The organism is Pseudarthrobacter sp. MDT1-40-2, from assembly GCF_059383595.1.
Map to the genome: position 1 here is coordinate 391953 of NZ_JBWZCL010000002.1, position 56570 is coordinate 448522.

At 64.4% G+C, this 56570-nt stretch carries 53 protein-coding genes (2 of these 53 cut by a window edge); 19 read left to right on the top strand and 34 right to left on the bottom strand.

The window, feature by feature from the left end; all coding sequences use genetic code 11:
• A protein-coding gene (locus AC50X5_RS08040) for an aminotransferase class I/II-fold pyridoxal phosphate-dependent enzyme (protein ID WP_494975571.1) crosses the window boundary here: on the bottom strand, positions 1-489 show its beginning. 738 nt of this gene lie to the left of the window's left edge; the window shows 489 of its 1227 coding nt (coding positions 1-489); it begins with the start codon at positions 487-489; the stop codon falls past the left edge of the window.
• A gap of 129 nt (positions 490-618) precedes the next feature.
• Positions 619-1584 carry an AraC family transcriptional regulator gene (locus AC50X5_RS08045; RefSeq protein ID WP_494975572.1) on the bottom strand — a complete coding sequence of 322 codons (966 nt, stop codon included), beginning with the start codon at positions 1582-1584 and terminating at the stop codon, positions 619-621.
• Positions 1585-1727: 143 nt separating this feature from the next.
• Here AC50X5_RS08045 and AC50X5_RS08050 point away from each other — a divergent pair, with 143 nt between their 5' ends.
• Both AC50X5_RS08050 and AC50X5_RS08055 read left to right on the top strand, forming a co-directional pair.
• Positions 1728-2270, top strand: a complete 543-nt coding sequence (locus AC50X5_RS08050) for an anthrone oxygenase family protein (protein WP_494975573.1) — start codon at positions 1728-1730, stop codon at positions 2268-2270.
• Positions 2271-2312: 42 nt separating this feature from the next.
• Entirely contained in the window at positions 2313-5888 is a 3576-nt protein-coding gene (locus AC50X5_RS08055; RefSeq protein WP_494975574.1) for an ATP-binding protein, read from the top strand.
• 1050 nt (positions 5889-6938) lie between these two features.
• On the opposite strand, the gene AC50X5_RS08060 is transcribed toward AC50X5_RS08055, so the two are convergent.
• The 4 genes from AC50X5_RS08060 to AC50X5_RS08075 form a co-directional block, all read right to left on the bottom strand.
• Positions 6939-7823: an NAD(P)H-binding protein gene (locus AC50X5_RS08060; RefSeq protein WP_494975575.1), complete on the bottom strand. Its 885-nt coding sequence runs from the start codon at positions 7821-7823 to the stop codon at positions 6939-6941.
• Between the two features lie 53 nt (positions 7824-7876).
• Positions 7877-9247, bottom strand: coding sequence for an alpha/beta fold hydrolase (locus tag AC50X5_RS08065; RefSeq protein ID WP_494975576.1), 1371 nt, complete (start codon positions 9245-9247; stop codon positions 7877-7879).
• Between the two features lie 12 nt (positions 9248-9259).
• Entirely contained in the window at positions 9260-10747 is a 1488-nt protein-coding gene (locus AC50X5_RS08070; protein ID WP_494975577.1) for an FAD-binding protein, read from the bottom strand.
• Between the two features lie 74 nt (positions 10748-10821).
• Positions 10822-12384: a flavin-containing monooxygenase gene (locus tag AC50X5_RS08075; RefSeq protein ID WP_494975578.1), complete on the bottom strand. Its 1563-nt coding sequence runs from the start codon at positions 12382-12384 to the stop codon at positions 10822-10824.
• 237 nt (positions 12385-12621) lie between these two features.
• Here AC50X5_RS08075 and AC50X5_RS08080 point away from each other — a divergent pair, with 237 nt between their 5' ends.
• From AC50X5_RS08080 to AC50X5_RS08100, 5 genes are all read left to right on the top strand, one after another.
• A complete protein-coding gene (locus AC50X5_RS08080) occupies positions 12622-12885 on the top strand; it encodes a hypothetical protein (protein WP_493983599.1) in 264 nt (87 codons plus the stop codon).
• Positions 12886-12888: 3 nt separating this feature from the next.
• Positions 12889-13869 carry a 3-oxoacyl-ACP synthase III family protein gene (locus AC50X5_RS08085; RefSeq protein WP_494975579.1) on the top strand — a complete coding sequence of 327 codons (981 nt, stop codon included), beginning with the start codon at positions 12889-12891 and terminating at the stop codon, positions 13867-13869.
• Complete coding sequence (locus AC50X5_RS08090) at positions 13866-14624, top strand: 3-oxoacyl-ACP reductase family protein (protein WP_494975580.1); 759 nt, start codon at positions 13866-13868, stop codon at positions 14622-14624. The genes AC50X5_RS08085 and AC50X5_RS08090 overlap by 4 nt, the downstream gene beginning before the upstream one ends.
• Positions 14625-14700: 76 nt before the next feature.
• The gene (locus AC50X5_RS08095; protein WP_494975581.1) at positions 14701-15180 is read left to right on the top strand and encodes an anthrone oxygenase family protein; all 480 of its coding nucleotides are present in this window, start codon (positions 14701-14703) and stop codon (positions 15178-15180) included.
• A gap of 83 nt (positions 15181-15263) precedes the next feature.
• Positions 15264-15935: a 4'-phosphopantetheinyl transferase family protein gene (locus AC50X5_RS08100; RefSeq protein WP_494975582.1), complete on the top strand. Its 672-nt coding sequence runs from the start codon at positions 15264-15266 to the stop codon at positions 15933-15935.
• Between the two features lie 81 nt (positions 15936-16016).
• On the opposite strand, the gene AC50X5_RS08105 is transcribed toward AC50X5_RS08100, so the two are convergent.
• From AC50X5_RS08105 to lysS, 3 genes are all read right to left on the bottom strand, one after another.
• Positions 16017-16343, bottom strand: coding sequence for a histone-like nucleoid-structuring protein Lsr2 (locus AC50X5_RS08105; protein ID WP_494975583.1), 327 nt, complete (start codon positions 16341-16343; stop codon positions 16017-16019).
• Between the two features lie 151 nt (positions 16344-16494).
• Positions 16495-16671, bottom strand: a complete 177-nt coding sequence (locus AC50X5_RS08110; RefSeq protein WP_494975584.1) for a hypothetical protein — start codon at positions 16669-16671, stop codon at positions 16495-16497.
• A 2-nt stretch (positions 16672-16673) separates the two neighbouring features.
• On the bottom strand, positions 16674-18143 hold the full coding sequence (gene lysS / locus AC50X5_RS08115) for a lysine--tRNA ligase (RefSeq protein ID WP_494976070.1): 1470 nt from the start codon (positions 18141-18143) through the stop codon (positions 16674-16676).
• Positions 18144-18329: 186 nt separating this feature from the next.
• On the opposite strand from lysS, the gene AC50X5_RS08120 reads away from it, so the two are divergent.
• Positions 18330-19238 carry an alpha/beta fold hydrolase gene (locus AC50X5_RS08120; protein WP_494975585.1) on the top strand — a complete coding sequence of 303 codons (909 nt, stop codon included), beginning with the start codon at positions 18330-18332 and terminating at the stop codon, positions 19236-19238.
• A gap of 79 nt (positions 19239-19317) precedes the next feature.
• Positions 19318-20151 carry an alpha/beta fold hydrolase gene (locus tag AC50X5_RS08125; RefSeq protein ID WP_494975586.1) on the top strand — a complete coding sequence of 278 codons (834 nt, stop codon included), beginning with the start codon at positions 19318-19320 and terminating at the stop codon, positions 20149-20151.
• Between the two features lie 100 nt (positions 20152-20251).
• Here AC50X5_RS08125 and AC50X5_RS08130 read toward each other — a convergent pair whose 3' ends face one another.
• The 12 genes from AC50X5_RS08130 to ftsH form a co-directional block, all read right to left on the bottom strand.
• Positions 20252-21727 carry an MDR family MFS transporter gene (locus AC50X5_RS08130; protein WP_494975587.1) on the bottom strand — a complete coding sequence of 492 codons (1476 nt, stop codon included), beginning with the start codon at positions 21725-21727 and terminating at the stop codon, positions 20252-20254.
• 126 nt (positions 21728-21853) lie between these two features.
• Positions 21854-22417: a type 1 glutamine amidotransferase domain-containing protein gene (locus tag AC50X5_RS08135; protein ID WP_494975588.1), complete on the bottom strand. Its 564-nt coding sequence runs from the start codon at positions 22415-22417 to the stop codon at positions 21854-21856.
• Between the two features lie 108 nt (positions 22418-22525).
• The gene (gene panC, locus AC50X5_RS08140) at positions 22526-23428 is read right to left on the bottom strand and encodes a pantoate--beta-alanine ligase (protein ID WP_494975589.1); all 903 of its coding nucleotides are present in this window, start codon (positions 23426-23428) and stop codon (positions 22526-22528) included.
• Positions 23429-24433 carry a Rossmann-like and DUF2520 domain-containing protein gene (locus tag AC50X5_RS08145; RefSeq protein ID WP_494975590.1) on the bottom strand — a complete coding sequence of 335 codons (1005 nt, stop codon included), beginning with the start codon at positions 24431-24433 and terminating at the stop codon, positions 23429-23431.
• Positions 24426-26030, bottom strand: a complete 1605-nt coding sequence (locus tag AC50X5_RS08150) for a PH domain-containing protein (RefSeq protein ID WP_494976071.1) — start codon at positions 26028-26030, stop codon at positions 24426-24428. Before AC50X5_RS08150 ends, AC50X5_RS08145 begins: the two co-directional genes overlap by 8 nt.
• 53 nt (positions 26031-26083) lie before the next feature.
• Entirely contained in the window at positions 26084-26596 is a 513-nt protein-coding gene (locus tag AC50X5_RS08155; RefSeq protein ID WP_494975591.1) for a PH domain-containing protein, read from the bottom strand.
• Positions 26577-27167: a DUF3180 domain-containing protein gene (locus AC50X5_RS08160; protein WP_494975592.1), complete on the bottom strand. Its 591-nt coding sequence runs from the start codon at positions 27165-27167 to the stop codon at positions 26577-26579. The genes AC50X5_RS08155 and AC50X5_RS08160 overlap by 20 nt, the downstream gene beginning before the upstream one ends.
• 4 nt (positions 27168-27171) lie before the next feature.
• A complete protein-coding gene (folK, locus tag AC50X5_RS08165; RefSeq protein ID WP_494975593.1) occupies positions 27172-27708 on the bottom strand; it encodes a 2-amino-4-hydroxy-6-hydroxymethyldihydropteridine diphosphokinase in 537 nt (178 codons plus the stop codon).
• On the bottom strand, positions 27705-28064 hold the full coding sequence (gene folB / locus AC50X5_RS08170; RefSeq protein ID WP_494975594.1) for a dihydroneopterin aldolase: 360 nt from the start codon (positions 28062-28064) through the stop codon (positions 27705-27707). Before folB ends, folK begins: the two co-directional genes overlap by 4 nt.
• A gap of 2 nt (positions 28065-28066) precedes the next feature.
• Positions 28067-28987, bottom strand: coding sequence for a dihydropteroate synthase (folP, locus tag AC50X5_RS08175; protein WP_494975595.1), 921 nt, complete (start codon positions 28985-28987; stop codon positions 28067-28069).
• A 10-nt stretch (positions 28988-28997) separates the two neighbouring features.
• Entirely contained in the window at positions 28998-29660 is a 663-nt protein-coding gene (folE, locus tag AC50X5_RS08180) for a GTP cyclohydrolase I FolE (RefSeq protein ID WP_494975596.1), read from the bottom strand.
• 9 nt (positions 29661-29669) lie between these two features.
• Positions 29670-31730 carry an ATP-dependent zinc metalloprotease FtsH gene (ftsH, locus tag AC50X5_RS08185; protein ID WP_494975597.1) on the bottom strand — a complete coding sequence of 687 codons (2061 nt, stop codon included), beginning with the start codon at positions 31728-31730 and terminating at the stop codon, positions 29670-29672.
• Between the two features lie 359 nt (positions 31731-32089).
• Between ftsH and AC50X5_RS08190 the strand changes: the two genes are divergently transcribed.
• On the top strand, positions 32090-32923 hold the full coding sequence (locus AC50X5_RS08190) for an endonuclease domain-containing protein (RefSeq protein ID WP_494975598.1): 834 nt from the start codon (positions 32090-32092) through the stop codon (positions 32921-32923).
• Between the two features lie 200 nt (positions 32924-33123).
• Here AC50X5_RS08190 and hpt read toward each other — a convergent pair whose 3' ends face one another.
• From hpt to dacB, 4 genes are all read right to left on the bottom strand, one after another.
• Positions 33124-33675, bottom strand: a complete 552-nt coding sequence (hpt, locus tag AC50X5_RS08195) for a hypoxanthine phosphoribosyltransferase (protein ID WP_494975599.1) — start codon at positions 33673-33675, stop codon at positions 33124-33126.
• Between the two features lie 26 nt (positions 33676-33701).
• A complete protein-coding gene (gene tilS, locus AC50X5_RS08200; protein ID WP_494976072.1) occupies positions 33702-34739 on the bottom strand; it encodes a tRNA lysidine(34) synthetase TilS in 1038 nt (345 codons plus the stop codon).
• A 110-nt stretch (positions 34740-34849) separates the two neighbouring features.
• A complete protein-coding gene (locus tag AC50X5_RS08205; RefSeq protein ID WP_494975600.1) occupies positions 34850-35968 on the bottom strand; it encodes a zinc-dependent metalloprotease in 1119 nt (372 codons plus the stop codon).
• Between the two features lie 68 nt (positions 35969-36036).
• The gene (gene dacB / locus AC50X5_RS08210; protein ID WP_494975601.1) at positions 36037-37512 is read right to left on the bottom strand and encodes a D-alanyl-D-alanine carboxypeptidase/D-alanyl-D-alanine endopeptidase; all 1476 of its coding nucleotides are present in this window, start codon (positions 37510-37512) and stop codon (positions 36037-36039) included.
• 156 nt (positions 37513-37668) lie between these two features.
• Between dacB and AC50X5_RS08215 the strand changes: the two genes are divergently transcribed.
• Positions 37669-38160, top strand: coding sequence for an inorganic diphosphatase (locus tag AC50X5_RS08215; RefSeq protein WP_039239147.1), 492 nt, complete (start codon positions 37669-37671; stop codon positions 38158-38160).
• 73 nt (positions 38161-38233) lie between these two features.
• Here the strand turns inward: AC50X5_RS08215 and AC50X5_RS08220 are convergent, their stop codons facing one another.
• Genes AC50X5_RS08220 through AC50X5_RS08230 form a run of 3 tightly spaced genes read right to left on the bottom strand, consistent with a single transcriptional unit; the run spans position 38234 to position 42230 of the window.
• Positions 38234-40045, bottom strand: coding sequence for an ABC transporter permease (locus AC50X5_RS08220; protein WP_494975602.1), 1812 nt, complete (start codon positions 40043-40045; stop codon positions 38234-38236).
• Complete coding sequence (locus AC50X5_RS08225; protein ID WP_494975603.1) at positions 40042-41112, bottom strand: ABC transporter ATP-binding protein; 1071 nt, start codon at positions 41110-41112, stop codon at positions 40042-40044. The genes AC50X5_RS08220 and AC50X5_RS08225 overlap by 4 nt, the downstream gene beginning before the upstream one ends.
• A gap of 41 nt (positions 41113-41153) precedes the next feature.
• The gene (locus AC50X5_RS08230) at positions 41154-42230 is read right to left on the bottom strand and encodes an extracellular solute-binding protein (protein WP_494975604.1); all 1077 of its coding nucleotides are present in this window, start codon (positions 42228-42230) and stop codon (positions 41154-41156) included.
• A 237-nt stretch (positions 42231-42467) separates the two neighbouring features.
• On the opposite strand from AC50X5_RS08230, the gene AC50X5_RS08235 reads away from it, so the two are divergent.
• From AC50X5_RS08235 to AC50X5_RS08255, 5 genes are all read left to right on the top strand, one after another.
• Positions 42468-42992: an adenylyl-sulfate kinase gene (locus AC50X5_RS08235; RefSeq protein WP_494975605.1), complete on the top strand. Its 525-nt coding sequence runs from the start codon at positions 42468-42470 to the stop codon at positions 42990-42992.
• A 50-nt stretch (positions 42993-43042) separates the two neighbouring features.
• Complete coding sequence (locus AC50X5_RS08240; RefSeq protein ID WP_494975606.1) at positions 43043-44380, top strand: carboxylesterase family protein; 1338 nt, start codon at positions 43043-43045, stop codon at positions 44378-44380.
• Positions 44381-44490: 110 nt separating this feature from the next.
• Positions 44491-45774: a hypothetical protein gene (locus tag AC50X5_RS08245; protein WP_494975607.1), complete on the top strand. Its 1284-nt coding sequence runs from the start codon at positions 44491-44493 to the stop codon at positions 45772-45774.
• A gap of 2 nt (positions 45775-45776) precedes the next feature.
• On the top strand, positions 45777-46523 hold the full coding sequence (locus AC50X5_RS08250; protein WP_494975608.1) for an ABC transporter ATP-binding protein: 747 nt from the start codon (positions 45777-45779) through the stop codon (positions 46521-46523).
• Positions 46520-47713, top strand: a complete 1194-nt coding sequence (locus AC50X5_RS08255) for an ABC transporter permease (RefSeq protein WP_494975609.1) — start codon at positions 46520-46522, stop codon at positions 47711-47713. The genes AC50X5_RS08250 and AC50X5_RS08255 overlap by 4 nt, the downstream gene beginning before the upstream one ends.
• A 24-nt stretch (positions 47714-47737) precedes the next feature.
• Here the strand turns inward: AC50X5_RS08255 and AC50X5_RS08260 are convergent, their stop codons facing one another.
• Entirely contained in the window at positions 47738-50119 is a 2382-nt protein-coding gene (locus tag AC50X5_RS08260; RefSeq protein WP_494975610.1) for a phosphoketolase family protein, read from the bottom strand.
• Positions 50120-50245: 126 nt separating this feature from the next.
• Between AC50X5_RS08260 and AC50X5_RS08265 the strand changes: the two genes are divergently transcribed.
• A complete protein-coding gene (locus AC50X5_RS08265) occupies positions 50246-50845 on the top strand; it encodes a hypothetical protein (protein WP_494975611.1) in 600 nt (199 codons plus the stop codon).
• Between the two features lie 38 nt (positions 50846-50883).
• On the opposite strand, the gene AC50X5_RS08270 is transcribed toward AC50X5_RS08265, so the two are convergent.
• A complete protein-coding gene (locus AC50X5_RS08270; protein ID WP_494975612.1) occupies positions 50884-51771 on the bottom strand; it encodes an HAD family hydrolase in 888 nt (295 codons plus the stop codon).
• A 194-nt stretch (positions 51772-51965) separates the two neighbouring features.
• Entirely contained in the window at positions 51966-53246 is a 1281-nt protein-coding gene (gene serS / locus AC50X5_RS08275; protein WP_494975613.1) for a serine--tRNA ligase, read from the bottom strand.
• An 89-nt stretch (positions 53247-53335) separates the two neighbouring features.
• Here serS and AC50X5_RS08280 point away from each other — a divergent pair, with 89 nt between their 5' ends.
• Positions 53336-54445 carry a diacylglycerol/lipid kinase family protein gene (locus tag AC50X5_RS08280; RefSeq protein ID WP_494975614.1) on the top strand — a complete coding sequence of 370 codons (1110 nt, stop codon included), beginning with the start codon at positions 53336-53338 and terminating at the stop codon, positions 54443-54445.
• On the opposite strand, the gene AC50X5_RS08285 is transcribed toward AC50X5_RS08280, so the two are convergent.
• The 3 genes from AC50X5_RS08285 to AC50X5_RS08295 form a co-directional block, all read right to left on the bottom strand.
• Positions 54442-54642 carry a hypothetical protein gene (locus tag AC50X5_RS08285; protein WP_463937987.1) on the bottom strand — a complete coding sequence of 67 codons (201 nt, stop codon included), beginning with the start codon at positions 54640-54642 and terminating at the stop codon, positions 54442-54444. The genes AC50X5_RS08280 and AC50X5_RS08285 overlap by 4 nt on opposite strands.
• Before the next feature lie 180 nt (positions 54643-54822).
• Positions 54823-55149 (bottom strand): rhodanese-like domain-containing protein, encoded by a 327-nt coding sequence (locus AC50X5_RS08290; RefSeq protein WP_493983559.1) that lies wholly within the window; start codon positions 55147-55149, stop codon positions 54823-54825.
• A 78-nt stretch (positions 55150-55227) separates the two neighbouring features.
• Entirely contained in the window at positions 55228-55755 is a 528-nt protein-coding gene (locus AC50X5_RS08295) for a DUF4190 domain-containing protein (RefSeq protein WP_494975615.1), read from the bottom strand.
• 218 nt (positions 55756-55973) lie between these two features.
• On the opposite strand from AC50X5_RS08295, the gene AC50X5_RS08300 reads away from it, so the two are divergent.
• Positions 55974-56570: the 5' end (the start) of a peptide MFS transporter gene (locus tag AC50X5_RS08300; protein WP_494975616.1), read on the top strand. It continues 873 nt past the right edge of the window; the window shows 597 of its 1470 coding nt (coding positions 1-597); its start codon is at positions 55974-55976; its stop codon lies off the right edge, out of view.

Here is a 56570-nt window from a genome sequence, read left to right on the forward strand (position 1 = left end):
CGTTACCGTTGCGCCGCTGAGCTGGCAGCCGTCCACAATACTGGCGTGGTCGTACTTGTCGATGAAGACCTGGTCACCGGGGCCGCAAATGGCGCCCACGGTACCGACGTTGGCGGCGTAGCCCGAACTGAATACCAGCGCGGATTCACGGCCATTGAAGCGTGCAATTTCAGCTTCGAGCTCCTCGTGGAGCGGAGTGGTCCCGGCCAGTGCTCGCACCCCATGAGCGCCGGTACCGTAGGTGTCCAGCGCTTTTTTGGCCGCTTCGTTGACGCGGGGATCGCCGTTCAGTCCAAGGTAGCTGTACCCGGACATCATCAGCAGACGCTCGCCAAAAAGATCCACGAACGGCGTACCCGCCACCGGCACGTACGGCATGAAGCTGTTGCGGCGGTTGGGCTCGGATTCGAGTTCCTTCACGCGCCGGCGGGTGCCCTGGACTTTTGCGTCGAGTTTGTCCCTGGATGCGGATGCAAGGGTTGCAGTCATCGCGTGTGTCCTCCTGTTGAGACCGGACAAGCGGGGCCGGGACCATGAGTCCGGGCCGGGCAGAGCCGGTGTTTGCGGTTATGACTGTTGTAGGCCAGTCACCGCAACGCGAGCGCAACAGGTGTTTGTTCAGAGGCTGGCGGGCGTTCCTTCCACCCCAACGGACACAGGCTGCTTGCGGCGGTACTCCTGCGGGCTCACGCCATAGCGCTTCTTGAACGCGGTGCTGAAGCTGAACGGGCTGGCGTACCCTACCTGCCGGGAAATCGTGGTCAGCGTGAACTGCGGATCCGTCATGAGGTCTGCGGCTTTGGCCAGCCGCCACTGATTCAGGTAGGCCATGGGAGGTTTGCCCACACGTTCGTGGAAACGCCGGGCCAGGGATGCCCTGGACACGCCAACACTTCCGGCGAGCGAACTCACGGTCCAGGCCTTGTCCGGTGAGCTGTGTATGAGCCGGATGGCCTGCTGTACGGCCGGATCCCGCTCCGCGGTCAGCCAGTTGTGCTCGGCGTCGGATATTCCGGCCGTCCAGGTGCGGACGGCGCTGATGAGCAGCAGGTCAAGCAGCCGGTCCAGGACGCTGGCCTGGGCAACACCGTCCCGGTGGACTTCCTGCCTCAGGACGTCCACGATGGGGTTCCCGGCGGCGTTAACCAGCACATGTGGCGGCAGAGACGAGAGCAGGATATCCCCCACCTCGCCGCTGCTCCGGTACGTTCCCACCAACATCGAATCCCGGCCTGCGGCGTCGTTGCCCCAGGATCGCAGTCCCGTACTGAGGTCCTGGGCGAGGTCCTCACCATTGGCGCCGGAGCAGTTCTGGTCCACACCTATGAAGTAGCCGGGCCGTTCCTCCGGCTGGTCCGCGAGCACATAGGCTGAAGAATCCCGGATCAGCAGCAGGCTCCCCGCTTCCAACAGCACCGGGTCTCCGCCGCGCTGGGAAAAGTAAGCGGACCCCGTGAGCATGGCCACCACCGTCAACGGGGCATCGTCCTCAACCCGAATGGCCCAGGGTGGTGACATCTTGACCTGGAGCAGGAACGCGTTGCGGGCGCGGGGCCCGTCAAGGAAATCTGAAAGGGGATCCATAGGCCAATTCTAGACTGTCAGTTATGAAACTGACTGTTCAGATAATGGAAAGTCTCCGTTAACCACGTCACGCTTAGGTGGGACGGACGCCGCGCACCCCGTGGCACATCTGAGAACCAACTGATGACTAACGAGGAGGCAGCATGGCACGCACGCCCCGCCTGATAGCGCTGACCGCAGGACTTGGCTCCTGCGCAGTGGGCGCCGTCTACAGCGTCTTTTCCCTGAACGTGATGCCCGCGCTGGCCAAGCTGCCCGCCGCTGAGGCAATCGAGCGGATGCAGGAGTTCAACCGCAATGCCGTGCTGTGGCCGTTCATGTCGCTGTTCTTTGGCACCGCGGCCCTTAGCACCTACGTTCTGGCCAAGGAAGGCGGGCGAACCGGTACCGCCCCAGGGTCCAAGCTCCGGGCCGCAGGCGCAGGCCTGTATCTTGGCGGGTTTCTCCTCACTATCGCCTACCACGTGCCGCGGAACAACGCGCTGGAGCAGTTAGGCCCCGCATCGCCGTCAGCTGCTGCGTCCTGGGACGGCTTCCTTAACGAATGGACTGCCGGCAACCATGTGCGGGCAGCGTTGTCAGTAACCGCCGCCGGTGCCCTGCTGCTGTCGGCAGCGGGCCAACACCGCGCCACCTCGCAGACGGCGGTGGCCTCGGCAGCGGCTGCGGCCGCCGGCCGGAAATGATGCCTGAGCGGTTCACCGGCAGTGGAAATGAGGGATCCACACATGGACTTCAGCACCAGCAACATGAAAGACAGCAGCAGGTCAGCTGACTACGGATCGGACCAGTCCGTTACAGAATTAAGGCTTGCCGGTCCGGTGTGCCTGGTGGCCGCCGGCAAGCAGCCGGTGCGTCTTGCCAGTGCGCAAGCACAGGCCGCAGTGGCGCGGCTGGTGATGGACCGGCACGGCAACGGCACTACCCGCGAACAGCTGGCCGACGTCATTTGGCCCGAAGGACTCCCTGACACCTGGGCCTCGGCCATGCGCAGTGTTGTCAGCCGGATCCGGAGATTCCTGTCCATGTCCGCCGTCCCGGGCGCAGACCTCGTATCCCATGGCGGCCGGTACTACCTGCAGCTGCCGGCGGCGATCAGCGTGGATGTTGAGCAGGCGGAGAAGGAACTGGCCCAAGCCGGCAGCGGGGCGGACCAGGAGGATCCCGCCCGTGCATTGCGGCAGGCAGAGAACGCCGTCCGCTGCTTCCGCCGCCCGTTTCTTGCCAACCGGGAAGGCGACTGGGCAGCGCATGTCCGTCAGCACCTGGCAGACCGGGCGAACGACGCCCTGGAGCTTGCCTCCCGCGCCGCGCTGCTGGCGAATGAAATCGGTGCGGCAGTTTCACACTCGGCCGAACTCATCAGCCGGGCACCGCTTCGTGAAAGTGCCTACCGTAGCCTGATGAGCGCCAGTCTGGCGGCGGGAAACCGCGGTGACGCTCTCTCCGCCTACACCGCGCTGCGGCGGCTGCTTCGGGATGAACTCGGCGTGGACCCCTCCAAGGAAACCCAGCAGCTGTACTACGAGGTGCTCGGATCTGCCCCGGCACCTGCCGGAACACCTCCAAAAGCTGCCCAACGCCGTCGTCAGTTCATTGGCAGGGGCGAGGCGATGAAAACGCTGGACCGGGCCGTCAAGGCCAGCCGCGGAGGATCGGTGCAACTGGTTCTGGTCACCGGAGAGCCGGGGATTGGAAAATCCCGGCTGCTGCACGAATTTGGCCGGCATCTCAGCCAGTCCGACGTCGCCGTGATTCCTGTTCACTGCCAGGCCTATGCAAAGACACGATGTGCGTTAGCCAGCAGCCTGGCGGACGCGGCAGACGCCGCGGAACCCGGCTCTGTCCAGGCCCGCACCCGGAAGCGCCTCGGGCAGATCATTGCCGAAGGCGCCGGTGAACCGGAGCCGGACCACCGGGCGGCCGGTTTTGCTGCGGCCCTGACGGAAATGGTACTGGAGGTCGCCGCGAGTGAGCCCCTTGTACTTGTCCTCGATGACATAGATGCGGCAGACGCAACCACCCTGGAGGTCTTGCGCCGGCTTATCTTCCACACCGGCAGGCAGGTGCGGCTGACCCTGGCGGCGGCCGCTACCTCGCCCCGAAGTGCAGCCAGTTTTTTGCGCCACGGCCACGAACTGCCGCAGCCAAATTCGTGCACAGTCACCGAACTGCAGCCGCTCACCCCCTACGAGGTCCACCAGCTGGTTTCCAGCCTGCCCATCCAGGGATCGCGGGCGCTGCCGGGCATTGGACACCTGTTGGACCAGTCCGGCGGCAACCCCTTCCTGTTGACCGCTCTGCTTCCCGACCACCGGGCGGATGGTCCGCCAGAGGCCGGCGTTCCCCCTTTGGTTATTGACTACGTCCATGCCCGGACGGACAGTCTCGACGCCGATTCTGCCGCCTTGCTGCGTTACGCAGCGGCCCACGGTTCAGCTTTCGGCTTTGACGTTGTTGCCAAAGCCTACGGATCTCCCGAAACTGCCGCGCGCGCAATCGGAACCTTGGTGCGGTCCGGCCTCCTGGTGGATGACGTGGACAGCCACCAGGCCGCGGAACGGGACGGGCACTGGTACAGGTTCCGGCATGGGATCCTGCGGGAAGCCGTCTACGCCAGCCTCAGCACGGCGGAGCGCTTTGAAATCCATACCCGGCTGATCGGCATCATTCGGGAAGTGCACCGCGACGACCCTGAGGGCGGGATCCGCGAACTGGCTGATCAGTTGCTGGCCAAGAACCGGCTGGGCAGGGAGGGCCAGGCATCCCGCCTGCTGGAGACCGCAGATGCGTGCCGGGAAGCTGCTGCGGCGGCGGCGAAACGTGGCCACAGCAGTGAAGCCGTCCGCTTGTACCGGCAGGCCCTGGGGCTGGCAGGGCGCAGTGACACCCCGTTAAGGGCGAACACCCTGACCGCCCTGGGCAGACTCGAACTCATTTCCTCACCTGCCGACGGCATTGAGAACCTGCGTGACGGCACGCTCCTGGCCCTGCAATGCGGCGCGATCGAGACGGCTTTGGCCGGGGCCTGCGACCTGGCCGACCATCTGGCAGGGATTCCGCACCTGCGGGGCGAAGCCGCAGCGCTCGCTGATCTCGTCGCCGAAGACCTATCCCGGTTGCCGGTCGAGTCCTTGGAATCAGCGGCCATGGGACAGGTCCTGGGACGCTTTATGGCCAGGCTGAGCGTCTGGGGAACACGGCGCCCGCCGCTTGCCCTGGTGGAGCGCGCCATAGAAGCCCTGAGCAGGCAGCTTGCGGTCGCGGCTGCCCCGGAACGGGTTACGAACAGAGCTGCGCTTGCCGATGACCTGTGGCAGCTCGCCTCCGACGCGGGCTGTGATTCGGGAAAGCTCCTTGCTGCAGAGCACGGTGCGGCCGCCGCCGTCACGCTGGGCATGCCGGGTGACCTGGCTGTCTGGTCAGGCCGGCTCCGCGATGCCGTAGCAAGCCACAGCGACCCCGAGGAATTCAGGTACCTGACCGATGGCTTGGCGCTCATGATGCAGGTGACCAACGGAAGTGCTTCCCTTGGTGTCCGGAGTCGGCCGGGGTACGCGGGGTCCGGTTCATATGCTGTAAGGCCCGGCTCGGACGGCTTAGCGGGCAGCGGACCGGGGCCCGGCCGTCAACTGCTCATTGCCAGGTGGCTCCATGCCCCCTTCGGAAATTCAGGCGCGGGCCAGGAGGCAGCGCCCCAACCGGGAACACCTCATCCGGATGACCCTCCCGGTTACCGTTCCGACCATTGCCTCCGCAACGTCCTGGACGGCGAATTCGGAACTGCAAGGTTGAGGCTTCGCGGGCTGCTTCTTGCACCACTGGCCGCCCCGGACAGTGACGAGGCCATGCACTCACTGGCGGTCATGGCCATCACCGCCGCGGAACTGGCGGACCCGGTGGCTGCCAGCCGGATATTTGGCCTGCTTTCTCCCCTGCGCAACCTCGCGGCCTGCCACAGCGTGTTCAGCTTCGCCGGTCCGGTCTCCTACCATCTGGCCCGGCTGGCAAGGATCAGCCAAGATCTGGATCTGGCCCAGGAGTTGGCTACAGCATCGATCGCGAGCCTGTCCGCCGTGTCCGCCCGGCCGTGGGTGGCCCGGGCGCAACTGGAACTGGCCGCCACGCTGCAGATGCGTGGGAGGCCAGGTGAACGGCGGATTATCGAGGCCCTGCTTGCAGAGTCCGCCCGGCTGGTGCGTCAGCCGGGACCGATCGGTTATGCGCCTTCCGGATCATTGGATCACGCGCCTGCCGGTCTTGCTGGTGCTGTGCCCGTTGGTGTGCAGATGCAGCCGGGCTGACCTGCAGGCGCAGCGTGTCTACGCGGCGGACCCTGGACATCAAGAGTCCCAGTTCCTCCGATACTGCTGCCTCCGGCTGCGACGTAATAACTGAGAAGCCGGGAAGTGAGTCGTCCTGCAGCAGCCGCTCGATAAGGACCCGGCTGATATCGTCCAAAGCCCGGGGATCCGGTACGACGATGGTGGTGGGACCTTTCCGGGCGATGGACCGCAACCACGCTTCGAGTTCATCGATGCGGGCAAATCCGGACGCCACCGCCGGCTGCCAGGAAGCTCCCGTGCCTCGCCAACCGTGGGCGGGGTCCAACTGGGCCATCAGGTCCAGCAGCACGATGCCGCCCGGGGTGGCGGAGCGCCTGCGGTCTGCCCTTAGCACCACTCCGCCCCGCGCATGGGCCTGCAGCGCCAGCCCCGCGATGGCAGATTCGATGGAGCCGGGACCAGCCGCAGCGATCGCCAGCCGGGGAAACCGGCTGGCCGCAGGCGCGGCATCTCCGACTCCGCGCGAGCCCTCCTGGGAAGCATGCCGGCGGGCCCATTCGATGCACGGCGAAAAGTGGTATCTGCCGTCACCGGGCCGGGCCTGGATCCGGAAGACCGGACCGATATGCCCGGTTACGGTGTCCTGGGTGAGGATCAGTTCGAAGCCCGGGGTCAGCAGTGGGCCTGCCACCATGGCGGTGGAGCCGCAGATAACTGCTGATCCACAGGGTGCCGCCACCAGAAGGGCGCAGGCCAGACCGGCTGCGGCGGCTGCGTCCGCTGGATCCCCCTGGCTCCCCCAGCCATAGGCTGCGACGGCAAAGCAGGCCGCGACGCCATCTTCCGAGGCTGCGGTCATTAAACGTTCTACCGCCTGCACGGCATCGAAGCTGGTATCGAAATGTGCTGACGCCAGCTCCTGTCCGGGCAACTGTTCCGGGCCGGCTTCCACAACCGCGCCCAGCCGGGCTCCGGTGAAGGAGCCCAGCTGGGCGGTGAGCCATTGGAGTCCAGCCTGGTCGGTGCCGGCCAGGAGCATGGTTCCCGAACTCAGGGTGGTATCCATTGTCAGCGGCTGGCAGATCCGGCCGTTACTGCTTCGTCGGCCGTAGCCCAGACACCAGTGGCTGCCGCTTCGCGGGCAAACTCACTGAAGTCCTTGGGTTCGCGTCCCAGGGCCCGCTGCACACCGTCAGTCAGGGAGGCATTGCGCCCGTCCAAAATCAGGGTGAACAGATCCACGAAGTCGCGGGGCAGCCCCTCCTTGGCCAGGATGACTTCATACTCAGCAGCCGTTACGGGGCTGTAGATGACTTCCCGGCCGGAAGCGATGCTGATTTCGCGGGCCACCTCATGGAAGCCCAGGAGGCGAGGGCCGGAAAGCTCATATACCTGGCCGTCGTGGCCAGGTTCAGTCAAAGCAGCCACCGCGACGTCGGCGATATCGTCCGCATCGATGAACGGCTCCACAGCGTCTCCGGCGGGGATGGAAATGACACCCTCCAGGACCGGTCCCAGGAAGAAACTCTCATTGAAGTTCTGGTTGAACCAGTTGCACCGCACGATGGTCCAGGCAACCCCGGAATTCTGGACTGATTCCTCGCTGGCGAGGGCCCCGTCCTCTCCGCGACCGGAGAGCAGCACAAGTTTCTTGACGCCGTGGGCCACTGCAGCCGCGGAGAAATCGGCAATGAGCTCGGAAACGCCGGGGAAGGCCAGGTCCGGGTAGTACGTCACATAGGCGGCGGTGATGCCTTCCAATGAGGCGTCCCAGGTGGCGGGCTGGTCCCAATCAAAGGCCGGGTTGCCGGACCGTGAACCGATCCGGACAGGGATACCTTTTTCGGTGAGGCGTTCGGCCACGCGACGGCCGGTTTTGCCCGTTCCGCCGATGACGAGGATGGTGCCGTTATTGGTCTGGTCAGTTGCCGCACTGGGCTGGTTGTTTTCCATATCTCCATCGAACCAATCTCTAGCTCCGCCTGACATACGCTGTCCACTCACTTTCATTCGCTCCCGTATACGCCGGCCATGGCGTTGGCCGGCCGTTTACCAAGCATTTCCACAATGGCTTCCACAACCACGCCGGGAGCTTCGACGTGCACCATATGTCCCCGCCCGGGGACCTCGATGAAATGCGGCTGGAGGAAGCTGGCGGCACCACTGCGCATGATCGACGGCGGAACCACCCGGTCCTCGGATCCCACCATCAGGACAACGGGCAGGGTCAGCTGGGAGGCTTCATCCCGGAGGTCAATTCCCTGGATGAGGCTGAAGAACCTGCGTCGGACCGCAGGATCAACAGCGGCGAGGGACCGGGCTACAGCCGTACGCCCGGTGAACGCGGTGCCGGGGCCCATGGTGGCGGCCAGAATTCTCTCCGCGAGCGCAGGCACCCGAAGGGCGCGGGAAAACAATCCGCTGCCCATCAGGACGAGTTCGGGACCGGTTACCTCCTGGCCGTGTACTGCCGCCGCCAGCAACACCATTCCCTGCAGCTCAACGGCAGGTTCCGCCCTGGCTGCGAACAAAACGGCGGCAAGACCGCCGCCCGATTGACCAGCGAGGACCACGTCCTGCACGCCCCTGGACGCAAGGACCTCCGCCAGGTCGTCGGCCAGCCGGTGCAAGGACAGTGGCGCGGTGCCGGTCGTAGAGGCGCCGTGGCCTCGCAAATCCAGCGCCAGCACGCGGTGTCCTTCGGCCAGCAGCCCCCCGGACACTTCGTCCCATGCCTCTTTGCTGCCGCCCCAGCCATGGACCAGCAGGACGGCGGCACTTGGCACCGGTGACGTGGCGTCCCCGGCGTGAGGCCATCTGTCCATCACGGCCAGCTGCGCGCCGTCGTCGGCCTCCACGGTTCCTTCCCAGGACAGGAACGGTGGTTGGGCCTCCGTTCCTGTCCTGGTGGAACCACTGAGCAGGCCGTTGAGAACCTGGAAGGCGTGGAGGGTTCCGGCTGAGTGCTCGGCCCCAATGTCCTTGACCCTGGCCAGGGCCTTGAGCCAGCCCTGCGGGCTCGCAACGAAGTCCATGGCAAGAATGGTGCGGTTGTTCCCATCCGGCCGAAGCCGGAAAACACCCGTGCCGGAAAATGCGCCACTGACGTAGTCCATGGCGAGCAGTTCGCCGGGTACTGCCTGCGTGGTCCTGCCAGTAAACCGCAGGACCGGCCCTGGCTTGCCTGCACCATTGGGCCGGACCTCCATCTGTGTCAGGGCGCCCACTTCCCACGGCTCAAGGTGCATCGGAGTGAAGCTGTTTTTCTCCGCCCACCACTGGCGGGCACCGCCAAGTTCCGCCAGCAGGGCATCCCATACCTGATCCGGGGACGCGGAGATGACCGCCTGGTCCGTCAAGTTGTATTCGGCACTCATGGCATACCCTGCTTAGCCGAAGAAGTTCTGGCCGGGGGCAAAGAGATATTTGTCGTCGAATGCCTTCTTGTTGGTCTGGAGGAGAGTGAACTTGTTGCCGAAGTGACGGCGCCAGTCTTCCGCCGTCATCCGGGGTATGGCGCCGATGATGTAGCGCTTGCCGCCCATGGCGACCAGCCGGTCATACAGACGCCGGTTGCGTTCCAGCATCTCGTCGAAGCCGGTCACCTCCGGGCCGTGGAAGCTGAGCAGGTCAAAGAAGAAGACCGATCCGTCCGTGCTGTGCGGCAATACGAACATGGGGCTGGCAATTTTGGCCGGGTCCAGCGGGGACAGGAGGCAAAATCCGTCGCCAAGGTCGCCGCGGGTCAGTTCCGGCATGGTTGCGCTGATGAATTCCACAACCTTGTCGCCCGGGATGAGCAGGCTCAACCAGGGTTTCTTCTGCTCCCAGTGACCCGCGGACTTCAGGTATCCGGCAAATTCGTCAATGCGGAAAACCCAGTCACGGTAAGGCATGGAGAAAGATGAACGGAGTTCCCGGTTATCGCTTAGCCCGTCGAGGACATCGGCTGAGGGGCCCTGTTCCGGCGGGGTCAGGTAGGAGCCGAGCTCTATCTTGTACATCCACCCCGAATCGTCCGGGGTGCGTATCACTTCGCCGGACTGGTGGTCGTACAGGCGTGCCGCCATGAGCGTTTTCTGGTCCACCGTGTAGGCCTGGATGTCGTCGTAAAACAGGTTGGTGATGGTAGCGGTGCTCTTGACCGGGACCAGGTCGACCCGAAGCTTGGTGATGATGCCTGCTTGCCCGGCGCCGGCCATTGCCGCCTCGAAGTGCCCGCGGTTCCGGGTACGGGAGGCCCGGATAACATCACCGCGGCCGTCGACGATTTCGATTTCACTGATGATGTCACTCTGCAGTCCGTAGCGCTGCACGCTGGCACCTACGCCTCCCACCGAGACGGTGCCGCCAATGGAGAGGTGCAGGTAATCGGTCAGGGCAGGCACGGTCAGGCCGTGAGGCAGGGACGCGTCCACCAGCCGCGCCCAGGTGACGCCCATGTCAACCCAGGCCGAGCTGCCCGAGATTGAGTGGATGGTGGACAGTCCCTGGGCGTCAATCTGCAGGCCGCCCTGGGTGAGCGCCTGGCCGTAGTTGGAGTGGGATTCCGTCTCCGAGTTGTCGCCGCTTTGGCCGTTGACAGAGACCTTGATTCTCTTGTCCCGTGCATAGCGGACCATCAGCTGGATGTCGCGGACAGATCCCGGACGCAGCACAGCTGCTGGAAGGGCCGTGGTGAAACGGCCGAAGTCCTGGGAGAACCCGGACCGGGCGGCGTTGGACAGTTCGAGGGTGCCGTCCAGCGGCGGTGTCCGGGAAATGTCCGAGGCCTGCGCGGTGTCGGTGGCCCAGGCGGCCTGGGAGGCGCTCCAGCCCACGACGGCGACTGCGGCACCTTTGAGCAGGGTACGGCGGGCAAATGATGAGGTTGACATGGAAATCCTTCTGTTTGGTCTTAGATGGCTTGCTGGTTGGGAGGTGATGAGGCTGCAGGCGGTAACGGCGCGGGTCAGTTGGTGGAAGCGGCCACAACGACGGCCGGGCGGACACCGGCGCCGGCCGTGAGGCGGTAGTCACTCGCCTTGAACGTTGAGGTGTGCTTGCGGAACAACCAGGTGTAGGTAGGCCAAATGGAGGGGTTTTCGCCGTTGCTGTCCTGGTACCAGGACACGCAGTTCCCGGCAGACCAGACTGTTCCCTCGAAACGCTTGTTCAGCCAGTCCTTGTACCGGGACTGCGCCTGCGGCAGGACGTCCACCGAGCTGAGACCACGCTTGTCCATGGTCCTCATTGCTGATACCAGGTACTCAAGCTGGGCCTCGATCATAACCGTCTGTGCGGAGTGTCCGAGCGCCGTATTGGGCCCGAGCAGCATGAAGAGGTTGGGAAACCCGGAAACAGTGGTGCCCGCGTAGGCGGACATCCGCTCGGACCAGGCCTGGGCGAGTGACGTTCCGTTGGCTCCTTCGATGAGTTTGGCAACCGGCCGCTCCACTGCCTGGAAGCCGGTGGCCAGAATAATGACGTCCGCGGGCCGCTCCTTGCCGCCGCTGACCACCAATCCTGAACGGATCTCCTCGACTCCGCCGCCGATGGTGCTCACGTTCGGCTGGGTGATGGCCGGGTAGTAGTCGTTGGAGAAGAGGATCCTTTTGCAGCCCACGGTGTAAGAGGGAGTCAGAACCTCCCGGAGTTCCGGATCCTGCACCTGCTTGTGCAGGTGTCCCAGCGCAGAGCCCTGCAGTGTCTTCTGCATCATGGCGGGCCTGGCCATCATGAACGCAAGGATCTCCCTGCCCCACATGTTGAAGTTCCGCCGGAAGTTCTGGTACCCGGGAAGGTTGCGTCGCATCCACAGCTGCGTTGCCGGGATCTTGCGGTCCGGCTTGGGCGCAATCCAGGCCGCAGTGCGCTGGTAAATGTCCAAAGCGGCCACCTGCGGCTGGATTTTGGGAATGAACTGGATGGCCGAGGCGCCAGTGCCGATGACCGCCACGCGCTTACCCGTCAGATCCAGGTCGTGGTTCCAGCGTGAGGAATGGAAGACCTCACCCGTGAAGCTGGCGAGGCCCTTGATATCCGGCAGCACCGGATCACTGAGGTAGCCGGTTCCTGTCACCAGGAGGGTGGCGGTGTACTCGCCTCTGGACGTTGTCAACCGCCACAACTGGGCTGTTTCGTCCCAGCGGGCAGCTTCCAGGGCGTGGTTGAAGCGGATCCGGTCACGCACGCCGAACTTCTGCGCGCAATCGAGAAGATACTGGAAAATCTCGTCGCGTTTACCGAAAGTGGTGCTCCACTCGGTGTTCTGCGCGAACGAGTAGGAGTACAACAGCGACATCACATCGCAGGCGCAGCCCGGATAGCTGTTGTCCCGCCAGGTACCACCGAGCTCATCCGCCCGTTCAAAAACCAGGTAGTCGCCCAGCCCTTCCTGCTCCAACCTGATGGCAGCGCCGAGGCCCGAGAAACCGGCGCCGATAATGGCTACCCGAACATGTGGAGTGTTACCTCCTCCGGTGCTGTTTCCGTCCAGGACACCCTGAGCCTGTTGCTCGTCGTACGTCGTCATGGTTTGCCTCTCGTTGTGGTGGATGGCCTGTTTCCATCCCTCTGGCCTGTGAAGAGGCTGACGGCTCGCCGCAAGAGAAGCGCAACGCCATCGCATGCCGGGCCCGGCAGGCTGCACCGGAAGCGGCGTTGCGCCTGCGTTGCGCTCCGATAGTTTGCTGGTCCCGGACCTGCTGCCGTACCACGTGCCGCGGCCGGCCTTCGTCCACGGACAGAACCAATCACAAGGAGAACCACCATGAACATTCCTGCCCTCGAAGACCTGGTCAGCCAGCTCGAATCCGTTTCCGGCGCCCAGGAAATTGATCCGAACGTACCCCTCATGCAGATTCCCGACGTCGATTCGATGGACCTCATGGAATGGCTCTACAGCTTCCAGAACGACTTCCCGGACATCAAGGCAGACGCCGCATTGTTTGAGAACGAGGATGGCAAGACCACCCTGAAGCTGGTTCACGACCGCCTCCTGGCAGTAGCCGGCGCTCCGGTTTCAGCCCGCTGACCGATGGCCTACGTACAGATAACGGGGTGGGGCACTTCTGTCCCGGACAATACGGTGACGAGCGCGGAAATCGCTCAGAAGTTCGGCGTCGATGAAGACTGGATTGTGAGCCGCTGCGGAATCCGCGAGCGCAGGCACGTCCAAAATGGGGAGACCACCGCTTCGCTTGCAGTCGAAGCCGGCCGCCGCGCCCTGGCGCGGGCAGGACTGACTGGAGCTGATGTGGCACACCTCATCGTGGCGACGGCAACTCCCGAGCAGCCGTCCCCGGCTACCTCCGCTTTCGTTCACCATGAGCTGCAAATAGCCGGCAGTGCACATGACGTCAATGCTGAATGCGCGGGCTTCGTCTACGGGCTGATCATGGCTTCGGCCCTGATGCAGATTGATCCGCGGCCCATCCTCCTCATAGGCAGTGATACTCATTCCCTCACCACCAACCCCACGGACCGGGACCTGGGGATCCTGGTAGGCGATGGTGCCGGCGCCATTGTGTTGACCCCGGGAGAGTCCGACTGGTTTCATGCCTGGGATCTCGGAGCTGATGGGTCACGCACCGGAAGCCTGCAGGCAGTGGCTGGCGGAAGCCGGATGCCCATTACCGAAGATGCCATCCGGGACGGCCTGCACTACGCCAAAATCAACGGCAACGAAATCTACCTGAACGCTGTTCGCCTCACAGTGGCTACGGTCAGGAAAACACTGCAGGCAGCCGGCAAAGAGGTTGGTGAGGTTGATGTGGTGATTCCCCACCAGGCGAACATTCGCATCATCAATTCCATCGCGAACCACACTGGCCTTGAACAGGGGCAGATCTTCACCAACCTGGAGCGCTACGGCAACACTGCCTCCGCGTCCATTCCGATCGCCCTATCCGAGGCCCTCGACTCGGGGCGGCTGAGTGAAGGCGACCTCCTCCTGCTCGCAGGATTTGGAGCAGGCATGACGTGGGGTTCCGTGCTGATGACCTGGGGCGGAAAATGAACGCGCCGCGCAAACCCGTCCGAGGCCGCCCCGAATCGCCGGTGGCCCTCGTTACCGGCGCCTCCGGTGACCTGGGCCGAGCCCTTGCCGTTGAGCTGGACCGGCTTGGCTGCCGGGTAGCTGTGCACTACAACCGCTCGGAACAGGCAGCGAAAGAAGTCGCCGCCGGATTACTGAACCCCTCCCTGGCGGTGGGTGGAGACATCGCCTCGTGGGTAGACGTCACTGCCCTTTACGAGGAAATCAAGAACGGGCTGGGCCCGGTGGACGTCGTGGTAAACAACGGTGCCCTGCGGAAAGATTCGTTGATGGCCATGCAGGCGCCTGAAGACTGGCAGGAAGTCATTGCCACCAACCTGGTGGGAACCTTCCACGTGAGCCGGGTATGCCTCCCACACATGTTGAGCCAAAGGTGGGGCCGCGTGATCAACATTGTGTCGCCGTCGGGAATCATTGCAACCGCAGGCCAAACCGCCTATTCCGCGTCCAAGGCCGGAGTCATCGGCATGACGCGCACCCTGGCCGCTGAATGCGCCCGCCGCGGCGTCACCGCCAATGCACTGTCACCGGGCTTCATGATTACCGGGATGACTGAATCACTGTCCGATAGCGTCAAGGACGGCATTCGGGACAAATGTCCCATGGGCAGGTTCGGAACCACCACGGAGGTAGCCTCCAGTATGGGGTTCTTCCTTGATGCGGACTACATGACGGGGCAGGTCATCAGCATCGACGGCGGCGTTTCCATCACTTGACCTGCGGGCCATGCAGGGCCGCTATTCACCACGAGAGCGCCGGGGGCACTGCGTCCCCCGGCACAGGACCGGAGCCATGCACATTTTTATCATCCTTCTCACCGCGTCCTCTGTGGCCCTCGCCGGAATTGGCGGGCTCTACTATTCCTACGCCTGTTCGGTAATGCCGGGCCTGCGCAGGACGGACGATGCCACCTTTGTCAGTGCCATGACCCGGATCAACGCTGCTATCCAAAATCCGTGGTTCGCACTCAGCTTCTTCGGCGCGTTCCTGGCCCTGGCCGGCACTTCCGTTTTTGCCTGGAGCAACAACCTTGCTGCAGCCGTGCCGGCAACCCTGGCCTTGGCACTGTACACAACCACCCTGGGGATCACCATGGGTGTCAATATCCCGCTGAACAACCGGCTGGACGCGGAAGCGCGGGCCGGTGACCTGGGCCGGGCCAGGGCTTCCTTCGAAGGGAGATGGACGCGCTGGAATATCCACCGGACCTGGATAGCGCTCGCTGCCCTCATCTCCCTGTGCTTCTCCTGGACGGCCGTGGTGGCGCCGTGACGGCCACGTCCTTTCGTTCCGCTGCCTTCCCGATATCCCGTTCCGGGCCTCCCCGGAAGCCAACCCTCCCGGGCCCCGCATCGGTGTCCGGGACCGAACCCGGCTGGTTCCTTCCGCCGGGGCTCCACCTCGCCGTGCATATGGGCCCGGACGAGGAATCGGCTCCATGGCCCGGTGAAGAGGATCTTGTAGGCCCGGAGTGGGCAGTCAACAGGTACCAGTCACTGCTGGTCAGGGACTGCGCCCGGCGGGCAATGGCGGCGTTGGGCCACCCTCCGGCTGCCATTCCACGCCTGCCACACGGAGGGCCCGCCTGGCCGCCAGGAATAACAGGAAGCCTGACGCACTGCGCCGGCTATCGGGCTGCGATAGTGGGCCTGTCCGACCGCGTCCGTTCGGCAGGCCTGGATGCAGAACCGCATCAGGCGCTGCCGGCGGGAGTGCTTGACCTGATCGCGGGTCCGGCTGAACGGCGCATGGTAGACCGGCTGCGATCAGACGTTCCGGGCGTTCACTGGGACACGGTGCTTTTCTGCGCGAAGGAAGCCGCCTACAAAGCGTGGTTTCCCCTGACCAGGACCTGGTTGCCGATGAACCAGGCCACGGCCTGGCTTAGGACTGACGGCACGTTCAGCATCACTATCCGTATCCGTCCAGATCAGCCGGGCGACTTGTCCCTACTGAGGTGGACCGGCCATTGGAAGATCGATGGCCAATTTCTGTTGGCAGCAGTAGTACGGGAACCACTGGCATAAAGTCAGTACAAAAAACACGGGTGCCCCGCCTTGCGGCGAAGCACCCGTGTTTTCGGTTGAAACCGCCAAAAAGCGGTTCTTCTAGGAATTGGCCTTCTGGTAAGCCTCTTGGATTTCAGCCTGAATTCGACCTCGGCTGTTCACGGTGTAGCCGTTTTCGCGGGCCCACTGGCGGATCTGTGCCGAGTCCTGATTACGCGCCGGGGCAGCTTTACCGCGGGGCGTTTTGCTTCCGGATGCCTTGCGGGCACCTGCCACAAATCGTTCCAGGCCAGAGCGGAGCTGTTCAGCATTGGCTGAAGACAGGTCAATTTCGTAATTGACGCCGTCCAGTCCAAAGCGAATAGTTTCGTCCGCAGATCCGCCATCCAGATCATCCACAAGGATGATTTCTACTTTCTGTGCCATGTAATTATTCCTTTTGGAAACTTGAGCTGTCAGAAAAGCTGGATGCTTTACCTATGAATTATCGTCCCGCAAATGGCGGTACGTCAAAGTGGGCGGATGGACACTGTGAACACTGGACGCTGCGGAAACACGTTGAACAATGGCACGTTTTCTATTTTCCGGCGTCCGCTTCGCCACCGTTGGAGGAATTTGCCGCGCCATCGGCCTCGGCCTGGGCCTGGGCTTCCGCGCGGCGTTCAGCCTTGTCCGCATTGAAGATCGACTTCATGGCAAACCAGAACAACAAACCAACCACCAGTGACGGCAGCAGCACGGCTACGTATTCCACGATCAGTTAGCCTCAGGCTTCAGCAGGGGGAAAAGAATGGTTTCACGGATACCGGCTCCCGTGAACAGCATCACCAGGCGGTCAATACCCAGGCCGATGCCACCCATGGGCGGGGCGCCGTATTCCAGGGCACGCAGGAAGTCCTCATCCAGCGCCATGGCCTCTTCATCGCCGGCAGCAGCACGGCGGGACTGTTCGGTCAACCGTTCGCGCTGGATGACCGGATCGATCAGCTCGGAGAATGCCGTACCGCGCTCCATGCCGCCGATGATCAGGTCCCAAGCCTCAATGAGCCGATCGTCGGTGCGGTGCTGGCGGGCCAGCGGCTGGGCGGACGGCGGGTAGTCGTAGACAAACGTGGGGTTCAACAGGGTGGGCTCAACGATTTCCCCAAAGAGCTCAACCACCAGCTTTTCGGCGTCCCACTTTGGATCGACCTTTACCTCATGCTTCGCCGCGAGTTCGCGAAGTACCTCGACGCCGGTGTCCGGAGTGATCTCCTGGCCTACCGCCGTCGAAAGTCCCGGGTAGACCGGCAGCCATGCCCAGTCGCCGTCCAGGTTGATTTCTCCGGCCTCCGTCTGCAGCGTGCGGCCCACTCCGGCGGCATCGGCGGCGTCGAGGATGATTTCCTTCATCCGCTCGGCCATCACGAACTGGTCAGCCCACGCCTCGTAACATTCAAGGGTGCTGAATTCGGGGCTGTGGGTGGAGTCCACGCCCTCGTTGCGGAACACCCGCCCCATGTCGTAGACGCGATCAATGCCGCCCACCACTGCCCGCTTGAGGAACAGCTCGGTGGCGATGCGCAGCGTCATCTTCTGGTCGAAGGCGTTCATGTGGGTCTCAAACGGGCGCGCCGCGGCACCGCCGTGAACCAGCTGCAGGATGGGGGTCTCCACCTCCACGTAATGGTGGCGGTGCAGGGTCTCGCGGACTGAACGGGTGATCGCCGCGCGCGTGTAAACCATTTGCCGGGCTTCATCCCGGACCATCAGGTCAACGTAGCGCTGGCGGACGCGGGTTTCCTCGTTCAGGTCCGCATGCAGTACCGGAAGCGGGCGCAACGCCTTTGACGCCATGGCCCAGGAATCGGCCATGACGGAAAGCTCGCCGCGACGGGAGGAGATGACCTCGCCGTGCACAAAGACATGGTCGCCAAGGTCCACCAGGGCTTTCCATTCCGCCAACGGCTCCTCGCCTACGTTGGCCAGGCTGAGCATCGCCTGCAGCCGGGCGCCCTTGCCGTCTGTGCCGCCCTCCTGGAGCGTGACAAAGCAGAGCTTCCCGGTGTTGCGAATGAAGACAACGCGGCCCGTGACGCCAACGATGTCCCCGGTGGTGTCGTCCGCTTCAAGGTGCGCATACTTTTCGCGGATCTCAGCCAGCGAGTGCGTGCGGTCAACGCCCACCGGGTAGGCCTCAATACCGCGCTCCATCAGCTTGGCGCGCTTCTCCATCCGGATGCGCATCTGTTCGCTGGCATCAACGGGCTCGGGAGCGTTCTTCGGGGCAGGGGCCGTTCCGGGGATGTTTTGTGAAGTCACAATTTCCAAGTTTACCGGTAGTACCGGTAGCGCTTCCCCGGCCTTCTCCGCCGGAGGGGCTATTACGCCCGGCCTACCCGGAGACCGGGGCGGCGGGCATACACTCAAAAGGTGGAGACGTGGACAGTCGATTCCGAAGACGGCGGCCGGCTGCTGCTGCATTCCTTCAACCGCCCTGAAACTGTCCCGGTGCGGCGCCGGCCTCTATCCAGGGGACAGGCGGAAGCCCAGAGGACGGCGGCTCTACCGCCCTCCTCTGCCCCCGGCGTCGTGCTGGTTCATGGAACCCTGGTCACGGACAAGCTCTACCGCCCCTTTGCGCATAACCTGGGGGTACTGCTGGGCCGGCCGGTGCACTGCTACAACCGGCGCGGGCGCGCCGGATCCAGCCCGCAGGAGAACGGCTATTCGGTCCAGACGGAGATTAACGACCTCGCCGCAGTGATGGCGGCTACCGGTTCCACGGACGTCGTGGGGCACAGCTACGGCGGTTTCGTGGCGCTGCAGGCCGCGCTGACCCTGCCAATCGGCCGGCTGGTGACCTACGACGCCGCGGTGTCCCTGGACGGCAGCCTGCACCACCGGTGGCGGCCGGAACTGGAGGCAGCCGTCACCGCCGGCCAGATGGACCACGCCTGGGCGCACCTGGTACAGGGGCTTGGCACCGCCGGGCCGGTGTCCTACCTCCCTATGGGCGCACTGCGAATGCTGAGCATCGTTTCCGCCCGCACGCGGCTGGGCGCTGAGATGCGGCAGCTGCTGCCCACTGCCGTGAAGGAAATGCGGGCGGTCCTGGATGCTGATGCGGACGCCGCCGACTTCGCGTCAATGACAACACCCACACTGATGCTCACCGGCGGCTGGAGTCCTGGATACTTTGCCGATACCGGCCGCCAGCTCGCGGCCATCTCCCCCGCGGTGGACTTCGCTGTAGTACCCGGGCAGCTGCACGAAGGACCGCTCCGGCCCGGAAAGCGGCTGGCCATGCGGATGGCCCGGTTCCTGAACGCAGTTTCCTGACGGTGACACTTCGGATACTTTCGCGCGGTCCAGCCATGCAGTCGTGCAGGCACCCGGCTTGCTCGGTTAGGCTCGGAGCATGACCCGCGAGATTATCACCACACCCGACGGCGGCACCCTGGAGTTGTTCTCGACCGGCGCCGAACTCGCCACCGCAGGTTCCGGCGTCGTGGTAGTGGCAGCCTCCATGGTGACGGCCGCCGACTACACTCGTTTCGCGCAAAAACTCAGTGCCGCACTGGGCCGGCCTGTGCACACTTTTAACCGCCGCGGGCGCGGCGCCTCCAGTCCGCAGACGGATGACTACACGCTGGAAGCTGACATCCGCGACCTGGACACCGTCATGAAGCACACGTCCAGCACCGACGTTCTTGGCCACAGCTTTGGCGGGGCCGTTGCGCTCCACGCGGCGCGCACGCTCCCGGTGGAACGGCTGGCTGTTTATGATCCGGCCGTCTCCGTCAATCACAGCGTTAAGGCTGACTGGACTGACGACTACGAGCGCGCCACGGCCGCCGGCGACGACGACCGGGCACTGGCCGTGCTGACCAAAGGCCTGGAAACCGGTGGAGCGTTCGCCCGGATGCCGCTGTCCATGCTGACCATCGCGCACAAACTCACCGCCGGAACCCATGCGGGCAAGCAGATGCGCGAACTGATGCGTGCCGGGGTCCGGGAAATCAAGGCAATTATTGCCGCGGACATGCCGGCCGAGCCGTTCCTGGAACTGCCGCTGGAGACGCTGATTGTGGTGGGAGAAAAGAGCCCGGCGCATTTTGGCGTGGCCTGCGGCCAGATCCACGACGTCCTGTCCGGCTCCAGCTACACGATCCTGACCGGCTACGGCCACGACGGCGTCATCAAGGCGCCGGACAAACTGATCACTGAGCTAAGCGACTTTTTCGCGGGGTAACTTCCCGCCCGCGCGTCACCCCGGGCCGGCCCCGTCCAAGTAGGTAGCAGTAGGTGCCGTTTACAGGTCTGTAAAGGGCACCTACTGCTACTCAGTTGGGTCAGTGGGCGGCGTGGCCCGGCCCCGCGCCTTCGGTCTTGCGCATCATGGCCGAGAGCACGATTGCCGCGACCGAGATCAGGGTTGCGGCGAAGAAGGCCGCGTTCATGCCGGCGACGATTCCGGAGGACGCCGAAACTACCGCGTAGATGGACACCAGCAGCGCAGTGCCAGCCGCGCCGGCAACCTGCTGCGTGGTGCTCATGATCGCCGAACCGTGTGAATACAGGTGCTTCGGAAGCGGATTGAGGCCAGTGGTGAAGGCAGGGGTGAACAGTAGTGCCAGGCCGAAACTCAGCCCCACGTGGAGGGTGATGATCCACGGAATCGAGGTGCCGGCGTCGAGCATGGAGAACTGCCACAGGGACAGCACCAGCAGGATGGAACCGGTGAGTGTCAGCGGCAGCGGACCCACCCTGTCGAACAGGCGTCCGATGAACGGCCCCAGCAGGCCCATGGCCAGGCCGCCGGGCAGGAGGGAGAGTCCGGTTTCCAGTGAACCCAGGCCGCGGACTTCCTGCAGGTAGAGCGGCAGCAGGATCACGCCGCCGAACAGCGCCATCATGGCCACGATCATCAACAGGACCGAGACTGTAAACATGCGGAACTTGAAGGCCCGCAGGTCCAGCAGTGGCGATTTGCCCTTCTGCAGCCCCAGCTGGCGTCCGACGAACGCTGAAAGCGCAAGAACGCCCACTACCAAGGCACCGATGGCGATGGTGCTGGGACCGGACTGGCCGCCATGGCCGCCGCCGATCTGGCTCAGCCCGTAAACCAGGCCGCCGAAGGCCGGAACAGTCAGGATGACGGACAGGAAGTCCAGTTTTCCCTTCTCCGTTTCGCCCACGTTGGTGAGGTACTTGGCACCAATGGCGAAGGCCGCAATTGCCACAGGCAGCACGAAGACGAACATAAAACGCCAGGTAAAGTGCTCAAGGATCAGGCCGGACACGGTGGGTCCCATGGCCGGGGCCACCGAGATGGCGATGCTGACGTTGCCCATGACCGAGCCGCGGCGTTCCACCGGGACCAGCGTCAGGATGGTGGTCATCAGCAGGGGCAGCATGATGGCAGTGCCACCGGCCTGGATGATCCGGGCCAGGAGAAGAAGGGTGAAGTCCGGGGCGATGGCTGCCAACGCGGTGCCGCTCGAGAACAGGCCCATGGCCAGCATGAACACGGCTCGGGTGGAGAGCCGCTGCAGGATAAAGCCCGTGGTGGGAATGACAATCGCCATGGTCAGCATAAAGCCGGTGGACAGCCACTGCACGGTAGGTGCGTCGACGCCCAGGTCCACCATCAGGCGCGGCAGGGCCACGTTCATGATGGTCTCGTTGAGGATGACGACGAACGTGGCTACCAGCAGCGTGGCAATAATCGTTACCGACTCGCGGGACATCTTGCCGGATGCGGCCGGCTTAACTTCCGATACTTTCGCGGGATTACCGCGTGTGTCGGAAGAGACTTCTGTGGACATGGATGTTCCCCCAGGGAGATTTGTGATGAGTGTTCTGGCGTGGTCGCTGCAGATTGCAACACTCTACCCGCTGGAGTAATTCCGTTACGAGGAAAATTTATTAACCCTGGGGGAACATTGTCCGCACTAGGCGGTCTGTCCGGCGTGCTGTCCTTCCCGGATTTCTTCCAGCATGGCACTGCAGAAGGCCGGGAGGTCACCCGGGTTGCGGCTGGTCACCAGGCCCTGGTCAACCACCACTTCCTGGTCGGTCCAGTTGGCGCCGGCGTTTTTCAGGTCGGTGGCCAGCGTGTGATAGGAGGTGACGCTCCTGCCCTTAACTACCCCGGCGTCGATCAGCATCCACGGTCCGTGGCAGATCGAGGCCACCGGCTTGTGCTGCTCGAAAAACTCCCGGGTGAACCTCTGGGCGTCCTTGTCCACACGCAGGTGGTCAGCATTCACCACGCCGCCGGGAATCACCAGCGCGTCAAACTCCGAGGCACTGGCCTCGGCGACAGTGAGGTCCACCCGGAAGGTGTCCGCCTTGTCAGTGCCGTTGAACCCCTGCAGCCGCCCGCTGGACGGGGCAACCAGCGTGGGCTGCCCGCCGGCTTCCGTGACGGCCTGCCATGGGCCGGTGAGCTCCACCTGCTCCACACCATCCGTCAGCAGGAAGGCGACTTTCTTGCCTGAAATGTTCTCTGTCATGGTCCCTCCTCGGTTCGAGACTCGATTGAGAGTTTTGTGCCTGACAGCAAACAGACTAGGAAAACCGCAAGTAATAAGCAAGCTGACTACTTGATTAGTTCGTGACTCCTACGACTCCAGCGGTACGTTGTCTATCAACCGCACCGGACCGACTTTTGCGGCAATCAGCGCCAGCCCTTCGCCGCGGAACGGGGTGTCCTGGCAGTTCTCGGCGAGAGGTTCGAGCGTGAGCGGATCAACGACGTCGAAATAATCCAGTTCCACCAACGGCTGGGACTCCACCAGCGCCCGGGCCGAATCCAGGTCAAGCGGCAGGTGCGCATCAGCGCGCTCCCCGATCAACCGGAGTGCTCGCGACAGCACCAGCGCAGCGTCCCGCTCCCGGGCTGACAGGAAACGGTTGCGGCTGGACAGCGCCAGCCCGTCGGCGTCCCGGACCGTGGGAACGGCCACAATATCCACCGGGAAGAACAGGTCCGCCACCATGCGCTGCACCAACGCCAGCTGCTGGGCATCCTTCTGGCCGAAGTAGGCGCGATAGCCTGCCTCACCAAGGCCCGGCAGCCCGTAATGCAGCAGCTTGGCCACGACTGTCAGCGCGCCGTCGAAGTGCCCGGGCCGGGAGGCACCCTCCCACTTTTCACCCAGCGGGCCGGACGTGATCCGCACCAGCGGCGGCCCACCCGGGTAAACCTCATCCACAGACGGCGCGAACGCCAGGTCCACGCCTTCGGCGTCCAGCAGTGCCAGGTCAGCATCCAGGGTGCGGGGGTAGCGGTCCAGGTCCGCCGCTTCACCGAACTGGAGCGGGTTGACGAAGATGCTTGCCACCACAACGTCGTTATGCTCGACGGCGGTACGCGCCAGCTGCGCGTGCCCCGCGTGGAGTGCCCCCATGGTGGGCACGAGCCCCTGGGAGGGCGCTCCTGCTTCTCCTGCCGCCGCCGCCGCCAAGAGGCGGGCGCTTTCGGCCCGCAGCTCCGCCGCCGTGGTAACCAGCTTGATGCCCATTTACCTATTCCCTTCCCCTTCGGGTGTGTCCGGACCGGGAGAATCAGCGGATCCACGCCCCGCGGTACCCTCATCGCCGGTACCGTCATCACCGGCGCCCTCATCGAAACTGTGATTGTCCACGGGACCCAGTGCCGCGCGGACGGCTTCCGCCTGCCCCGCTTTGAGGAGGCCGCGCGCCTCAGCCCGCCGGGCTGTGGCTTCCGCCATGGAACGGTAAGCCTGAAGCACGTCCCCGGACGCGCCGTCGTCGAATTCTGTCAAGGCCGCCGTGTGGGCGGCGACCGTTCCGGCATCACCCCGGGCCACGGGTCCGGTCAGGGCGGATTCGCCGGAGGCCAGCGCGTTCTCCAAGGTGGCGCGGAGCAGGGGTCCCAGCATCCGGCTGGAATCCTCGACTCCCACGGTCCTGAGCAGCTCAGACGCCTGAGCCACCAGCGTGACCATGTGGTTGGAGCCGTGGGCCAGTGCCGCGTGATAGAGCACCCGGTCTGCCTCGGCAATGGCAACAGGCTCGGCACCCATCTCCACCACCAGCGCTTGGGCGATGGGCAACATGGCAGCGTCGGCGGTCACGCCGAAAGTGCAGTCCGGCAGCCTGGTGAGGTCCAGGCTCATGCCGGTGAAGGTCATGGCCGGGTGCAGCGCCAACGGGATGCCTCCGGCCACCCGCACGGGATGGAGGACGCCCACGCCGAACCTGCCCGAGGTATGCGCCACCAGCTGGCCCGGTTGCCACGCGCCGAGCCTGGCCAGGCCATCCACCAGCCCCTCCAGGGCGTCGTCCGGGACAGCGAGGATCACCAGCTCGGAACGCTCCACAATGTCCTCCACGGCCATCACCGGAACGCCCGGCAGCAGTGCGGCCGCCCGTTCCAGGCTGGCGTCACTCAGCGCGGAAACCCCGACGACGGCATGTTCGGCCGCGCGCAGGGCAGCACCGAGAACGGCGCCCACTTTGCCGGCGCCAATGATTCCGATGCCCAGCCGTCCCGGTTTAGCCATTGCTGATGTGTTCCTGTCGATCGTCGTACGGAGCCTGTTGTGTTGCGGGCGGAGTCTGGGGCGAAGCCTGCGGGTTCTGCGCGAGCGCCTGCTCCTGCTCCTGCTCCTGCTCCTGCTCCTGCGCCAGCCTCGCCAGTTCCGGTCCCGCACCCACCGCTGCCAGCCATTGCTCGCTGGTCTGCTTCCTGCGCGCTGCGCGGGCCCGGGCCGACTGTTCGTCGAACAACTGGGTGGCCACCTTACGATCCGCCTGGATCAGCCTCGGGGAAACCGGGCCGGCAGTGGTGTGCAGGACCAGGTCCACCACATCGAAGCGGCGGGCGAGCGGCCCCTGGTGCAGCGCCATTGACTGGGTCCTTTGGTGCGGCACCACCACCAGCGTCCGCCACCAGCGGCCGGAGCGCAGCAGCAACGCCGTCTCCGTCGGGGCGAACCCATTGCGGCGCCAGCCCAGCGGAGCCAGCGGACGGATGCGCCGCGGCGAGGTGACAAAACCGCCGTCGGAATCCAGTCCGTGCATACCGTCCGAAAAGAGCTCCCCGGGCCGGTCGGTGCCCGCATCGGGCAGCACCAGGGCTAGGATCCGCAAGGCATCCTCAAAGCTGCCCACCGGAAGAAGCGTGGTCCGGGAAGGACTGTCCGGACCCATCCCGTAGCCGGCCACGTTGACGTGGATTTTGTACCAACCGAACGGCCGCCACAGCGGCGACTGGACCACTTTGAGCGCCTGGATCCGGCCCGGCGGCAGGGTTTGCGCCTGCGTGTCCAGCAGGCCGTACCGGAGCCGGATTCCATCGGGCGAAATGGCTGCCGTGAAGTTGTAACCCTTATTGAACGCGGACCAATAGGATGCCACGATGCCCAACCCCGCCGGCACCAGGTAGAGGTAAAAAACGGAGCTGCCGGTCAGACTCGCCAACACCACCGTGGCCAGGGCGCCCACTATGATGCCGATGGTCTGCTCACCCAATAGCAGCGAACCGAACAGGCGCGACGGCGGTACGGTCAGCACCGGCAGTTCCGGCGCCTCGGGTGCCTGGGCCGCTTGCTGTTCGGGATTTTGCGGAACACCGGCGGCGCGGGCCAGGATCGTGGCCCGCAACTGCCTGGCCTGGTCCATCTTCAGGAAGGCGAGCCGGACGGCTGATTCCCCGCCGTCAGCCACCTCGAACTTGAGCTCCGCGAGCCCGAAAATGCGCGCCATAAACGGCTGCACAACATCGATTGCCTGCACCCGGTCCAATCGGGCCTGGCGCTGTTGCCGGAAGATAAAACCGGAGTTGACCCGCACGTGGCCTTGAGAAACCTGATAACGGGTGAAGTACCAGCTCAGCACAAAGCCGCCCACCGCCAGGAGGAGCAGCCCTCCGCCGATGCCCAGCAGCCACGGTCCGCGCCGGGCCAGCTCGTCTTCCAGCGCAGGTCCGCCCTGCAGCAGCCTCTCGAACGAATCCCGTCCCACGAAGAACACAATGGCCACCAGCGCCAGCCAGCCACGCACGAAAGGTGACGCCGGATGTACCCGCAACCACTCGCCGTCGTCCGCTTTTTGTTCGGCGCCCTGCTGCACTGGCGCTGGGGAGCCAGGCCGCAGCACCGACTCTGCCACTGCCTCTGCCGTTCCCTCTGGGGCGCGGGGATCCGGCGTCGTCACAAGCCTGCCAGCCTGGCTTCACCCCGGGCGGTGAGCTGCTCCCGCAGCCGGGCACCCTCCGCGGCCGGAAGCCCGGGGATGGTGGCGTTGGTACCCACAGCGGCAGTGTGCAGTTTCAGAGTGCACAGGCCGAGGGAACGCTCCACGGGGCCCGCGCCGATGTCCACGTACTGCATCCGCCCATACGGAACCACCATGGTGCGCTGGAAGATTATGCCGCCGCGGATCAGGAGATCATCCTCCCGTTCGGCGTAGCCAATAGCCCGCACCTGGCGCGGAATCAACAAGAGCTCCCAGACAGCGATGACCGCAGTGAGCACCGGAAGGGCCATGGCGATCCACAACGGCGGCCAGGACCACCAGCCCAGCTGGACAAAAACCAATGGCAGGGAAAGCAGCACCAGTGCAAGGCCTGAGCCAATGGCCCAGGAGATCAGCCGTAGCTTCAGGAACTTCGGCGACACCCGCTGCCACACTATTCCGTGCGGATCAATCGCCTCGATAGGCATATTCGCCTTCCCCCTCAGTTTCCCCCGGAGTCCCGGGATCGTCCCCCTGCATATCGTCCGGCGGAATCCTGCAGAACCATTCCACCAGCAGGCCCACTACCATCATGGCAAGACCGCCGGCGGCCATGGCCAGGGCCAGCCAGATGATGCTCCCGCCGACACCCATGCTCCAGACACGCAGCTGATCCAGGAAGATTCCGGCATGCCAGCCAAGCAGTACTGTGCCGGCATACGCGCAGGCCTGGGCCAGGACCACGGTACGGGCGGCCAGGAGCGGATTGAGCATGGCCTTTTTGGCAGCGGCTCCCCGCTTGGCCGGGTTGCCGGGCTTCATGCCGTTGGATCCGTTGCCGCCGTTTGCCTGGCGGTCCCTGAGGCTGTTCCGCCAGCGCAGCACGCGAAGGCCCAGCAGCAGCGTGATCACAATAATGACGCCCATGGTGGCAAGGGCCGTGGCCGGCAGAACGGGCGTGGACAGGCCGAACCGGCTGGTAAGGACCGTAGCGAACCAACCGGCCAGGGCAAGCGACAGCCCCACCAGGAGCAACCGTACGGGCTCGATGGGCTTCATGAATCTATTCAACCGCCCCTGCGGTGGGCAATCCGTCAAAATCCCCGAATCCATCAAACGGGGCAAGGTCCGGATAATCCGAGGCACGGGCGGCCAACTCGCTGATGCGCTCACCATTCAACGTGGCTGCCGGTTCAATCAGGGACCAAGGGTAGAGCACAAAAGCCCTGATGGCGGCACGCGGGTGGGGCAGGGTGAGCTCAGGATCATCGCTGGCGACGTTGCCGTACACGATGATGTCGACGTCGAGCGTCCGCGGCCCCCAACGCACCTCCCGGACGCGGTGGTGCTTGTGTTCCACTGCCTGGCAATGCTGCAGCAGTTCCCTGGGGGACAGTGAAGTCTCCACCGTAACCACCATGTTCAGGAAGTCGGGCTGGCCCGGCGGGCCGCCCACCGCTTTGGTCTGCACGATGGGCGAGACAGCCAGCAGGCGCACTTCCGGCGGATCAACCAGGTCTGCGACCGCACCGGAGAGGGTGTCGTTCCGTTCGCCGAGATTGCTCCCCAGCGCCAGGACAGCCTTGGTGTAACCGCTCACGCCCGGCTCCGTTGCACGGTCACGGCAACATCACCAAAAGGTACCTCGATGGGGGCCTTGGGCTTGTGCACCGTGATTTCGACGGCCTGCAGGGGGAACGCCGCCAGCAGGTCCTCAGCCATGGCTACGGCCAGTGCTTCGATGAGGTTGAACGGTTTGCCGGTGATCCAGCCCTTGATCCGTTCCGCCACCTCGCCGTAGTGGGCAGTGTCCAGGACGTCGTCGGACGCCGCGGCCTTGCCGAAATCCAGGTACAGCACGGCGTCCACCACAAACGGCTGGCCCTCCCGCCGCTCAAATTCGAACACGCCGTGGTTCCCCGTGGCGGCTACCCCCGTCAGCGTGATCTTGTCCATGGTCAGTCCTTCGGACGGGGTGAGGCGATACGGGCGGCCACCTTAACGGCGTCGAGGCTGGGCCCGACGTCATGGACCCGTACGGCCCAGGCGCCTTTGAAGGCGCTGATGGCGGTGACGGCCGCGGTAGCCCCGTCACGTTCCTCGGGGGCTGCAGTCTTGCCGGAAACCGTCAGCAGGCTGCCCAGGAACCGCTTGCGGGAGGCGGCTACCAACACCTTGTGGCCCATGGCCTGGAACGAGTCCAGGCCATGCAACAGCTCCCAGTTATGATCCTCGTTCTTGGAAAAACCCAGGCCCGGATCAACAATGATCTGTTCCGGAGAAACGCCCGCGGCGTACAGCTTGTCCCGCACTCCGGACAGCTCGCCAACAACGTCTGCCACGACGTCGTTGTAGTCAGCCAGCCCGGTCATGGTGCGGGCATCGCCTCGGCGGTGGGTGAGGATGTAGGGCGCCTTGGAGCGGGCTACGAGCTCCGGCATCCCGGGCTCGATCGTCAGGCCCGAGACGTCATTGATGATGGTAGCTCCTACTTCCAGGGCCGATGCCGCCGTGCTGGCGTGTGTGGTGTCGATGCTCACCAGGGCGCCGGCCTTCACCAGGGCCTGGATCACGGGGATCACCCGGCGCTGTTCCTCTTCAGGAGTGACGTCCTCGGCTCCGGGGCGGGTGGATTCGCCGCCGACGTCGATGATGTCAGCGCCGGCGTAGAACATCCGCAGGCCTGCGGCGATGGCGGTGTCGGCGGTGGGGTGCTTTCCGCCGTCGCTGAAGGAATCAGGGGTGACGTTGAGGACGCCCATTACCAGGGTGCGGTCGGTGGGAAGATCGGACATCCGTGCCGGACGGCGGGATTTCCGCAGAATGGGCATGGGGCTGGTGGCGGGCCCGGTTCCAGGCGCCGCTGCTAGTGAATCCATGGGCTGGTTCTTACCTTCCGAGTATGAGGCTCATTGCTTCGGCCCGGGTGGCCGGATCATGCAATTGCCCGCGCACGGCACTGGTGACAGTCTTTGCGCCAGGTTTACGGACACCACGCATGGACATGCACATATGCTCGCATTCAACGACAACTATGGCGCCACGGGGCTTGAGGTGGCTGACCAGTGCTTCAACGATCTGGGTGGTAAGCCGCTCCTGCACCTGCGGGCGGAGCGCAAAGATATCCACCAGCCGGGCCAGCTTGCTCAGCCCGGTAACTTTGCCGTCGTGCGACGGAATGTAACCGACGTGGGCCACCCCATGGAACGGCACCAGGTGATGCTCACACGTGGAGTAGAACGGGATGTCCTTGACCAGGACCAGTTCCTCATGATCCAGGTCAAAGGTGGTGGACAGGACTTCCGCCGGATCGTGGTGAAGTCCGGCGAACACCTCCGAGTACGCCTTCGCCACACGTTTGGGGGTATCCACCAGCCCGCCGCGGTCCGGGTCCTCGCCGATCGCCAGCAGGATTTCGCGGACGGCCGCCTCGATCCGGGGCCGGTCCACCGGGGTAAGGGGTACTCCGTTCCCGGGTGTCTGGGGGGCAAAGACGTCCCCGTTTCCCGGGAAGGCAGCGGGGAAGTCGTCGTCGTCGTCGAAGGAAGTCACAGAACCAGCTTATCCGTGCTGGTCGTCAGGATTGTTCCCGGGGGCCTGGAAGGCGTCTTCGTCCGGAACTCCCTGTGGATGCGGAGGCTGGGCATCCAATGGCTCTTCCAGGCGTGCCTTCCGGGCTTCCTCCTGGGCCTCACGCTCTGCCTTTTCCTGGCGGGACTCCACCGGGCCGGAACTCTGCACGGGACGGGTCTCTTTGGAAAGCCACACTTCGCGGAAGTCGCTCTTGCGGACGTCGGTAAATATCTCGGCGATCTCTGCCTGGTTAAGGGTTTCGCGTTCCAGCAGCTCCAAAGCCAACTGGTCCAGCACGTCGCGGTTCTCGGTGAGAATGGCGTAGGCCTCATCGTGAGCCTGGTCGATCAGCCGGCGTACTTCCTCGTCCACCACGTACGCGATCTGGTCTGAGTAGTTGCGCTCGTGGCCGGCGTCGCGGCCCAGGAAGGGCTCGCCGCCGCCCTGGCCGAGCCGTACGGCACCAACGCGCTCACTCATGCCGTATTCAGTGACCATCTTGCGGGCGGTGGCGGTTGCCTTTTCAATGTCATTCGAGGCGCCGGTGGACGGATCGTGGAAGACGATTTCCTCAGCGACACGGCCACCCATGGCGTAGGCCATCTGGTCGAGGAGTTCGTTGCGGGTGACCGAGTATTTGTCGTTGTCCGGGACCACCATGGTGTAGCCCAGGGCACGACCACGGGGCAGGATGGTGATCTTGGTGACCGGGGCCGAGTTACGCAGGGCGCCCGCCACCAGGGCGTGGCCGCCCTCGTGGTACGCGGTGATCTTGCGCTCGTGTTCCTTCATGACGCGGCTGCGCTTCTGCGGACCGGCCATGACACGGTCGATTGCCTCATCCAAGGCGCGGTCATCGATCAGGTTGGCGTTGGAGCGGGCCGTCAGCAGTGCGGCCTCGTTAAGGACGTTGGCCAGGTCTGCACCGGTGTACCCAGGGGTCTTCTTGGCGACTGCGCGCAGGTCCACCCCGGGCGCCATCGGCTTACCCTTGGCGTGGACGCTCAGGATCTGTTCGCGGCCCACAAGGTCCGGCGCTTCCACCGAAATCTGGCGGTCGAAACGCCCCGGGCGAAGGAGGGCGGGGTCCAGAACATCCGGGCGGTTGGTAGCGGCGATCAGGATCACGTTGGTTTTGACGTCGAAGCCGTCCATCTCCACGAGCAGCTGGTTGAGGGTCTGCTCGCGTTCATCGTTGCCGCCGCCGATGCCGGCACCACGGTGACGGCCTACGGCGTCGATCTCGTCCACGAAGATGATGGCGGGCGAATTGGCCTTGGCCTGCTCGAAGAGGTCGCGAACACGGGAAGCACCGACGCCGACGAACATTTCAACAAAATCCGAGCCGGAGATGGAGAAGAACGGGACGCCAGCTTCACCTGCGACAGCGCGGGCCAGGAGGGTCTTACCGGTACCTGGCGGGCCGTAGAGCAGAACGCCCTTAGGGATCTTGGCGCCCACTGCCTGGAACTTGGCCGGTTCCTGGAGGAATTCCTTGATTTCCTGCAGTTCCTCGACGGCCTCGTCAGCACCGGCAACGTCCACGAACGTCACCTGCGGCATGTCCTTGCTGACCATCTTGGCCTTGGACTTGCCGAACTGCATGATCTTGGAACCACCACCCTGCATGCGGGTCATCAGGAACCAGAAGAGTGCTCCCAGGAGGAGGACAGGAATCAGGAGGGAGAGCAGTCCGGAGAACCAGTTGCTCTCCAGAGGCTGATCAGTGAAGCCTTCCGCGGGTTCGGCGTTGGTAACGGCCTCGACCACGTCAGGGCCGCGGGCATCAACGAACTTGAAGTAGACACTTTTGCCCTTGTCCTGGTCGTCAATCACCAGAGTGTCCTTCAGCGTCAGGTCTACCCGGTTCTCGCCGTCGAGGATCTTCGCCTGCTCCACTGCCCCGGGCTCGTCAAGAAGCTCAAGGCCCCGGTCCGTATCGATTTGAGCGGAACCGCCGGGCGCAAGCGTTGCAAAGGCAATTAACATCAAGCCGATAACAACGACAATCCAGATGCCCGGACCCTTGAAGAAACTCTTAGCTTTCATCTGATCGGGGGCTGGCCCCGTCCCTCCTGGTAGTGCTGCACGGCGCGTCCTCTGAGCGCGCGTGGGGTGCTGCGTCAGCTACTAGCTATACACCGTCCGCATTGGTTCACGCATAGTCAAGGTCAAAAGTTCCCTCTGGGCGTAGTGAGGCCGCGGCCTGGAGTCAGTTGATCCGGCGGACACCGGCACTTCTGCACCGCTATGCCCGGCTCTGCCCCGGGCAGGCTTTCTCGAGCCGGGCCGATGGCGCACCGCGGCTTCATCACCGGACCTAAGTGGTGCAAAACGGAGGCTGGCTTTATCCACATAGCCCGATGATGGGCTGCCGACCCGCTGCGGACTGCACGAAGGTGGGAGCCATGGACGCTGCAGATTTACTGGCACGGCAAGGCGGAGTGGGAAGGCTGGCCCAACTTCGCAGTGCAGGCTTCTCCAGGCACCACATTGATACCGCACTGCGCTCCCGCCGGATCCTTCGCAACAGGCAGGGTGTCTATCATGTGGCCGGGGTCGGCCCGGAATTCCTTGCCGCCATGACGTCCAACGCCGCGCTGACCTGCCTGTCCGCAGCGGATCATTACGGGCTGTGGACCCTCCAACCAGCCAGCTGTCTACACCTCGCCGCTACGCACAGGCGGCTGAGCGCGGACCATGTCCCGCACCGGATCCACGGGAAGACCACGGCCCTCCAACCACCGGTGCTGGCACTTAGAGATGTCCTGGTCCACGCGCTGCAATGCCTGCCGGAGATTGAAGCCCTGGTGATGGTGGAGTCAGCGTGCAACCGCGGGGACTCCAGTCCGGCCTTCCTTCGAAGCCTGCTGCCTGGGGCCAGGAACGGCCGGGCGCGAAATGTCCTGGACCTGGTGGAGGCCGGCGCAGATTCGTTGCTGGAAACCGTGGCGCGGGTGCTGCTCCGGAGGCATGGTCTCCACGTGGAGACACAGGTGTACCTGGAGGGAATCGGCTGCGTGGACTTTTTGGTCGACGGCTGCCTGATCGTGGAGATCGACGGCGCTGCGTTCCATAACAACAAGAAGCAGTTCAAGAAGGATCTTCGACGCAATAACACCGGTGCCGCACTGGGTTACAGGGTACTGAGGTATGCATATGAGGATGTGGTGCACCGGCCGGAGCGCATGCTGGCACAGATCACCCAAACCCTATTAACGCCCGCCCGACTGCCGCGCTAGCAACCTCCCTCAGGCCGCCGGCTTGGACCCAAGACCAGGCGCCTGGGCCAAAAACACCGCAGATTTGCACCACTTTGGCCACAAAGAAGTTCCCCCGCCCCCGGATTCACGGAGCCTGGCCGGATCGGAAAGACCCAAAGTGGTGCAGAAGTGCAGCCGGAAGCCTAAATCAGGCTAAGCCAAAAGGACGGAAACGCGGCCTACTCGTAAACGTGCGGCGCCAGGGTGCCCACGAAGTCCAGGTTGCGGTACTTCTCCGCGTAGTCCAGGCCGTAGCCCACCACGAACTCGTTGGGGATGTCGTAGCCCACGTATTTCACGTCAATCTGGACCTTCGCGGCCGTGGGCTTACGGAACGCCGTGCAGATTTCCACGGAGGCGGTGCCGCGGGATTCCAGGTTGGTCTTGAGCCAGGACAGCGTGAGGCCGGAGTCGATGATGTCCTCCACGATCAGGACGTCCTTGCCCATCAGGTCAGTGTCCAGGTCCTTGAGAATCCGGACCACGCCGGAGCTCTGGGTACCCGAGCCGTAGGAGGAGACGGCCATCCAGTCCATGGAGACGTGGCTGTGCAGCGCGCGGGCGAGGTCGGCCATGACCATTACGGCACCCTTCAACACGCCGACAATCAGGAGTTCCCGGCCTTCGTAGTCCTTGTCGATCTGCGCAGCGAGCTCAGTAATCCTCCGCTGGATCTGCTCCTTGGTATAGAGAACGTGCTTGAGATCTGCCGTGACGTCGTTTGAATCCACCAATGGCTCCTGTGTAGATGCGGGGACTATATTTGGGGCGGTTTTTGAGGCCGGAATACAAGCTTCCCACAGCGGGCGGCTCCCCGGGGAACCCCCTCCTGGCCGGTTGGCGTGGAGTGGGCATCCAGCTGGGCAAGTGAGAGCCGGAACACCCTGACGCCACCTGGCAGTTCCACTGGACCGGCCGAACCGGTCCGGCGAAGCAGCGCCTCTGCCGCCAGGAGCCGCTGGTAACTGGGCTGTTGACCGCCGACGTCGGCAGCGGCCTTGGCGATCACCCGGAACCTGATGGCCGGGGCAAGTGCACTCAAGGCGGCCTCAGGAAGGTCGATCCCGCCATCCAGCCGCTCCGCGAGCTGTTCGTACGCTTCGCTGGCAGTCTCGTCGAGGTAATCGGCGTCCAGCTGCAGGATGGCGGCCGTCCGGGCCAGTGACTCGGCAACGCCGGGGCCAAGCTTTTCCTCCAGAACCGGAAGCACTTCCACCCGGGTCCTGGAGCGGGCGTATGCAGGGTCCGAGTTGGTGGGATCATGCCAGGGAACGAGGTCCTCGGCGTCGCAGATGGCCAGGGTGTCCGCCCGCCGCAGGCCCAGGAAGGGGCGCAGCAGGATCCCGCGGGCCGGGCGCATCCCGGCGAGCGAGCGGGTACCGGAACCCCGGGCCAGGCCCAGCAGCACCTGCTCGGCCTGGTCGTCCAGGGTGTGGCCCAGCAGGACGGCGCCGGCGTTGAGTTCCAGGGCAGCGGCTTCGAGGGCAGCGTGCCGGGCATCGCGGGCAGCAGCCTCAGGTCCCGCTCCAGTGGATACAACGTCAACGGCCCGGACCAGCACGGGGTCCAAACCAAGTTCCTTCAGGGCAAGGGCAGTCGAAGCGGCAACTTCTGCCGAACCGGGCTGCAACTGGTGATCAACCACCACGGCACTCACGGTGATCGCGTGGCCCTGCACATGGCCACGGCGGGCGAAATAGGCGGCAACAGCTGCCAGAGCAAGCGAATCCGGACCGCCGCTGCACGCTACAAGGACCCGCTCCGGAAAGCCGGCCGCCGCCAAAGCGTCCGCCAGAGCCTTACGCGCAGTGCCAACGACCGGGGCCAACCGGCCGGGCCGCCGTCGACCGCTTGCAGGCACTCCTGCAGCAGCACCGGCAGAACCAGAACCGGCAGAACCTTCGGTCACCGCAAACCCATCCGGTCAATCCACCGGGCGGAATCATGAATTTCTTCTTCGCTGGGCAGGTTCTGGGCCGACTCCCACACCCGGTTGAAACCCTCCATGCCGGCCACGGCAACCACGGCGCGGACAAACCTGGCACCGTCCGAATACTGCTTCATCTTGGCGTCCAGGCCCAGCAGGTTGCGAAGGAATTTCTCGACGGCGCCACGATCCTTACCGCGCGCGTTGAAGCGTTGCCGGATGGTTTTGACGGACGGCACAATGCTGGCGTCCACGGCGTCCATCACCACGTTCGCATGGCCTTCCAGCAGGCTCATCACCGCGGTGAGCCTGGACAGCGCGGCTTTCTCTTCGGGATCCTGCAACAGGTCCAGGATGGCTCCGCGGCCTGGAGTCTCCCCGGCGACGTTGCGGTCCTTCAGCGACTTGGCCGCTGCGGTGGCACGTTCCATGAGCGAGTCGACATTGGTCAGCAGGTGGCCGCTGAGGCCGTCAATTTCGGCGAGCATATGGTGCCGGAGCCAGGGCGCGGCGGCAAACTGGACCCGGTGCGTCTGTTCGTGGAGGCACACCCAGAGCCGGAAGTCGTCCGGGCTCACGTTGAGCTGGCGTTCCACGGAGATGATGTTCGGGGCCACCAGGAGCAGCCGGCCTGCGGCAGGGGCGTGCGAGTTTTCGGCGAGCGCGGCGAAGGGATCGTACTGGCCCAGGACCTTGCTGGACAGGAACGCCAGGATGGCGCCCAGCTGGCTTCCCGTCACGGCGCCGCTGATGGCCGCCGCTCTAGGGCCTACGGAACCCTTACGGCTCTCCAGCATTTTCTCGATGGCCGGCTTGAGCATCACCGAGAAACTCTGGGTATTGGCCTTGGCCCAGGTGGCGCGGTCCACCACCAGCACGGAGGAGTCACGCAGGTCACGCGCAGCCTCCAGCCGCGTGATCTGGTGGACGTAACCCACCGAGCGGTCCGCCATCAGCCGAAGATTACCGACGGCGTCACCCATCTCCCGCGGGGACAGCTGTGGCCCGGCGGGAGTCAGCCGGGCGGCGGTGGAGGCGGCCAGCTCCCAGTTGATGAGGGCCGGGGCGGGCACAGGACTAGCTTGGGGAGTCGCCATACCCCCATAACATCACAGCAGCCTGTGCATGCGCCCTTAAGTTCGCTGACCGGCGAACGGGAGCAGGCTTAGCGGCAGCCGCAGCCGGCCAGCAAAGTGGCGGCCCGGTCCAGTGCCGGCTTGTTCCCTGCCGCGCCCGGAGTCAACCCGTTGCCGACGAACGAAAAGACCAGCAGCCTGCCGTCAGCGTCCACCACATACCCGCTGAGCGCGAGCACGGTGTTCAGCGTTCCGGTCTTGGCGCGGACCAGGCCGGCGCCGGCTGCTGAGGACTGGCTGGCGCCATAGCGGCCGTCCAGCGTTCCTGTCAGCGCCGCCACCGGGAAGCCGGGCAGTGCGTGCCGCAACCTGCTGTCCGCGCCGGACGTCATGGCCAGCACCACGGCCGTCAGCTGGGCCGCGGAGACGCGGTTCGCCATGGTCAGTCCGGAAACGTCCGCCAGCGCCATGGAGTCCGTGGCGATGCCCATCTTCTCCACTTCGGCGAGTACAACTGCCGTGGCGCCGTCGTTGCTCCCGGGGAGGCCGGCGGCCAGCGCGGCCATCCTGCCCAGCACCTCGGCAAGGTAGTTGTCAGAGGTCTCCAGCATGAGTGCCACCTGCTCCGCAACGGTCGCGGACTGCACCTCCGCCAGCACTGGTGCGTCCGTGGATGCAACTGAACGTCCGACGTCGACGGCCACCACCAGTCCCGCGGCGGCACCCAGGTTGCGGAGGGATGCAGCAAACGCCTCCGCAGCGGCCATCGCGGAGTCCTGCGGCCGCTGGCCGGTGGTGACGGAGGCATCAAACCTGGCCGAGTTCAAGGCGAGCGGGTAGAGCGGCGCGATTTCCCCGGCTGCGACGTCCCCGGAATCCCAGGCTGGGTTCAGTGAGGGGCCGGAAAACAGTGAATCATCCAGCTGAACGGTAACGGCACCGGTGACCCCGGCGGCCTGCAGCGAGGCGACAGTATCCGCCGCGAGGGAGCCCAGTCCAGCCCGGCCCATCACCTGCTCCGCAGCGGAATCGCCGGAGGAGAGCAGGACGTCACCGCCGCCGCGCAGCACCACCGTTCCGGGTTCGCCGCCCTGCAGCACTGTGGTGGAGAAGCGCCGTGCGGGGTCCATGGTCCGCAGGGCTGCCGCGGCGGTCAGGAGCTTGGTGTTCGACGCCGGCACCCGCGCTTCCGTTCCACCGCGGCTGAACAGGACTTCGCCGGTGAGCGCATCCTGGACGTGCGCCGTGAAGTCACCTCCGCCGTCGGGCGTTAACAAAGGTTCCAGGGCAGCGGCGAGGACTGCGGGTTGCGGAACAGGAGCGGTGGCCTGCAAGGAGGATATTCCGCCGCGGGTAGCCGGCGCCGTGGGCAGCTGCTGCCAGGCAGGAGTGGGGACGGGTTCCACCGCGGCTGGAGCGGGCGGACCGCTGAAGCCGGGGATCAGCGAAACACCGGCCGGAACGGCAAGCGCAATGGCGAAGACGAGGAGGAAGGCCAAAGGCCAGTTGCCGCGCAGCACCTTACCCGGCGCCGGACCGGCACCTGCCCCCTTCGATGACGTCATAGTGCTGCTGGTCCTCAGTCCTGAATTCCCCACAAGTTCCTGAAACCGGGGGCGGTCGCTATATCCTCAATAGTAGTCGGCGGCACTGACAGCCCTTTGTTTTAGCAAAAGCGTCATCGTTGCCGCGAACCCCCTGCACTAGCCGAGGAGCATTCCATGAAGCATGACGTCACCATCGAGATCCCCAAGGGATCGCGCGTCAAGTACGAAGTTGACCACGAGACCGGCCGCGTCCGCCTGGACCGCGTCCTCTTCACCTCCATGCAGTACCCCACCCACTACGGGTTCTTCGAGAACACGCTGGGTGAGGACGGCGACCCGCTGGACGCTCTGGTGCTCCTGCAGGACTTCGACCTCCACCCTGGAGTCATCGTCGAGTCCCGCCCCATCGGTGTTTTCAACATGACGGACGACGGCGGCGGCGACGCCAAGGTGCTGTGCGTTCCCGTTGACGCCCGCTTCGACCACATCCAGGAAGTCAGCGATGTCAGCGAATTCCTGATCAAGGAAATCGAGCACTTCTTCACCCGTTACAAGGACCTGGAGCCCGGCAAGTGGGTCAAGGCCGAGGGTTGGGGCGACCGCGCTGCGGCAGAAGCCGAGCTGGAAGCGTCCATCAAGCGCTACGTTCCGGCAGCAGGGCACTAGTCCCTATTGTTCCGGCCGCGGAGTTGGCCGGGTAACTTTCGACGGCGGGTCCGGTAGCGGGCGCCACCGCTGATCAGCGCACCGGAGTTGGGTTCTCCCTGCTGCCCTCAACCGGGGCGGAGCCGGCGACCGGCGTGGCGCCGGGGCCGGGGGCGGCCACTGGCAGGCGTCGTTTGGATGTTCCCTTCCTGACGGAGCGGCCGTAGACCAGGTACATGGTCACTCCGGTGATCACCATGAGCAGCACGGTATAGACGAACGTGTTGGCCACTCCCTCCACCCCTTCGGCGCCGTCGGTGTTCGCTTTGATCACCAGGCCCAGCGGCTGGACCAGCGGGTGGGCCAGGAAGATCGCAGTGTCGTAGTCATCCAGCAGGGTGTTGAAGTTCAGCGCGGCGATCGCTGCGGCGGACGGCAGAACCAGCGGCAGCAGTATCCGCCGGAAGACGTAGAGGGTCTTGGCGCCCATGATGGCCGCCGCCTCCTCCATTGAGGTGTTGACCGACGCGAAGGATGCCTTCAGCATCCGGAGGGTGAACGGGATCTTGACCGTCACGAAAGCGATCAGCAAGATGACGGTGGTCCCCGTGAGGACAGCCCCGCCCACCAACGGGTTGGGGTGGTCGTAGCTGATGATCAATCCCAGGGCCAGCAGGGACGAAGGCAGGATCCACGGGATATGCAGCAGGTATTCAAATGTCGATGCCACCCAGTTCCTGTATTTTTGCAAAAGCCTCGCTACAAAGAAGAGACCGCCCACGGCAATCACGGTCGCGAGTGCGCTGTACACGACGCTGACAATGAAGGGCCGCAGGCCTGACTCCTGGGTGAGGATACGCACATAGTTGTCCAGCGTCAGGCTCCCCAAGCTGATCTGACCCGTCTGGATGGCGGCGCCGTCCGCAAACGAGTACAGCACGATCAGCACTACGGGCAGCGTGTAGAGCGCGAACAAAAGGTACGCGGCGATGTGCACGGCAGCATTGGCAGCAGGGCTGGAAATCTGCTGTTTCTGCAGCACCGAAGACACTTTGGACAGTGAGTGGTAGGTACCGCGCTTTTCCAGGCCGGACATCACTGCCAGCATCAGGATGGTGGACAGGCCCAGGATCACCGCCAGCAGCGCAGCCAGGTCCCGGGAGGTGGCACTGTTGGCAAAGGTCAGGATCATTGGCGTGATGGTTTGAAACTCCCGGCCACCCAGCACCTGGGGCGCGCTCAGCGCGCCCAGCCCCGTCAGGAAGGACAGGATGGTCACGGCAAACAGGGTGGGTTTGAGCGTCGGCAGCACAATGCGGCGCAGAATGGTCCACGTTGAGGCCCCCAAATTCCTGGCCGCCTCAATGGTCTGGTAGTCGATGCCCTTGAGTGCGTTCCCCACGAACAGCATGTGGTTAGTGGTGGTGGCGAACGTCATGACCACCAGCACGGCAAAAAAGCCCGAGAACCAGGCCGGATCCATGCCCGGAAATACGGAGAGCAGCAGGGACGTGACGATCCCCTTATCGCCGTAGATGAACTTATACCCGGCGGCCAGCACAATCCCGCCGTAGATAAAGGTCGTGGCGTAGCCCAGGAAGAGGATCCGTGAGCCCCGGATTTTGAAGTAGTGCGTTACCAGGACAATGAAGAGGCCCACAACGTTGACCGTGACGGACAGCGCCACCGCCAGCATGAAGCTGTTACCCAAAGACTTCATGGCGCGCTCGGACGACAACAGCTTTTCCGCCGCGCGTCCCGAGAAGCTCCCGTCGGGGAAGAACGTGGTCAGCAGGACGTTCAGGTTCGGCCACACCAGGAACGCAGCGATGAACCAGGTCAGGATCGCGCCGACGATCAGAACGAAGGGCGAGCGGAGCATTTGGCGGACGGGCGTGCTGCTCATGGTGCGACTGCCGCCTGCTGCTCCCGGAGGGCAACGCCGGTGTCCGGCTGATACTGCAGGATGTGCCCCGGCTGGAGGTAAACGGTGGTTTCCGTCCCGGGTTCTGGCTGGACGCCGCCGTCCTCCCTGACCAGCAGCCGGATATCGGCGCCGTGGCTGCGCACCACGTAACGGCTGTGCAGGCCATGGTAGGTGCGGGAAACCACTGTGCCGCGCACCCCAGCAACGCCGCCGTTGGATCCTTCTGCCGGCGCGGTCAGTGTCGCCTTTTCCACCCGCAGGTAGGAGTTGGCAACGATATTGAGCTGCGCCCCTGATCTCAAGTTCACCTCCGCCACGAAATCAGGGGTCAAGGCGGAGCTGTCACCGATGAAGTTGCAGACGAACTCGGTTGCCGCGTGATCGTAGATTTCCTGTGGCGTTCCCAGTTGTTCCACTACGCCCTTGTTGAACACGGCAACCCGGTCGCTCATGGCCAGGGCCTCGTCCTGATCATGCGTCACGTATACGGTGGTGATCCCGAATTCGCTTTGCAGGTCCTTGAGCTGTTGCCGGAGCTGGTGGCGAAGCTTGGCGTCCAGGTTGGACAGGGGCTCGTCCAGCAACAGGATCTTGGGTTGCAGCACCAGAGCGCGCGCCACAGCTACCCGCTGCTGCTGCCCGCCAGACAATTCCGCAACGTTCTTGGCCAGTTGCTCATCGCTCAGTTCCATCCGGGCGGCAATGTCGCGCACCATCCGGTCGGTGTCCGCTGTTTTTTCCTTCCGCACCCGCAACCCGAAGGCGATGTTCTCGTACACGCTCATGCTGGGGAACAGGGCATAGTTTTGGAACACCATGCCCACCTGCCTCTTGTCGCTGGGGAGCCGCGTGACGTCTTTGCCGTCCACGTGGATGGTTCCCGCTGAAGGCTGGATAAACCCCGCCAGGGTACGCAACGCCGTCGTCTTTCCGCAGCCGGACGGGCCCAGGAGAGTGAAGAACTCCCCCGGGCGCACGTGCAGATCCAGCTGCGGAATGGCGATGAAGTCGCCGAATGAAACTTCGATGTTGTCAAAGCGGATCATGGCAAACCTGTCTGGTGGGGCGGCTGGCTGGTTGAGGAGGGTTACGTCATGTACTCGAGTTCAATTTTCTCCACCCAGGAACCCATGTTCTCCTGGACGAAATCCCAGTCGATATCCTGCTGCTTGAGCTCCGCGAAGAAGTCCACCACCTCCGGGTTGGCCTTCTCTGCCGCGACCGTGTTCACCGGCATGGAGTTGAACTGCTTTGCGAACTCGCCCTGGACCTCGGCGCTGCCAAACCAGTCAATGAACTTCTGCGCCTGTTCCTTCTTGTCAGTGCCCTTCACCAAGGCGATCTGCTCTACGGCCAACGGAACGCCCACCGAGGGGATCACTGTTTCGACGTTCACCTTGAAGGTCTTTTCGCGTTCGGTGATAATCGAGGACGGCATCTGGCCCATGTCCACTTCACCGGAGGCGATCCGGGCAAACAGGTCGGTCTTGGCGACGGCGGGGCTGCCGTTCTGGAAGTACTGTTCCACCTGCTGCCAGCCTTCGTCCGAGATGCCAAGATCACCGGAGTCATCGCGGTACCTGCTGAGGATGCCGGCAAACACCAACTGTGCGGTGGCGGTGCCCATCCCGGTGACCCGCTCGTAGCGGGTTTTGAACTCATCCTTGGTCCAGAGGTCCGTCCAGTCCTGGGGAGCGGCATCCTTGGAGATCTTGTCTGAGTTGTAGCCAAGGAGGATGGCCTGCTTCACCAACGGCCAGTAGCTCTCGCCGTCGCCCAGTTTTTCGTCCACATCTGCCGCCCAGACGGGCTCGTAGGGCTCAAGGGCATCTTCGGCCTTGATCTGGGAGAAATACATGTTGTTCAAGCCGAAAGCAACGTCGGCAATGGGGTTGTTCTTCTCTGCAATGAGCTTGTTGGTGGCATCGGCGCCGCCGGCACCAACAATCTCGATGGTGAAACCGGCCTCCTTGGCCTTGGCGGTCCACCATTCTCCCCGGCCTTCGCCGTTGGAGTTGGTGTAGACAACCAGGGTTTCGCCGCCTCCTGCCGCCGGGGCACTGGAAGTATCATCAGATGCGGCGGGCGAAGGTGTGCCCCCTCCGCATCCGGCCAGGAGGGTGACGGCGACGGCGGCGGCAACCAAAGTCTGCAATTTACGCACGATCTTTACTCGTTTCTGAACTGGAATCGGAGCATGTCCGGCAAGCCTATAGCTCTGCCTGCCAAAAAACGGGCCATAGTGCTATCGATTCGATAAACAGCCCGGCTGGCCACTATGACCCAGCCAGAGGAACACCCGGAAGACTGTGCATGAATGGGCAGTAAACGTTAGGACGCGCCGGCAACTACTGCGGCCTGGATCTCGCCGTAGATGGAACTTCCGGACCATACTCAGTGGGTGAACAGACAAACTGAAGCGCTCTTCATAGGCGGACGCTCCGGCGTTGGAAAGAGTTCCGTAGCCTTTGAACTCCATACCCAGCTTTCCCACCAGGACGTCAAGCACTGCGTGATCGAGGGCGATGCCCTCGACCTCGCGCATCCCGCTCCCTGGGAACACCACCTGGCCGAGCGGAACCTGTCAGCGGTGTGGAGAAACTACCGCGCCCTCGGATACCGGCGGATGGTCTACACCAACACCGTAAGCGTCAGGTATACAGAACGGCTGGCGGCGGCCATGGGTGAGGACGTCAAAATTACGGCAGTGCTTTTGACCTCAAGTGACGCGACGGCTCATGCAAGGCTGAGGAGCCGGAGCCAGGGGGACGAGTTCTTGGAGCACGTCAAGCGCAGCAATGCCGGGGCGCGCGAACTCGATTCCCTGACGCCACGCTGGGTGCATCGGGTAGACACAGACGGGCGAAATGCGCAAGAGGTTGCCTCAGAACTGCGGGCACTCATTGCCTGGGCCAGTGGTTCGTAGGGAAGCGTACCGGACGGCCGATGTCAGTCAATTGTGGAATCGTTAAGCCCATGACCGCAGCCCCGCACCTTGACCCTGCCTTCACTCCGCCCTGCGGCCCTGTCACCGGATGGCGGGACGGTGATGTCCTGCGCGCTACCGGAATTCCCTACGCCACTGCCGCCCGCTTCCAGCCTCCGGTCCCCGCTCCTGATTGGAGCACTCCCCTGGCTGCGACCTCGCTCGCGCCGGCCTGTCCCCAGGGTCCGGTGCCTTTCCTCGATGACGTCCTGGGCACCCGCTACGGGGAACTTCCTGGCAGCGAGGACTGCCAGAACCTCTCCATCACCATGCCTGCTGACTTGGCCGACGGCGAGCGCCTGCCCGTGATGGTGTGGCTGCATGGCGGCTCCTACACCACAGGCTCCGGGGATCTTGCCATCTTCGATCCGGCTCGGCTGGTGGCGGAGAACCGCGTGGTGGTGGTTTCGGTGACTTACCGCCTGGGCCTGTTCGGGTACTTGGCGACCCGCCATGGCAGGCCCGGGAACCTGGGCCTGCTGGACCAGCTCGAGGCCTTCCGGTGGGTGCAAAGGAATATCAGCGCATTCGGCGGCGATCCCGGGCGGGTCACGGCCTTTGGCCAGTCGGCGGGCGGTGACGCAGTAGCCCATCTGATGGCGACACCGGAGGCACCCTCACTGTTCCAGCGGGCCATCATCCAGAGTGCTCCGCTGGGCATAGCGCGGGGCCGCGTGAAAATGAACACCGCCATGGGCATCGCTGCGGAAGCCGTCACCGAAGAAACGCCCGCCATGGACGTGGTGGCCATGGAACAGGTCGTAGCCCAGGTGTCGCGCAAGTTCGGGATGCTGGCTGCCATGCCTTTCGGCACGCAGTACGGGCATGCTCCGTTGCCCGAGGAGTCCGCAATTGAAGCCGCGTGGAATCACACGGCGCCGGGAATCGAAGTCCTGATCGGGCATACGTCCGAAGAGGCCCGGCTGTTCCTGCCGCGGAGTCCGCTGCTGATGAGGTTGCACCGGGTTCCGGTGGTGGGCGCAGCCATGCTGCGGGCCGTCAACTGGGTGGTAACGGAGACCGTCTACGGCCACGCCGCCCGGAAATTTGCCAAGCGGCATACAAGGGCCGGCGGCAAAGCCCACCGTTACCTCCTGACCTGGCACGCGCCGGGAACCCTTTTCGGCGCCGCCCACACCGTGGACCTGCCATTGCTCTTCGGCACCAGGGACACGTGGGAAGGCGTTGGGCTGCTTTCCGGATTGTCCTGGGAGCAGATCGATGCCACCGGGCGTACTGTCCGCCGGATCTGGGCGGACTTCGCGCGGGGCGGGGACCTGGGCGCCGGGGGCGACATTGCTGGCGTGCTGGAGTACCGGGAGGTGTAGCCGGGCCAAGCCGTGCTCCCGTGACATGCGCCGGATGCATACTCAGTATATGGTGTGGAGCGACACGCTCCCGCAGAGCTGGTCTGACGGGAGTTACTGATGGGGGCAGTATGAGGATTTTCAGGCGCATTGTGATGCCGGTGGCGTGGCTGGCGGTTTTTGCCGTGATTGCCGTGGCACTGGTGAAGATCGCGTTTATCGATGGCATGAAGACGGAACAGGACGCCATCGGCCCTTCCGCGGAGGTGGCAATTCCGGTGGTCCAGGCAACCCGGGCAACAGTAACCAACACCGTAGAGGTCGAGGCCACCGTGGACAGCGACCCCGCCATCCCCGTGAAGAATACGACGGCGGGGAGCGTCATTTACCTGCACGTCTCACCAGGCGATGAGGTGCTCGCTAATGCGCCGCTTTATCAGGTGCGCACCGAAGTCCAGCCCGAACCGCCGGCCGGGGCTCCAGCGCCACAGACAGGGGACGCTGAAGGCGAAGCGCCGTCGGCATCCGCGCGCACCATCCCCGTCCGCACCGCCCCGGAATACACCTACACGGACGTCTACGCTCCCACCTCCGGCACGGTGGAAACCCTCACGGTCCTGCTCGACCAGCAGGTCGGCGTCGGCGAATCGACGGCAAGCATTAACCCCGGAACCTTCACCGTCAGCGGCTCGATCGACGCCGCGCAGCAGTACCGGCTCCTGGCCAAACCCGGCTCCGCGGTGATCTCCGTCGTCGGCGGCCCTGCTCCCTTTACCTGTTCGGCCGTAACGCTGAAGAGCCTCGCCGGTACTGCTGGCGGCGCGGCCGGCGCCTCTGGCGGAGCAGGAACCGGGGGTGGCGGAGCCGGCGGGGTAAGCCGCCGGGTTCCAATCGCTCCATCGGGCGGCATGATGGGTGGCGGCCCTCCGGAGAGCGGTACACCCACGGGAACCATCAGCTGCGCCGTCCCCACCGGAGTTGAGGTCTTCGCGGGGCTGGGCGCCACCATGACCGTTACTGCCGGCCAGTCCACGGACGTCGTCACCGTTCCGCTCACCGCCGTCAAGGGCAGCGTCACGGACGGCATCGTCTGGGTGTCCACCGGCGGTCCCGGCCAGGGCGGTCCCGCCCCGGATGGAGCAATCCTCGACGGCGGCGCGCCAGCCGGCGGTCCCCCTACGGCAGCAGCCGGGGGTCCAGTGGAGGGCGATCCCGGCAAGGGGGTTCCCGGCGGATCAGTTGCCTCCGGCCCGTCCGAAGAACGGAAAGTCCAGCTGGGCCTCAACGACGGCTCCCGGGTCGAGGTTGTTTCCGGGCTGGAAGAGGGCGAGTTTGTCCTCGAATTCATTCCGGGCGCCCCGGCCCAAGTGCCTTCCGGGCCCCAGTTCGGCCTGGCTTACCCGATGGGAGGGTAGCCATGGAGGAACTGGTTTCCCTCACTGGAGTGACCCGGACCGTCAGGCTCCCCGACGATGCGGAACTGCACATTCTCAAGGGCATCGACCTCGCCGTCCACGCCGGCGACCACACGGCCATCATCGGCCGGTCCGGCGGCGGCAAATCCACCCTGTTGAACCTGATCGGCCTGCTGGACCTTCCCACCACCGGTGAAATCCGGTTCCTGGGCGAGCCCGTGGACCACCTGGGCAGCAACACCCGGGCAAAGCTCCGCGGCTCCTCCGTGGGCTTCGTATTCCAGCAGTTCAACCTGCTTCCCGGCCGGAGCGCCCTGGACAACGTGATCACGCCACTGCTCTACGCCCGGGGTGCCGACTTTTGGCGCCGCCGCGAACTCGCCCTGGAAATGCTGGACCGGGTGGGCCTCAGCGCCCGGGCGGACGTGATGCCGAATATGCTCTCCGGAGGTGAGCAGCAACGCGTGGCAATCGCGCGGGCCCTGGTCCGGAAGCCCCGGCTGATCCTCGCGGACGAACCAACAGGAGCACTCGACGTCGAAACCGGGCAAACGGTGATGGCCTTGCTGGACGCCGTGGCAACGGAATCCGGCTCCGCCCTGATCACCATCACTCATGACACCAATGTGGCCGCCCTGGCCCGCGCCTGCTACCGGCTGGAAGCGGGCGTCCTGACGGCAACGAAGGTTCCGTCCCTCCCGGATCCAGCGGGAGTTTCCGCCGGCGCAGCCGCAGGAGCGAGGGCATGACGGGCCTGGTGTCCACCATTGTGGAAGCCTGGCAGGAACTGCGGATCAACAAGACCCGTATCCTGCTCGCGCTGATCGGCGTGGCCCTTTCCGTGGCTGCCCTGACTACGGTAGTGGGAATGGGAAACCTGGTCCGCGAGGGCTACAAAGCCTCATCAGAACGTAGTGGCGGCCGCTCCGCAACACTAAACCTCGGCGTCTACGGCCCTACGATGCCGGATCCTGAGCAGCTCAGCCAGGCGTTCCGCGGCATCCAGGAACGCTACGGCATCAAGTACTCCTCCAACGTTGCGCAGACCCAACACGATTTCCAGTTTCCGCATGGCGTCCAGCCAGTAAGCCTTCAAGTGGTTGACCCCGGGTACGGAGTGATCCACCGCGTTGACATCACCCATGGCAGCTGGTTCGAGGACACGGATGAGCAACGGTTCGCGCCCGCCTTGGTTGTTTCAGAGAACTTCTACAATGCCGCGGGACGGCCCAACCTCACCACAAATCCCGTGGTGACGCTGGCCGGTCCACGGAAAACAGCAGCCGTGATCATCGGAGTGGTTCCGGATGTGTATCCGGACATGTCGCCGTCGGCCTACATGCTGACCGGGGCCGCGGAGAAGTCAGGTGTTTCTTCCGGCGGCGGAGGGATGCCCAGTCAGTTCGAGATCTGGGTCCAGGACACCCAGGCCGAGGCACTAAAAGCCGCCATGGCTGCGGACCTCCAACAGCAGTTCCCCGGCATGCAGGCCCAGGTCGATCGCCGGGACTACGCGAGCTACGGGGATCCGTTCGCCATGGTCCAGTTGGCCGTGGCAGGGATTGCTGGGCTGGTTATGCTTCTCGGCGCCGTGGGCATGCTGAACATCTCCATGGTCACTGTGCGGTACCGGGTACGTGAGATCGGCATCCGGCGCAGTTTCGGGGCAACGTCCCAACGGATCTTCGTGGGCGTGATGATGGAGTCTGTGGTGGCCACGGCGGCGGCCGGGATTGCCGGTGTGATGCTCGCCGTGGCCGTGGTCAAGAACCCATGGATTGAATCCAGGATCGCCCCGGGGCTGACCGAGTTTCCACCGTTCCCCGTAGAGGCGGCCATGCTGGGCCTCGGTGCAGCCATCCTGGTGGGCGCCCTGGCCGGAGCAATCCCGGCGCTGGTAGCCGTGCGGGTCAAGGTCATCGACGCGATCCGCTTCTGACGCAGGCGTTGCGCGCGCAAGCAGCTAAATCCAGTCCGGGTCCTCGCCGTGCTCGCGCGTGTACTCGCGAGCCAGTATTCGGCGGTCCTGCAGGGACTGGCGCAGCGACGCGCACTTCGCGGCGAGGCCCGGCACGCGGTCGATGGCGTCGATCGCAAGCTGGAAGCGGTCGATCCGGTTGAGCATCGCCATGTCGAAGGGCGTGGTGGTGGTGCCTTCCTCCTGGTAGCCCCGCACGTGCAGCCCGGCCTGGTTGGTGCGCCGGTATGTCAGCCGGTGGATCAGCGACGGGTAGCCGTGGTACGCGAAAATGATCGGCCGGTCCGCCGTGAAGATTCCGTCAAAGTCGCGGTTGCGGAGCCCGTGCGGGTGCTCGCTGGAGTCCTGCAGTCGCATCAGGTCCACCACGTTCACCACGCGGATCTTGAGGTCCGGCACGCCTTCTTTCAGCAGCTTGGCGGCGGCCACTGTCTCGACGGTGGGAACGTCACCGGCGCAGGCAAGAACGACGTCGGGCTCCTCCCCCGCAACCTCGGAACCGGCGAACTCCCAGATTCCCAGCCCGCGCTGGCAATGCAGCGATGCCTCCTCCGGACTCAGCCAGGCGGGGGAAGGCTGCTTGCCGCTGACTACGATGTTCACGTAGTCCCTGGACCGGAGGCAGTGGTCCATCACGCACAGCAGCGTGTTCGCATCCGGTGGCAGGTAAGCGCGGATTACCTCTGCCCGCTTGTTGACGGCGTGATCGATGAAGCCTGGATCCTGGTGGCTGAAGCCGTTGTGGTCCTGTTGCCACACGTGCGAGGACAACACGTAGTTCAGCGAAGCAATGGGCTGCCGCCACGGCAGGGCGCGGTGCACCTTGAGCCACTTCGCGTGCTGGTTGAACATGGAATCGACAATGTGGATGAACGCCTCGTAGCAGCTGAAGACTCCGTGCCGTCCGGACAGCAGGTACCCTTCCAACCAGCCCTGGCAGAGGTGTTCGCTGAGGACCTCCATCACCCTGCCGGCACGCGCAAGGTGTTCGTCGACGTCGTCAATCCGGTACTGCCACACCTTGTCGGTGACGTCGTACACGTCCTGCAGCCGGTTCGACGCCGTTTCGTCCGGGCCGAACAGCCGGAAGTTGTCCGGATTCAGGCTGATCACGTCCCGCATCCAACCGCCCAGGACGCCCATCGGACCCACTTTTTCATCCCCGGGGCTGGAAACTTCGACGGCGTGCTTGCGGTAGTCCGGCAGCTTGAGGTCCCGGAGCAGGACCCCTCCGTTGGCGTACGGGGTGGCGCTCATCCGCAAATCGGCCTCCGGGGCGTTGGCCGCGACGTCGGCACGCAGCCGCCCGCCGTCGTCGAACAGTTCCTCCGGACGGTAGCTTCGCATCCATTCCTCCAACTGGCGGAGGTGATCCGGGTTGGTCCGCACCTCGGTCAATGGCACCTGATGGCTGCGCCACGTTCCCTCCACAGGGAGGCCGTCCACCTCCTGTGGGCCGGTCCAGCCTTTCGGCGAGCGCAGTACGATCATGGGCCACTGAGCAGCGGGGCGGTCCTGGCGATCGCCACCCCCGGGGCTGCCCCCGCCCCGGTATTCGGCCTGGATTTCCCGGATCTCCGCCATGCAGGCATCCAGCGCGGCAGCGAAATCGGCATGCGCGGTTGCGGTATCCCGCGGGTCCTTGACGGTCACGAAGTGCGGCCGGTGCCCGTAACCGCGGAGCAGCTCCGCCAGCTGTTCCTCCGGCATCCGGGCCAGCACGGTGGGGTTGGCGATTTTGTAGCCGTTCAGGTGCAGGATGGGCAGCACCGCGCCGTCCGCTTCCGGGTCAAGGAAGTTATGGGAGTGCCAGCTTGCCGCCAGCGGCCCGGTCTCTGCCTCGCCGTCGCCAATCACGACGGCGGTGATCAGCTCCGGGTGGTCAAACACCGTCCCATAGGCATGGGCCAGGGCGTACCCCAGTTCGCCGCCCTCATGGATGGAGCCGGGAGTTTCCGGAGCCGCGTGGCTGGGAATGCCGCCGGGGTAGGAGAACTGCCGGAAGAGCTCGGCCAGGCCGGCTTCGTCGTTCCCCACGTGGCTGTAGATCTCCGCATAGGTGCCCTCGAGCCAGGCATTGGCAACGACGGCGGGGCCGCCATGCCCGGGACCTGCCACAAAGAGCATCTCCTGTGAGTCGCGGCGGATGACGCGGTTCAGGTGGGAGTAGACGAAGTTCAACCCTGGGGTGGTGCCCCAATGTCCCAGGAGCCTGGCCTTGGCATCTTCGGCTTTAAGCGGGGTGCGGAGCAACGGATTGCTCCGCAGGTAGATCTGGCCGACGGAGAGGTAGTTTGCGGCCCGCCACCAGCGGTCCACGAGGCTAAGTTCATCTTCTGGGACGGTGGAGCCTGGATCAAGGGTCATCGGGTTCCTCCACGGAGTGGGCAATGGCGCGTGTTCCCATCGCATCACATCATTTCGCCAGAGGGAAACCCCGCCGTGACTCCCCATACCGTCCGAGCGCTACCAGCCGGTAGTCTGTGATCCACAATGTTCACCTTGACAATTAACCAGACGGACAGCCGACGCGATGGCGACCTGGTTCCCAGGCTGCTGAAGGAACTTCGGCACATCCCTGCACGCCTGGATTTTGACCGTTCCATCGAGGACGAGGTCCAGGGAGTTCTGGATTGCCCGCACCAGACTGTCGAGGCTGCACTGATTGCCCTGCGGGCCGGGGCATGGTTTGTAGGGATCGGCGTGGGCCCCCTCAATGAGCCGCTGCCTAACCAGATCAAGGACGCCTCCGGGCACGGCCTGATTTACGCACGCAGGGCAGTGGACCGGCTCCGGCAGGGCAAAGACCGGGTTCCCGTCGCCGTTGACGGGCCCCTGCCCGAACTGACCACCGAAGCCGAAGCCGTGCTGCGGCTCCTGGGCCACATCGTGCGCGACCGCAGCCAGGCCGAGTGGCGGGTGCTGGACCTGCTCACCCCCGGCGTGCGCGGGCAACAGAAGGCCGTGGCACAGGCGCTGGGAATCAGCACCCAGGCAGTCAGTAAGGCCGTGGCCCGCTCACAGTGGAATGAAGAACATGCCGCCCGGCCGGCCGCTGCGCGACTGCTGGCGCTGATCCTCGAGGTCCGCTAACCGGGCCTGCTTGCCTCCCGGGCTACCTGGCGCAGTGCTTAGACGAGGCTGCGCAATACGGCTGCGGCGCCGTCGTCCAACACTGACTTGGTCACTTCATCCGCAGCAGCCAGGACTTCTTCCGGCGCCTGGCCCATGGCCACTCCGCGGCCAGCCCAGCTGAGCATCTCGATATCGTTGCGGCCATCGCCGATAGCCACAGTGTTCCCGGCATCGATGCCCAGCCGGACCCGGAGGGATTCCAGGGCGCTTGCCTTGGTGACTCCCGCCGCGGCTATGTCCAGCCACGCCGTCCAGCCGACAGAGTACGTCACGCCGGCCAGGCCCACTTGCGCGATAGCTTCCTGGAATTCTTCGGATGTGTTCTGGCTGCTGAAAACCACCACACGGACGGCGGTGGATTTCAGCATGGTCTGGAAATCCACACCGATCGCTTCCACGCCAAAACTTGCATCTTCGAAGCGTTCGGTGGCCAGGAAGTTGCCGTCCTCGTCCTCCAGTGCGTACTTGGCCGTGGGCAGCTTCTTCCGCAGGGCACGCAAGGCTGGAGCGGGATCAAAAGTTGCCTTGTGGATGACCTCGTAGCCGGCTTCCAGCTCAGGATCCAGCCGGAGTGTCACGCCGCCGTTGCAGCACACGGCATACCCGCGGTCAATGCCGATCTGCTCGATGACGGGCAGGGTGGCATTGAGTGACCGGCCGGTGGCAATCATTACTTCGTGGCCGGCGGCGACAACGGCCTGCGCGGATTCGCGGACGGCGGGTGACATGTGGCCGTCGTGGTCCACCAGGGTCCCGTCAACATCCAGGGCAACCATAAGCCGCGGGGCGCTGTTGCCGTTCAAGGCGGCTTTGCGCTCGGTTCGGATTTCTGTGTTTCGCTGGTCTTCGGTGCCAGCGACTGAGGATTCAGTCAAAATAGTCATGCCTCCAGTAGACCAGAAACCCCTGCCCGGAGCCTAGGACGCAGGCCACTGCCGCCATGAACTCCGGGTTAATACCCACAGGCTTCCCACAGTGTGGATGTTACCGAATCCCCCGCTAGTGGAGAATTCACCGGCGTACGCGGCAGGGAATCCTCCACTAGCCGGGGGATAAATGGTTTCACCGAAAGTAGCGGCTACAGGACCGGCAATACCTCGAGCCCGCCCAGGTACTTCCGAAGGGCCACGGGCACGTTGACCGAGCCGTCAGGGTTCTGGTGGTGCTCCAGGATGGCCACGATCCACCGGGTGGTGGCCAGTGTTCCGTTAAGGGTGGCCACGGCACGGGTGCCCTTGGTGACACCTTCGGCATTGACCGTGCGCTCACGAATGTTCAGGCGGCGGGACTGGAACGTGGTGCAGTTGGAGGTGGAAGTCAGTTCACGGTAGGCGCCCTGCGTGGGAACCCAGGCCTCGCAGTCGAACTTGCGGGCGGCGGACATGCCCAGATCCCCGGCGGCAGTGTCGATCACGCGGTAGGGCAGTTCACACTTGGCCAGCATTTCCTCTTCCCAGGCCAGGAGCCGCTGGTGCTCTGCTGCGGCTTCCTCGACAGTGGTGTAGATGAACATTTCCACCTTGTTAAACTGGTGGACGCGGATGATGCCGCGCGTGTCCTTGCCGTGCGAGCCCGCTTCCCGGCGGTAGCAGGAGCTCTGGCCGGCGTAACGGACGGGACCGGCGGACAGGTCCAGGATCTCGTCGGCGTGGTAGCCCGCCAGGGCCACCTCCGAGGTACCCACCAGGTACAGGTCGTCTTCGGCCAAACGGTAGATCTCGGCGTCGTGCTTTACATCAAAGCCCGTGCCCTGCATGGTCTCCGGACGTACCAAAGTAGGTGTGATCATCGGGACGAAACCGGCGTCGATGGCCTGTTCCATAGCCATCTGCAGCAGCGCCATCTCCAGCCGGGCCCCGACGCCGCGGAGGAAGTAGAACCTGGAACCGGATACCTTGGCGCCGCGCTCCATGTCGATTGCGCCAATAAGCTCACCAATTTCCAGGTGGTCGCGCGGTTCGAAGTCGGTGAACTCGCGGGGTGTGCCAACAGTCTTGACCACCACGTAGTCGTCCTCGCCGCCCTCGGGAACGCCGTCCTCGACGAGGTTGGGGATCACGCGCAGGAGTTCCTCCTGGGTGGCCTGGGCGGCGTCGGCCTCGGCGGAGGCAGCCTTCACCGCGTTGGCCAGCTCCCGGACTTCAGCCAGGAGCGCCTGCTTTTCCTCGCCCTTGGCCTGCGCCACCTTCTTGCCGAAGAGGTTCTGCTCGGCACGAAGGTTCTCGTAGCGGATCAGCGCGGCACGGCGGCCGGCATCGGCGGAAATGATCGCGTCCACCACGGATTCGTCGGCGCCGCGGGCGCGCTGGCTGGCACGGAACTTGTCCGGGTTTTCGCTGAGTTCTTTTACGTCGATCACCAGATAAGGGTATCGAATCCGGAGCGGCCGGCCGCCCGCCACCTGCCCAGGGCAGCCGTGTGCCGTAGGCGGGTTAGTGTTGAACCACCATGGGCGACTGGATCATCATCTTTCTGATCGCTGGGGGCGTGGTGTTCGTCGTCTCCAGTTGGTGGGGCGTGCGCCGGCTTAAGGCCCGCCACACCCGCAAGGCCGTGCAGGAGGATTTGCAGCAGGGGAAGGCGCCCGGGCCGCAACGCGTGGCCCTCATCCTAAACCCCATCAAACACCGCTCGTCCGAGGCAAAAACACTGATCCAGCGCGCCTGCCTGTCCGCCGGGTGGGCGGAACCGCGCATTTACGAAACCACGGCTCAGGAGCCCGGATATGCCCAGGCGCGTAAGGCATTGGCGCAAGGGGCCGACGTCGTACTGGTGGGCGGCGGGGACGGCACAGTCCGCGCCGTGGCTCAGGCCCTCGCAGGCACCCAGGTGGCCATGGGACTGATTCCGCTGGGCACGGGCAACCTGCTGGCCCGGAACGTGGGCGTGGACCTGAACGACCTCCACACCAATGTCCAGACCGCCCTGTACGGCCAGCAGCGCTTTATTGACACCGCGCGGATAAAGATCGAAAACGCCTGGACCGGCACGTCGTCGGAGCACGGCTTCCTGGTGATCGCCGGGATAGGGATGGATGCCGAGGTGGTGGGCGATACCAACGCGCAACTGAAGAAGGCCGTGGGCTGGCTCGCCTACACCGAAGCAGGGATGCGCCATCTGCCGGGCCGGCGGAAAAGGGTTTCGATCACACTCGACGACGGCCCCGAGCAGGTGCGGAAGATCCGCTCGGTGCTCTTCGCCAACTGCGGCCTGATCCCCGGCGGTATTGACTTCATTCCGCAGGCAATGATTGACGACGGCGTGCTGGACGTTGTGGTGATGAGTCCGCGCAGCTTCGCCGGCTGGCTCATCATGTACTTCAAGATCATCTTCAAGCACGGCGGAACACTGCCGTTCATGACTGTTTACCGCTCCGGCAAGATCGTCATCAAGTGTGCCGAGCCGATGCCCACCCAACTCGACGGTGACCCCCATGGTGAGGCCACAAAGGTCACCGTGACTATCGATCCACTGTCATTGCTGATCAGGGTGAAGCCCACTGTGGTGGCCCCGGCGCTGATGGCACGGGCGGAATCACCAGGCCTCCGGGAATCCTAGCTCGCCTTCTTGGCAGCTTCCTCGGCAGCAGCTTTGGCGGCGGCGCGGGCCTCGGACTGTTCCCGGATCATGGCCTGTTCCTCTTCGAAGCGAAGGCGGTCGGCGCGGTCGGCTTCGTCCCCGTCCCAGTCCTGGTTGTCCGCCGTCGGCTTGGGATTCACGATGATTCCCTGGCCGTCGTTGTTGTCAATGCTCATCTCCGGCATGACGCACTCCCTTCGCTGGGGCCCTTCGCCCTTTGGATCAAGTAAGCATACGCATTGTTTGACGACCAAGGAAGTACCCCGGCCGGCGGGGCGCCAAGGGGGGCGCCGGCGGGATCCCAGCCAGGCGGCGAAGGCTAGGCGCCGGTTGGAGGGCGAAGGATACGGGCGGGCCTAAAGCACTATCGGCTTGAGGCCGTTATCCGAGACCAGCGGCTTGCCCGCTTCAAGCCAGTGGTCCATGCCGCCGGCAACATTCACCGCGGAGTAGCCCTGCCCAACGAGCCATTGGGCGGCCCGGAACGAGCGCCCTCCGGTGCGGCAAATGACGTACAGGTCCTGGTCCGGGTCCAGCTCTGAGAGGCGGGCCGGCAGCTGGTCCAAGGGGATGTGCAGGGCGCCTTCAGCATGGCCGGCCACCCATTCGTAGTCCTCGCGGACATCGAGAAGCGTGGCATCGGCGGGCAGCCCGGTGACGTTAACGGTCTCGAAATCGCTCATGGCAGTCCTCAATCTGGGGTCTCAGGGTTCCTGTTTTAAGCCTGGCGTCGGCAGTGCCGGCGCCAAGAAGACGGGGTTTCAGTAACTGTAGGTGGAACTGGCGATTGCCACGCCAACGATAGCCACCACCCAGAAAAGGCCGTAGCCGAGCAGGCACAGGTAGCCCAGCACCAGGCCGGTGATGGACAGTGCCTTGCCCGCTGGTTCCCGCTTCAACCCGAGGTGACCGGTGACGATGGCGGCAATCTGGGGGAGCATGATGATGCCCATAACCACGGCCACGATGCCGCATACCAGGCTGGCGATGCTCAAGCCCTTGGGCTGTGGCTGCGCTCCGTAGTACATGGGCGGACCGTACTGGCCCGGCTGGCCATAGGGGGTGGACCCGTACTGTTCCTGACCGTACGGCGCCCCGGCCTGGCCCGGGTTGTAACCCTGGTTGAACTGGGTCGGGCTGTATGGGTCCTGGCCGTACTGGCCCTGGTTATACAGCGGGGGCGGTGGAATCTCAGAGCCCTGCGGCGGCACGAAAGCTGGAGGTTCGTAGGATGGCGGGGTATCCGCCGGGCCGGACCCTTCCGGGCGCTGGTTCGGTTGTTCGGTCATGGTTCCCCCTCGGAAATTCTGCTTTTCTCCAGCCTACAGCCGAAGCCTGCCCCCGTAGCCCTCATCGCGGCAGCAAGGAACGCGGGTGGCCGGGGCACCTGAAGCGAGGCTGCCAAGCCGGAAACTTCTGATGGACCCCCATCCACCCATCGGAAACTGGTTGCCCAAGGTCGGCAAAAATGTGACAATAACGGGTTCTCGATGCCAGCATGGGGTAAATGACGACTTCCCAAGACACCGTCGCCCCAGCCAAAAGCCACGGCGACTCCGCATTTTTCGGGCACCCGAAGATGCTGGCCAGCCTGTTCTCCGTTGAAATGTGGGAGCGCTTCTCCTTCTACGGAATGCAGGGAATCCTCCTCTACTACATGTACTTCACGGCAGACCAGGGCGGCTTGTCGATTGACAAGGCCCTCGCTGCCACCCTTGTAGGCGCATATGGCGGCGGCGTGTACCTCTCCACAATCCTGGGAGCCTGGCTGGCTGACCGGGTATTTGGTTCCGAGCGGGTCCTGTTCGGCTCAGCCATGATGATCATGGCGGGCCATGTGGCTCTGGCCCTCCTGCCCGGCATCCCTGGCCTGACCGCGGGCCTGATCCTCGTGGCCATCGGCTCCGGAGGCCTGAAGGCCAATGCCACCTCATTGGTGGGCACGCTGTACGGCGAAAAGGATGAACGCCGTGACGCCGGCTTCTCCATCTTCTACATGGGCATCAACCTTGGCGGTCTGGTAGGACCGCTGGTGACCGGCTGGCTGCAGGAAAGCCGTGGCTTCCACTGGGGCTTCGGTGCGGCGGCCGTTGGCATGGCTATC

What these genes read in the sequence shown, in the direction of transcription:
- AC50X5_RS08260 (WP_494975610.1), bottom strand. Translation starts at nt 50,119, where the DNA reads ATGACCCTTGATCCAGGCTCCACCGTCCCAGAAGATGAACTTAGCCTC.
- AC50X5_RS08205 (WP_494975600.1), bottom strand. Translation starts at nt 35,968, where the DNA reads ATGGCGACTCCCCAAGCTAGTCCTGTGCCCGCCCCGGCCCTCATCAAC.
- AC50X5_RS08145 (WP_494975590.1), bottom strand. Translation starts at nt 24,433, where the DNA reads ATGGCTAAACCGGGACGGCTGGGCATCGGAATCATTGGCGCCGGCAAA.
- AC50X5_RS08295 (WP_494975615.1), bottom strand. Translation starts at nt 55,755, where the DNA reads ATGACCGAACAACCGAACCAGCGCCCGGAAGGGTCCGGCCCGGCGGAT.
- AC50X5_RS08280 (WP_494975614.1), top strand. Translation starts at nt 53,336, where the DNA reads ATGGGCGACTGGATCATCATCTTTCTGATCGCTGGGGGCGTGGTGTTC.
- AC50X5_RS08155 (WP_494975591.1), bottom strand. Translation starts at nt 26,596, where the DNA reads ATGCCTATCGAGGCGATTGATCCGCACGGAATAGTGTGGCAGCGGGTG.
- AC50X5_RS08130 (WP_494975587.1), bottom strand. Translation starts at nt 21,727, where the DNA reads ATGTCCACAGAAGTCTCTTCCGACACACGCGGTAATCCCGCGAAAGTA.
- folB (WP_494975594.1), bottom strand. Translation starts at nt 28,064, where the DNA reads ATGGACAAGATCACGCTGACGGGGGTAGCCGCCACGGGGAACCACGGC.
- AC50X5_RS08095 (WP_494975581.1), top strand. Translation starts at nt 14,701, where the DNA reads ATGCACATTTTTATCATCCTTCTCACCGCGTCCTCTGTGGCCCTCGCC.
- AC50X5_RS08285 (WP_463937987.1), bottom strand. Translation starts at nt 54,642, where the DNA reads ATGAGCATTGACAACAACGACGGCCAGGGAATCATCGTGAATCCCAAG.
- AC50X5_RS08070 (WP_494975577.1), bottom strand. Translation starts at nt 10,747, where the DNA reads ATGTCAACCTCATCATTTGCCCGCCGTACCCTGCTCAAAGGTGCCGCA.
- AC50X5_RS08190 (WP_494975598.1), top strand. Translation starts at nt 32,090, where the DNA reads ATGGACGCTGCAGATTTACTGGCACGGCAAGGCGGAGTGGGAAGGCTG.
- panC (WP_494975589.1), bottom strand. Translation starts at nt 23,428, where the DNA reads ATGGGCATCAAGCTGGTTACCACGGCGGCGGAGCTGCGGGCCGAAAGC.
- AC50X5_RS08085 (WP_494975579.1), top strand. Translation starts at nt 12,889, where the DNA reads ATGGCCTACGTACAGATAACGGGGTGGGGCACTTCTGTCCCGGACAAT.
- AC50X5_RS08080 (WP_493983599.1), top strand. Translation starts at nt 12,622, where the DNA reads ATGAACATTCCTGCCCTCGAAGACCTGGTCAGCCAGCTCGAATCCGTT.
- AC50X5_RS08225 (WP_494975603.1), bottom strand. Translation starts at nt 41,112, where the DNA reads ATGATCCGCTTTGACAACATCGAAGTTTCATTCGGCGACTTCATCGCC.
- AC50X5_RS08255 (WP_494975609.1), top strand. Translation starts at nt 46,520, where the DNA reads ATGACGGGCCTGGTGTCCACCATTGTGGAAGCCTGGCAGGAACTGCGG.
- AC50X5_RS08075 (WP_494975578.1), bottom strand. Translation starts at nt 12,384, where the DNA reads ATGACGACGTACGACGAGCAACAGGCTCAGGGTGTCCTGGACGGAAAC.
- lysS (WP_494976070.1), bottom strand. Translation starts at nt 18,143, where the DNA reads ATGCGCATCCGGATGGAGAAGCGCGCCAAGCTGATGGAGCGCGGTATT.
- AC50X5_RS08290 (WP_493983559.1), bottom strand. Translation starts at nt 55,149, where the DNA reads ATGAGCGATTTCGAGACCGTTAACGTCACCGGGCTGCCCGCCGATGCC.
- folP (WP_494975595.1), bottom strand. Translation starts at nt 28,987, where the DNA reads ATGGATTCACTAGCAGCGGCGCCTGGAACCGGGCCCGCCACCAGCCCC.
- AC50X5_RS08060 (WP_494975575.1), bottom strand. Translation starts at nt 7,823, where the DNA reads ATGGAAAACAACCAGCCCAGTGCGGCAACTGACCAGACCAATAACGGC.
- AC50X5_RS08050 (WP_494975573.1), top strand. Translation starts at nt 1,728, where the DNA reads ATGGCACGCACGCCCCGCCTGATAGCGCTGACCGCAGGACTTGGCTCC.
- AC50X5_RS08215 (WP_039239147.1), top strand. Translation starts at nt 37,669, where the DNA reads ATGAAGCATGACGTCACCATCGAGATCCCCAAGGGATCGCGCGTCAAG.
- AC50X5_RS08125 (WP_494975586.1), top strand. Translation starts at nt 19,318, where the DNA reads ATGACCCGCGAGATTATCACCACACCCGACGGCGGCACCCTGGAGTTG.
- AC50X5_RS08265 (WP_494975611.1), top strand. Translation starts at nt 50,246, where the DNA reads ATGTTCACCTTGACAATTAACCAGACGGACAGCCGACGCGATGGCGAC.
- AC50X5_RS08055 (WP_494975574.1), top strand. Translation starts at nt 2,313, where the DNA reads ATGGACTTCAGCACCAGCAACATGAAAGACAGCAGCAGGTCAGCTGAC.
- AC50X5_RS08270 (WP_494975612.1), bottom strand. Translation starts at nt 51,771, where the DNA reads ATGACTATTTTGACTGAATCCTCAGTCGCTGGCACCGAAGACCAGCGA.
- dacB (WP_494975601.1), bottom strand. Translation starts at nt 37,512, where the DNA reads ATGACGTCATCGAAGGGGGCAGGTGCCGGTCCGGCGCCGGGTAAGGTG.
- AC50X5_RS08240 (WP_494975606.1), top strand. Translation starts at nt 43,043, where the DNA reads ATGACCGCAGCCCCGCACCTTGACCCTGCCTTCACTCCGCCCTGCGGC.
- AC50X5_RS08245 (WP_494975607.1), top strand. Translation starts at nt 44,491, where the DNA reads ATGAGGATTTTCAGGCGCATTGTGATGCCGGTGGCGTGGCTGGCGGTT.
- AC50X5_RS08135 (WP_494975588.1), bottom strand. Translation starts at nt 22,417, where the DNA reads ATGACAGAGAACATTTCAGGCAAGAAAGTCGCCTTCCTGCTGACGGAT.
- AC50X5_RS08160 (WP_494975592.1), bottom strand. Translation starts at nt 27,167, where the DNA reads ATGAAGCCCATCGAGCCCGTACGGTTGCTCCTGGTGGGGCTGTCGCTT.
- AC50X5_RS08220 (WP_494975602.1), bottom strand. Translation starts at nt 40,045, where the DNA reads ATGAGCAGCACGCCCGTCCGCCAAATGCTCCGCTCGCCCTTCGTTCTG.
- AC50X5_RS08065 (WP_494975576.1), bottom strand. Translation starts at nt 9,247, where the DNA reads ATGAGTGCCGAATACAACTTGACGGACCAGGCGGTCATCTCCGCGTCC.
- AC50X5_RS08090 (WP_494975580.1), top strand. Translation starts at nt 13,866, where the DNA reads ATGAACGCGCCGCGCAAACCCGTCCGAGGCCGCCCCGAATCGCCGGTG.
- AC50X5_RS08045 (WP_494975572.1), bottom strand. Translation starts at nt 1,584, where the DNA reads ATGGATCCCCTTTCAGATTTCCTTGACGGGCCCCGCGCCCGCAACGCG.
- AC50X5_RS08250 (WP_494975608.1), top strand. Translation starts at nt 45,777, where the DNA reads ATGGAGGAACTGGTTTCCCTCACTGGAGTGACCCGGACCGTCAGGCTC.
- AC50X5_RS08105 (WP_494975583.1), bottom strand. Translation starts at nt 16,343, where the DNA reads ATGGCACAGAAAGTAGAAATCATCCTTGTGGATGATCTGGATGGCGGA.
- ftsH (WP_494975597.1), bottom strand. Translation starts at nt 31,730, where the DNA reads ATGAAAGCTAAGAGTTTCTTCAAGGGTCCGGGCATCTGGATTGTCGTT.